General features: G+C 70.8%; 46 protein-coding genes and 3 pseudogenes (1 of these 49 running past the window's edge). 24 read left to right on the forward strand and 25 right to left on the reverse strand.

Annotated features, from left to right (window positions below; translation table 11 throughout):
• Positions 1 to 49 precede the first annotated feature (49 nt).
• Entirely contained in the window at positions 50 to 571 is a 522-nt protein-coding gene (locus AB0D31_RS11800) for a MarR family transcriptional regulator (RefSeq protein ID WP_362720457.1), read from the reverse strand.
• Between the two features lie 268 nt (positions 572 to 839).
• Here AB0D31_RS11800 and AB0D31_RS11805 point away from each other — a divergent pair, with 268 nt between their 5' ends.
• Complete coding sequence (locus AB0D31_RS11805) at positions 840 to 1,970, forward strand: NADH:flavin oxidoreductase (protein WP_362720460.1); 1,131 nt, start codon at positions 840 to 842, stop codon at positions 1,968 to 1,970.
• Positions 1,971 to 2,114: 144 nt separating this feature from the next.
• Entirely contained in the window at positions 2,115 to 3,464 is a 1,350-nt protein-coding gene (gene gdhA / locus AB0D31_RS11810) for an NADP-specific glutamate dehydrogenase (protein ID WP_362720462.1), read from the forward strand.
• Positions 3,465 to 3,554: 90 nt separating this feature from the next.
• Here the strand turns inward: gdhA and AB0D31_RS11815 are convergent, their stop codons facing one another.
• From AB0D31_RS11815 to AB0D31_RS11845, 7 genes and pseudogenes are all read right to left on the reverse strand, one after another.
• A complete protein-coding gene (locus tag AB0D31_RS11815; RefSeq protein ID WP_362720465.1) occupies positions 3,555 to 4,631 on the reverse strand; it encodes a glycoside hydrolase family 19 protein in 1,077 nt (358 codons plus the stop codon).
• Between the two features lie 170 nt (positions 4,632 to 4,801).
• A complete protein-coding gene (locus tag AB0D31_RS11820) occupies positions 4,802 to 5,548 on the reverse strand; it encodes a DUF6193 family natural product biosynthesis protein (protein WP_362720467.1) in 747 nt (248 codons plus the stop codon).
• Between the two features lie 10 nt (positions 5,549 to 5,558).
• Positions 5,559 to 5,723: pseudogene (locus AB0D31_RS11825) on the reverse strand (short-chain dehydrogenase); the annotation flags it as partial.
• 162 nt (positions 5,724 to 5,885) lie between these two features.
• The gene (locus AB0D31_RS11830) at positions 5,886 to 6,467 is read right to left on the reverse strand and encodes a putative Ig domain-containing protein (RefSeq protein WP_362720470.1); all 582 of its coding nucleotides are present in this window, start codon (positions 6,465 to 6,467) and stop codon (positions 5,886 to 5,888) included.
• 6 nt (positions 6,468 to 6,473) lie between these two features.
• Positions 6,474 to 7,805, reverse strand: coding sequence for a hypothetical protein (locus tag AB0D31_RS11835; protein ID WP_362720472.1), 1,332 nt, complete (start codon positions 7,803 to 7,805; stop codon positions 6,474 to 6,476).
• Between the two features lie 21 nt (positions 7,806 to 7,826).
• Positions 7,827 to 8,129: a hypothetical protein gene (locus tag AB0D31_RS11840; protein WP_362720475.1), complete on the reverse strand. Its 303-nt coding sequence runs from the start codon at positions 8,127 to 8,129 to the stop codon at positions 7,827 to 7,829.
• Between the two features lie 6 nt (positions 8,130 to 8,135).
• Positions 8,136 to 8,924 carry a hypothetical protein gene (locus AB0D31_RS11845; RefSeq protein ID WP_362720478.1) on the reverse strand — a complete coding sequence of 263 codons (789 nt, stop codon included), beginning with the start codon at positions 8,922 to 8,924 and terminating at the stop codon, positions 8,136 to 8,138.
• 751 nt (positions 8,925 to 9,675) lie between these two features.
• On the opposite strand from AB0D31_RS11845, the gene AB0D31_RS11850 reads away from it, so the two are divergent.
• The 3 genes from AB0D31_RS11850 (at position 9,676) to AB0D31_RS11860 (ending at position 11,229) form a co-directional block, all read left to right on the forward strand.
• Positions 9,676 to 10,323, forward strand: coding sequence for a dihydrofolate reductase family protein (locus AB0D31_RS11850; RefSeq protein WP_362720481.1), 648 nt, complete (start codon positions 9,676 to 9,678; stop codon positions 10,321 to 10,323).
• 153 nt (positions 10,324 to 10,476) lie between these two features.
• Positions 10,477 to 10,674, forward strand: coding sequence for a hypothetical protein (locus AB0D31_RS11855; protein WP_362720484.1), 198 nt, complete (start codon positions 10,477 to 10,479; stop codon positions 10,672 to 10,674).
• A gap of 270 nt (positions 10,675 to 10,944) precedes the next feature.
• Entirely contained in the window at positions 10,945 to 11,229 is a 285-nt protein-coding gene (locus AB0D31_RS11860; protein ID WP_362720487.1) for a DUF5302 domain-containing protein, read from the forward strand.
• Positions 11,230 to 11,505: 276 nt separating this feature from the next.
• On the opposite strand, the gene AB0D31_RS11865 is transcribed toward AB0D31_RS11860, so the two are convergent.
• Complete coding sequence (locus AB0D31_RS11865) at positions 11,506 to 11,643, reverse strand: hypothetical protein (RefSeq protein WP_362720490.1); 138 nt, start codon at positions 11,641 to 11,643, stop codon at positions 11,506 to 11,508.
• Between AB0D31_RS11865 and AB0D31_RS11870 the strand changes: the two genes are divergently transcribed.
• On the forward strand, positions 11,642 to 12,424 hold the full coding sequence (locus tag AB0D31_RS11870; RefSeq protein WP_362720493.1) for an alpha/beta hydrolase: 783 nt from the start codon (positions 11,642 to 11,644) through the stop codon (positions 12,422 to 12,424). The two genes, AB0D31_RS11865 and AB0D31_RS11870, sit on opposite strands and share 2 nt — an antisense overlap.
• Before the next feature lie 41 nt (positions 12,425 to 12,465).
• On the opposite strand, the gene coaD is transcribed toward AB0D31_RS11870, so the two are convergent.
• Positions 12,466 to 12,897, reverse strand: a complete 432-nt coding sequence (gene coaD, locus AB0D31_RS11875; protein WP_362720496.1) for a pantetheine-phosphate adenylyltransferase — start codon at positions 12,895 to 12,897, stop codon at positions 12,466 to 12,468.
• Between the two features lie 303 nt (positions 12,898 to 13,200).
• Here coaD and AB0D31_RS11880 point away from each other — a divergent pair, with 303 nt between their 5' ends.
• From AB0D31_RS11880 to AB0D31_RS11890, 3 genes are all read left to right on the forward strand, one after another.
• Positions 13,201 to 13,920: a class I SAM-dependent methyltransferase gene (locus AB0D31_RS11880; RefSeq protein WP_362720499.1), complete on the forward strand. Its 720-nt coding sequence runs from the start codon at positions 13,201 to 13,203 to the stop codon at positions 13,918 to 13,920.
• 218 nt (positions 13,921 to 14,138) lie between these two features.
• Positions 14,139 to 14,690, forward strand: a complete 552-nt coding sequence (locus tag AB0D31_RS11885; RefSeq protein ID WP_362720501.1) for an STAS domain-containing protein — start codon at positions 14,139 to 14,141, stop codon at positions 14,688 to 14,690.
• The gene (locus tag AB0D31_RS11890) at positions 14,687 to 16,942 is read left to right on the forward strand and encodes a SpoIIE family protein phosphatase (RefSeq protein WP_362720503.1); all 2,256 of its coding nucleotides are present in this window, start codon (positions 14,687 to 14,689) and stop codon (positions 16,940 to 16,942) included. The genes AB0D31_RS11885 and AB0D31_RS11890 overlap by 4 nt, the downstream gene beginning before the upstream one ends.
• A 36-nt stretch (positions 16,943 to 16,978) precedes the next feature.
• Here AB0D31_RS11890 and AB0D31_RS11895 read toward each other — a convergent pair whose 3' ends face one another.
• The 3 genes from AB0D31_RS11895 to AB0D31_RS11905 all read right to left on the reverse strand — a co-directional run bounded on the left by AB0D31_RS11895 (position 16,979) and on the right by AB0D31_RS11905 (position 19,538).
• Positions 16,979 to 17,389 (reverse strand): STAS domain-containing protein, encoded by a 411-nt coding sequence (locus AB0D31_RS11895; RefSeq protein ID WP_362720506.1) that lies wholly within the window; start codon positions 17,387 to 17,389, stop codon positions 16,979 to 16,981.
• A gap of 435 nt (positions 17,390 to 17,824) precedes the next feature.
• Entirely contained in the window at positions 17,825 to 18,565 is a 741-nt protein-coding gene (locus AB0D31_RS11900; protein ID WP_362720509.1) for an alpha/beta hydrolase, read from the reverse strand.
• Positions 18,566 to 18,731: 166 nt separating this feature from the next.
• Positions 18,732 to 19,538 (reverse strand): TetR/AcrR family transcriptional regulator, encoded by an 807-nt coding sequence (locus AB0D31_RS11905; protein ID WP_362720512.1) that lies wholly within the window; start codon positions 19,536 to 19,538, stop codon positions 18,732 to 18,734.
• Positions 19,539 to 19,908: 370 nt separating this feature from the next.
• Between AB0D31_RS11905 and AB0D31_RS11910 the strand changes: the two genes are divergently transcribed.
• Positions 19,909 to 21,078 (forward strand): NAD(P)/FAD-dependent oxidoreductase, encoded by a 1,170-nt coding sequence (locus AB0D31_RS11910; RefSeq protein WP_362720515.1) that lies wholly within the window; start codon positions 19,909 to 19,911, stop codon positions 21,076 to 21,078.
• 273 nt (positions 21,079 to 21,351) lie between these two features.
• On the opposite strand, the gene AB0D31_RS11915 is transcribed toward AB0D31_RS11910, so the two are convergent.
• The 5 genes from AB0D31_RS11915 to AB0D31_RS11935 all read right to left on the reverse strand — a co-directional run bounded on the left by AB0D31_RS11915 (position 21,352) and on the right by AB0D31_RS11935 (position 28,643).
• Positions 21,352 to 23,907, reverse strand: a complete 2,556-nt coding sequence (locus AB0D31_RS11915; protein ID WP_362720518.1) for an FtsX-like permease family protein — start codon at positions 23,905 to 23,907, stop codon at positions 21,352 to 21,354.
• 220 nt (positions 23,908 to 24,127) lie between these two features.
• Positions 24,128 to 24,916 (reverse strand): ABC transporter ATP-binding protein, encoded by a 789-nt coding sequence (locus tag AB0D31_RS11920; RefSeq protein WP_362720520.1) that lies wholly within the window; start codon positions 24,914 to 24,916, stop codon positions 24,128 to 24,130.
• 411 nt (positions 24,917 to 25,327) lie between these two features.
• Positions 25,328 to 26,005, reverse strand: a complete 678-nt coding sequence (locus tag AB0D31_RS11925; RefSeq protein WP_362720523.1) for a response regulator transcription factor — start codon at positions 26,003 to 26,005, stop codon at positions 25,328 to 25,330.
• Complete coding sequence (locus tag AB0D31_RS11930; RefSeq protein ID WP_362720526.1) at positions 26,002 to 27,591, reverse strand: histidine kinase; 1,590 nt, start codon at positions 27,589 to 27,591, stop codon at positions 26,002 to 26,004. Before AB0D31_RS11930 ends, AB0D31_RS11925 begins: the two co-directional genes overlap by 4 nt.
• Before the next feature lie 482 nt (positions 27,592 to 28,073).
• The gene (locus AB0D31_RS11935) at positions 28,074 to 28,643 is read right to left on the reverse strand and encodes a TetR/AcrR family transcriptional regulator (RefSeq protein ID WP_362720529.1); all 570 of its coding nucleotides are present in this window, start codon (positions 28,641 to 28,643) and stop codon (positions 28,074 to 28,076) included.
• A 116-nt stretch (positions 28,644 to 28,759) separates the two neighbouring features.
• Here AB0D31_RS11935 and AB0D31_RS11940 point away from each other — a divergent pair, with 116 nt between their 5' ends.
• Positions 28,760 to 29,671: a chlorophyllase gene (locus tag AB0D31_RS11940; RefSeq protein WP_362720530.1), complete on the forward strand. Its 912-nt coding sequence runs from the start codon at positions 28,760 to 28,762 to the stop codon at positions 29,669 to 29,671.
• Positions 29,672 to 29,844: 173 nt separating this feature from the next.
• Here the strand turns inward: AB0D31_RS11940 and AB0D31_RS11945 are convergent, their stop codons facing one another.
• Positions 29,845 to 30,129: an Atu4866 domain-containing protein gene (locus AB0D31_RS11945; RefSeq protein ID WP_362720532.1), complete on the reverse strand. Its 285-nt coding sequence runs from the start codon at positions 30,127 to 30,129 to the stop codon at positions 29,845 to 29,847.
• A 261-nt stretch (positions 30,130 to 30,390) separates the two neighbouring features.
• Complete coding sequence (locus tag AB0D31_RS11950; RefSeq protein WP_362720534.1) at positions 30,391 to 31,749, reverse strand: MFS transporter; 1,359 nt, start codon at positions 31,747 to 31,749, stop codon at positions 30,391 to 30,393.
• Positions 31,750 to 32,704: 955 nt separating this feature from the next.
• On the opposite strand from AB0D31_RS11950, the gene AB0D31_RS11955 reads away from it, so the two are divergent.
• The 9 genes and pseudogenes from AB0D31_RS11955 (at position 32,705) to AB0D31_RS11995 (ending at position 47,546) form a co-directional block, all read left to right on the forward strand.
• Entirely contained in the window at positions 32,705 to 38,737 is a 6,033-nt protein-coding gene (locus tag AB0D31_RS11955; protein ID WP_362720536.1) for an acyltransferase domain-containing protein, read from the forward strand.
• Entirely contained in the window at positions 38,734 to 40,578 is a 1,845-nt protein-coding gene (locus tag AB0D31_RS11960) for a non-ribosomal peptide synthetase (RefSeq protein WP_362720539.1), read from the forward strand. Before AB0D31_RS11955 ends, AB0D31_RS11960 begins: the two co-directional genes overlap by 4 nt.
• 33 nt (positions 40,579 to 40,611) lie before the next feature.
• On the forward strand, positions 40,612 to 42,414 hold the full coding sequence (locus tag AB0D31_RS11965) for a type I polyketide synthase (RefSeq protein WP_362720542.1): 1,803 nt from the start codon (positions 40,612 to 40,614) through the stop codon (positions 42,412 to 42,414).
• On the forward strand, positions 42,411 to 43,649 hold the full coding sequence (locus AB0D31_RS11970; RefSeq protein ID WP_362720545.1) for a cytochrome P450: 1,239 nt from the start codon (positions 42,411 to 42,413) through the stop codon (positions 43,647 to 43,649). Before AB0D31_RS11965 ends, AB0D31_RS11970 begins: the two co-directional genes overlap by 4 nt.
• A gap of 43 nt (positions 43,650 to 43,692) precedes the next feature.
• Positions 43,693 to 44,388 carry a formyltransferase family protein gene (locus AB0D31_RS11975; RefSeq protein WP_362720548.1) on the forward strand — a complete coding sequence of 232 codons (696 nt, stop codon included), beginning with the start codon at positions 43,693 to 43,695 and terminating at the stop codon, positions 44,386 to 44,388.
• A gap of 364 nt (positions 44,389 to 44,752) precedes the next feature.
• Positions 44,753 to 45,310: pseudogene (locus AB0D31_RS11980) on the forward strand (hypothetical protein).
• A 96-nt stretch (positions 45,311 to 45,406) separates the two neighbouring features.
• Entirely contained in the window at positions 45,407 to 45,907 is a 501-nt protein-coding gene (locus AB0D31_RS11985) for a hypothetical protein (RefSeq protein WP_362720551.1), read from the forward strand.
• A gap of 99 nt (positions 45,908 to 46,006) precedes the next feature.
• Positions 46,007 to 46,798, forward strand: a complete 792-nt coding sequence (locus tag AB0D31_RS11990) for an endonuclease/exonuclease/phosphatase family protein (RefSeq protein WP_362720554.1) — start codon at positions 46,007 to 46,009, stop codon at positions 46,796 to 46,798.
• A 169-nt stretch (positions 46,799 to 46,967) separates the two neighbouring features.
• Entirely contained in the window at positions 46,968 to 47,546 is a 579-nt protein-coding gene (locus AB0D31_RS11995; protein ID WP_362720555.1) for a hypothetical protein, read from the forward strand.
• Between the two features lie 61 nt (positions 47,547 to 47,607).
• Here AB0D31_RS11995 and AB0D31_RS12000 read toward each other — a convergent pair.
• Positions 47,608 to 48,060: pseudogene (locus tag AB0D31_RS12000) on the reverse strand (MerR family transcriptional regulator); the annotation flags it as partial.
• A 327-nt stretch (positions 48,061 to 48,387) separates the two neighbouring features.
• Here AB0D31_RS12000 and AB0D31_RS12005 point away from each other — a divergent pair.
• A complete protein-coding gene (locus AB0D31_RS12005; RefSeq protein ID WP_362720558.1) occupies positions 48,388 to 49,086 on the forward strand; it encodes a hypothetical protein in 699 nt (232 codons plus the stop codon).
• A gap of 86 nt (positions 49,087 to 49,172) precedes the next feature.
• On the opposite strand, the gene AB0D31_RS12010 is transcribed toward AB0D31_RS12005, so the two are convergent.
• Complete coding sequence (locus tag AB0D31_RS12010; RefSeq protein WP_362720561.1) at positions 49,173 to 49,583, reverse strand: PPOX class F420-dependent oxidoreductase; 411 nt, start codon at positions 49,581 to 49,583, stop codon at positions 49,173 to 49,175.
• Positions 49,584 to 49,688: 105 nt separating this feature from the next.
• Entirely contained in the window at positions 49,689 to 50,582 is an 894-nt protein-coding gene (locus tag AB0D31_RS12015) for a LysR family transcriptional regulator (RefSeq protein ID WP_362720562.1), read from the reverse strand.
• Positions 50,583 to 50,712: 130 nt separating this feature from the next.
• Here AB0D31_RS12015 and AB0D31_RS12020 point away from each other — a divergent pair, with 130 nt between their 5' ends.
• The gene (locus AB0D31_RS12020; RefSeq protein ID WP_362720564.1) at positions 50,713 to 51,837 is read left to right on the forward strand and encodes a zinc-binding dehydrogenase; all 1,125 of its coding nucleotides are present in this window, start codon (positions 50,713 to 50,715) and stop codon (positions 51,835 to 51,837) included.
• 132 nt (positions 51,838 to 51,969) lie between these two features.
• On the opposite strand, the gene AB0D31_RS12025 is transcribed toward AB0D31_RS12020, so the two are convergent.
• Both AB0D31_RS12025 and AB0D31_RS12030 read right to left on the reverse strand, forming a co-directional pair.
• On the reverse strand, positions 51,970 to 53,517 hold the full coding sequence (locus AB0D31_RS12025; protein WP_362720567.1) for an NAD(P)/FAD-dependent oxidoreductase: 1,548 nt from the start codon (positions 53,515 to 53,517) through the stop codon (positions 51,970 to 51,972).
• Between the two features lie 79 nt (positions 53,518 to 53,596).
• The gene (locus AB0D31_RS12030; RefSeq protein ID WP_362720569.1) at positions 53,597 to 54,832 is read right to left on the reverse strand and encodes a lycopene cyclase family protein; all 1,236 of its coding nucleotides are present in this window, start codon (positions 54,830 to 54,832) and stop codon (positions 53,597 to 53,599) included.
• A 225-nt stretch (positions 54,833 to 55,057) separates the two neighbouring features.
• Between AB0D31_RS12030 and AB0D31_RS12035 the strand changes: the two genes are divergently transcribed.
• Positions 55,058 to 56,344, forward strand: coding sequence for a polyprenyl synthetase family protein (locus AB0D31_RS12035; protein ID WP_362720572.1), 1,287 nt, complete (start codon positions 55,058 to 55,060; stop codon positions 56,342 to 56,344).
• Positions 56,341 to 57,671: the 5' portion of a phytoene desaturase family protein gene (gene crtI, locus AB0D31_RS12040; protein ID WP_362720575.1), read on the forward strand. The gene runs 223 nt beyond the window's last position; the window shows 1,331 of its 1,554 coding nt (coding positions 1–1,331); it begins with the start codon at positions 56,341 to 56,343; its stop codon lies off the right edge, out of view. The genes AB0D31_RS12035 and crtI overlap by 4 nt, the downstream gene beginning before the upstream one ends.

Here is a 57,671-nt window from a genome sequence, read left to right on the forward strand (position 1 = left end):
CAAGCTCGCACACTGGCCGGAGGCCGCCACAGCCGCTTGTCGGCCGGCATCAGTGCGGCGCGGGTTCGCGCGGGGTCGGCGGGTGGCATTCGGGGCCGCGGTCGTCGTCCTCCGTACGCGGCCAGAAGCGATCTTCCAGAGCCTCGCAGCTCCGGTTCAGCCGTACCAGGACGTCGGCCAATTCACGCACCTCCTCCGGGGCCCAGTCCGCGACGACACGTGCCAGGCAGGACTGGTTGACCTCCCGGTCCTCGGCGAGCCGACGCCCGCCCTCATCGGTGATGCGCAGCTTGCGGGCCATGCCGCCGTCCGGGTCCGCGACGCGTTCGGCCAGTCCGCAGCGCAGCAGCGCCGCCGTCTGGCGGTTCACGGTCGAGGTGTCGAGTCCGAAAGCGTCGGCCAACTGCCCGATGGACATGGGGCCTTGGGTGTCGATCCGGCTGAGCAGCAGATAGGCGGACCGATCCAGACGCACAGGCTCGCGCTCGCGCCGGACGAGCACTTGGTGTCGTGAGAGCAGCATCAGCTCCCGCTCCAGCTTCTCCAGCACTTCGCCTCCCACCCTTCGCATCGGTTCATTATCGCCGATCCGCGGCGCCCCTCCCTCGTACGGGACGGTTCTTATGCCCTGCGAGGGAGGGCAGGGGCCGTATCCCTCCGACCTGTCCGGCTCTCCGACCTCTCCGGTCCTCCGGTCTCCTCAGGCGACAAGCACCGTCCTGCCCGTTCAGGCGACGAGCTCGGCCGACGAGCTCCGCAATATGCATGATACATAACATGTGTACTATGCACTTCTCGTCCTCACCCGGACGAGCCACTGCCTCACCCGGAGGACCCGCATGACCGTCACCACGTCCACCGCCTCCCGCGCAGCCGAGCTCCTGTCCCGGCCCATCACGCTCAACGGCCTGACCGTCCCCAACCGCATCGCGATGGCCCCGATGACGCGGATGTTCTCCCCCGGCGGCGTGCCCGGCGAGGACGTTCAGGCCTACTACGCCAGCCGGGCCGCCGCCGGCGTGGGCCTGATCGTCACCGAGGGCACTTATGTCGGGCACGAGTCCGCCGGGCAGAGCGACCGGGTGCCGCGGTTCCACGGCGAGGACCAGCTGGCGGGGTGGGCGAAGGTCGCGGCGGCCGTGCACGAGGTCGGTGGCACGATCGTGCCGCAGCTCTGGCACATAGGCATGGTCCGCAACCAGGGCGAGGCCCCGTACGCCGACGCGCCCGCCGTCGGTCCCTCCGGCATCCGCGTCGACGGCACCGAGGGGGCCGGCAAGGCGATGACGCGCGCCGACCTCGACGACGTCGTCGGCGCGTTCGCCGACGCCGCCGCGGAGGCAGCTCGGATCGGCTTCGACGGCGTCGAACTGCACGGAGCCCACGGCTACTTGCTCGACCAGTTCCTGTGGGAGCGCACCAACCGCCGTACCGACGCGTACGGCGGCGACGCGGTGACCCGTACCAAGTTCGCCGCGGAGATCGTGGCGGCGGTCCGCGAGCGCGTCCCGGCCGACTTCCCCGTGATCTTCCGGTACTCGCAGTGGAAGCAGGAGGCGTACGACGCCCGGCTCGCCCAGTCCCCGCAGGAACTGGAGGCGATCCTCGCCCCGCTGACCGCGGCGGGCGTCGACGTCTTCCACGCCTCCACCCGGCGCTACTGGCACCCGGAGTTCGAGGGCTCGGACCTGAACCTGGCGGGCTGGACCAAGAAGCTCACGGGCCGCCCCACCATTACCGTTGGTTCGGTCGGCCTCGACGGCGACTTCATCCGCGCCTTCGCCGGCGAGGGTTCGCAGCTCGGCGACATCAGCAACCTCCTGGACCGCATGGAGCGCGACGAGTTCGACATGGTCGCCGTCGGCCGGGCGCTCCTCCAGGACCCGCAGTGGGCCGCCAAGATCCTTGGCAACCGTTTCGACGAGCTCCAGCCGTACGACCCCGCGGCCCTCAAGTCGCTCAGCCGGTAGGAGCACCGGCACCACAGGCGTCGCGCGCCCGCGCCTCGTACGGCTTTCCGAGGGGTGGACCGCCCGTCCCGGGCCAGGGCAAGGTGTGGCACTGTGATCTGGGCCCGCACGCCCCTGGAACCTACGTCGGAAGGGAAATTTATCGTGACCGACCCCAAGGACAGGCTGGACGCACTGCGGACGGAAGTCGAGCGCCGCAACCCCGGACAGCCCGAGTTCCACCAAGCCGTGCGAGAGGTCCTGGACACCCTGGGCCCCGTCCTTTCGGCCCGCCCCGAATACGCCGAGAGCGGGCTCGTCGAGCGGCTCCTGGAGCCGGAGCGGCAGATCATCTTCCGGGTGCCGTGGACCGACGACCGCGGCCGGGTGCACGTCAACCGCGGCTACCGGGTGGAGTTCAACAGCGCGCTCGGTCCGTACAAGGGCGGCCTGCGCTTCCACCCGTCGGTGGATGTCGGCGTGGTGAAGTTCCTCGGCTTCGAGCAGATCTTCAAGAACGCCCTGACCGGCCTCGGCATCGGCGGCGGCAAGGGTGGCAGCGACTTCGACCCGCACGGCAGGTCCGACGCCGAAGTCATGCGTTTCTGCCAGTCGTTCATGACGGAGCTGTCGCGCCACATCGGTGAGCACACCGACGTCCCGGCCGGCGACATCGGCGTGGGCGGCCGCGAGATCGGCTACCTCTTCGGCCAGTACCGCCGCATCACCAACCGCTGGGAGGCCGGTGTCCTGACCGGCAAGGGCCAGGGCTGGGGCGGCTCCGCGATCCGACCGGAGGCCACCGGCTACGGCTCGGTGCTGTTCGCCGCCGAGATGCTGAAGGTGCGCGGCGAGTCCCTCGACGGGCTGAGCGCGGTCGTCTCGGGCTCCGGCAACGTGGCTCTGTACACCATCGAGAAGCTTCAGCAGCTGGGCGCCAACCCGCTGACGGCGTCGGACTCCTCCGGTTACGTGGTCGACGACAAGGGCATCGACCTGGCTCTGCTCAAGCAGATCAAGGAGGTGGAGCGGGGTCGTATCAGCGAGTACGCCGCCCGGCGCGGCCCGTCGGCCCGTTTCGTGCGTGACGGCCGGGTCTGGGAGGTTCCGGCGGACGTCGCGTTCCCCTCGGCCACGCAGAACGAGCTGGGCGCCGACGACGCGCGCACACTCATCGCGAGCGGCGTCAAGGCGGTCTCCGAGGGTGCGAACATGCCCACCACCCCCGATGCGGTGCACCTCTTCCAGGAGGCGGGCGTCGCCTTCGGTCCGGGCAAGGCCGCCAACGCGGGCGGTGTCGCCGTCAGCGCCCTGGAGATGGCCCAGAACGCCGGCCGGGTCGCGTGGAGCCGCGAGCGGGTCGAGGACGAGCTCGCCGGCATCATGCGGTCCATCCACGCGGTGACGCACGAGACGGCCGAGCGCTATGGTGCGCCCGGCGACTACGTGACGGGCGCCAACATCGCGGGCTTCGAGCGTGTCGCCGGCGCGATGCTCGCCCAGGGCGTCATCTAGTCCGTTGCCCCGGGTGTGCCCGCCCGTACGCCGGTGTGCCCCGCTCCTTCTCCAGAGGGCGGGGCACGTCGGCGGCGTCGTCGGGATCTGTCAGCAGCTCAAGTTGTTGCCGGCCGGGACCCCGAGGATCGAGACGAAGCTCTGGTACGCGTTGATCCGGCTCTGCACCTGGGCGGGGTTGCCGCCGTTGCACTCGATGCTGCCGTTGATGCTGCGGATGGTCTCACCGAACCCGGCGCCGTTGACCATGGCGTTGTGCGGAGTCATGGTGCCGGGGCCGTTCTGCGTGTTCCAGTACCACAGACCCGTCTTCCAGGCGACGGCCGAATCGGTCTGCACGAGGTTCGGGTTGTGGAGCAGGTCGATGCCGAGCGCGTCGCCCGCCGCCTTGTAGTTGAAGTTCCAGCTCAGCTGGATCGGCCCGCGTCCGTAGTAGGCGGACTGGCCGGCCGGGCAGCCGTAGGGCTGCGTCGCGTCGCAGTAGTGCGAGTAGTTGGCGGTGTTCTGCTCGACGATGTAGACGAGCCCGCCGGTCTCGTGGCTGACGTTGGCGAGAAACGCCGCCGCCTCCTGCTTCTTCACCGTGTCGCTGCCGGTGTTGGCGAAGCCCGGGTACGCGCTGAGCGCTGCGGTCAGACCGCTGTACGTGTAGAACGCGTTCCGGTTCGGGAACATCTGGTTGAACTGGGCCTCGCTGACCACGAAGGAGTTACTGGACGGCGGAGTCGTCGGGCCACCCCCGCCGTTGCAGCTGTACGGGTCCCAGTACCAGGTGCTGATGACGGGGTCGTAGCCCGGGTTGTCGTGCTCGGCGATGTAGTAGCTGCCGTCCGTGTACCTGACGATGTCGCCGGCCACGTACGAGTGGCCCGCGGCCCAGTCGGGGTAGGCGCAGCTCCCGCCGGTGCCGCCCGAGCCCCCGCCGCAGGCGCCCTGGTCGGCCCAGACGGCGGCGGCACCGGGCGTCTCGCCCTGGGTCCACCACTTGGCCTGCCAGTTGTGACTGCTGTACGAGGCGGACGTACCGCCGGTGTAGACCGAGGCGGAATTCCAGGCACCGGCGCAGGTGGCCGCGGCGGAGGCGGGGGACGCCAGCGGTAGGAAGAGGGCGAGTCCTACCGCGACGGCGAGTGCGGTGAGCAGAGCGATGAGCCGTTGTCTCGACACGCGACCACTCCTTCTGGGAGTTGAGTGGGATCTGGGCAGACTCAAGCGGAATGGTCTGCACCTGTCAAGGTCCAGACCAATTTCTGCGCTCCGCGCGGCGCGACGGCGGGTGCGATACGACGCGGGCCCAACTACGCCCAGGGGCACCGATCCTGTCGCCTACCCGCGCCCTAAAGCGGCAGGCCGAGCGAGACCGGGGCGAGGTCCGGTGGCAGCCGGCGCACGGCCCTCGCCACGGCTTCGTGCGGCGAGGAGAACACCCCGAGATCAGGCGTGACGAAACCCCGTCCCACGCCGTACATGCCATCGCTGTCCGCGGACAGGCACGGACTGCCCAACGTCAGGCGGGGGCGGGTGGTGATCGAGAAGCGCAGGGCCCAGTGGCTCGTGAAGGGGTAGAGCGCGCGCAAGGCCGGCTCCGCGTACGCCGCCTCGATCAGGGCTTGGTACTGCTCCTGCCAGGGGTGTTCCGGTTCACGCGCCTCCTGGAGCAGGTGTCTCCATTCGGATTCCACCAGACGCACGGGATCGAGATCGGGCACCTCGAAGTGGCCGGTCAGGTGCACGAACGGTGCGGCCCGGCGGATGTCAGCCAGGGAGTCCCCGTCGTACCAGGCCCGGGCCGCTGCCGCGACCTGCGCCAGGTCGTCCGTCTCACCATCGATGAGGCATGCGACCTGATACGGCTCCTCGCCGCGGACCGACCATCGCCGCTCGTGCTGCCATGCGCTGATCCGCAGCGGCTCGCGGTGCGGCAGAGTACTCGCGACGCTCGCCTGGAGCAGCGAACCGGAGCCGGGCGACTCGGCGGGCACGGCGTCGAGGCATCCTGCCCCCGCGACACGGAGCGCTTCGGCGAGAGTGCCGCAGGCCGCGACGTCGGGGTACAGGGCGGCTGGATCTGAAGGTGTGGACACAGCTCTCCATGACGTAGACGGTGGCGCCGGCGCGCCCGAGTTCGACGGCCTGGGCGCGTCCGGCGCCGCGGGTTGCGCCTGCCACGAGCGCGATCCGGCCTTGGAGAGTGCCTTGCCGGGCGGTGTGCTGGGCGGTGTCCTGGGCACTGTTGCGGTGCGCTGTGTGCTGGCTCATGGTGTGCGTCGTCCACGGTCGCATGCAAACGGATCGCATCACCTTTTGTCCGAGTGTCCCCTACGTTCCTCCCCGGGCCCCCGGCCGTGGTCAGGCACTCCCGTCCCGGATCCCGCCGGCCGGAGCGGCGCGCGGGATCCGGGACGGGCCGGGCCCGTGCTCTCACAAAGTCAGGGTGAGAGTGAAGGGTTGTGTGGTGGTGCCGGCGCTGTTCCTTGCGGTGAGGGTGCGGTGGTAGACGCCCGGCAGCAAGGCGGTGCCGGTGATGGTGGCGGTGCCGTTGCTCGCCGGGGTGAACTTGAACCCCAGGGGAAGGGCGCCGGTTTCACTGATGGCCGCCGTCGGGGTTCCCGTACTGGTGACGGTGAAGGTGAAGCGGGTCAGCAGTCCGGCAGTGGCGCTCGCCTTGCTCGTGATGGCCGGGGGCTGGCTGACGCTGATCGTCAACTGGCCGGTGGCCTTGCCCGCACTGTTGGTGGCGGTGATGGTCAGCGGGTAGGTGCCGCCGCTCCCGGCGGCCGGAGTGCCGGAGAGGGTGGCGGTGCCGTCACCGTTGTCCTTGAAGGTGACCCCGGCGGGCAGGTTCCCCGACTCCGTCACGGCGGGGGCCGGGGTGCCCGTGGTGGTGACCGTGGTGGTGAACGCCGTGCCGCTGACGGCCGACACGGCGGTCGGGCCGGCGATCGCAGGCGCGGTACCGCCGGCCACCGGAACGGTGACCGTGATCGCGGAGCCGGCACCCACCGGGGTTCACGCCGACCGGGTGCCGCCGTACGCCTCGCCGAAGGGCGCGCCGTTGAGGGTGCTGCCGTCCGGGACGGTGACCGGCACGGAGACCGGGGAGCCGCCGGAGTCGGTGACGACGACGGAGCCGTTGTGGACCGACGCGGTGACGGTGCCGGCGGTCTTCGCCGCGGTCCAGGCCGCGGACTCGGCCAGCACCTGGGACTGACTGGCGTCGGTCATCTGCACCAGGGGTGCGGTGTACCAATTGCCGTACTGGGCCTGCATGTTGCTCAGCAGAGTCAGGAGCGTGTAGCCATAGTCCGAGGTGGTTCCGTCGACGGTCCTGGTGGCTGGGCCGACCAGGTTGGCCTGGTGGGCATCGTTCATCCGGGGATCGGCGGACAGTACGTGACCGAGCATGATCCGGGACTCCGCGGCCAGCACCGTGGCTTCTGTCGCGGGTGTGGTCGTGCAGGTGGTGGATGGCGTGCTGGAGCACTTGCCGGCCTCGGCGGGGTACTGACTCGCACCGATCGAGGATCCGGCGGCGACGTAGGCGGTGTTGTACTCGTTCAGCTCGTCGGGCCAGTTGGCAGCGTTGTAGTAGATGTTGCTGGGGTAACGGGGCGCGGAGGCAGCCGTGTTGGCGGCGCCGGTGGAGCTGGTGCCGGTGATGGCGTACGACTGCGGCTGGCGCGAGGCGTCGGCACCGAAGACGGTGATGCCGGTGTCGGCGAAGGCCCGGGGGATGTTGGGGTTCTCCAGGCCGGAGTGCTCGCCGGTGACGACGGAGTGGGTGCTGAAGTCGGTCAGGCCGTTGTTGGCCGCGAAGGCGTCGTCCAGGCCGATCTCCTGCTCGATGCTGGAGTCGGGCGTGGTGCTGGTGGCGGGCACCCAGCCGGCGGCGTTGGCACAGCCGATACCGGAGTCGGTCGCGGTCGGGTAGCCGGCGGTGCTGCCGGGGCCGCCGCCCGGGCTGGTGGCGCCGGTGTCGGTGAAGGCGTAGGACGTGGCCGCGCCGGTCGGGTCCTCCTTGACCTGGCCGACCAGGCCGAAGCTGGTGGATCCGGCGGGGGCGCGGTAGATGTCGTATCCCCAGAAGCCGGTGCCACCGGAGTACCGCGACTCCAGTTTCGCCAGGCTCGGGCCACCGCCGTTGGGCGCGTCCGGCCAGGACAGCGCGACGGATCCGTTCGCCGCGACGGTGACCTGCTGCGGGGTCGAGGGCTCCGACTCGCCGTAGGCGGTGGCGGCCGTGATCTCGTAGGTGTATCCGCCGGCGGTCAGTGACCCGCCCGTTCCCGCGGTGGGCGCGTTCGCGGGTTGCGGGGCCGCGACCGTGCAGCCCAGGAACATGTGCGACCAGGTGTGGGTGATTCAGTCGAACTGGCCCTGCTGCTTGAGCAGTTCGTTGACGAAGGCGGCGTCGTTGGGGTAGCCCGGGTCGACCGCCTGGCCCGGGTCGGTGTAGGTGGTGCCGTTCACCGCGGTGCTGCCCGAGCAGTTCGCGTTCGACGTCTCGTTCGCGGTGGGCGCGGTGCACGCGCCGACGGCGTTGAACGCGAACTCCAGCTTGATGCCCGTCTGCTTCTGCCAGTTGGCCACGTAGTCCACGTCCGCGGCGCTCATCTGGGTGTCGGGCGGAGCGTCGGCCGTGTTGCCGCCACGCCCGGCCGGCACAGCACGTCATCGGGGTCGGTCGCCGCCGGGGTGCACTGGTACTTGTTGCTCCACTCGTTGTCGGCGATGAACAAGTCGTCGACATCCTGCCCGAAGTAGTTGCGGTAGAGGCCCAAGTGGGTGTTCTGCGTAACCCAGTTGATCAAGCCGGGGGGCGAGCAGCAGCCACGGCAGCTCGGTGGCGTTGTAGTCGAAGGTCAACGCCAGCTCGGACACACCTGCTTGGGCGTCGGCAGCGGGGTGCTGATAGACGGCGGCCAGCGTCTGTCCGGCCGCGTCGCGCAACCACGGCGTTACGGGGGCGCCCGCGACCGGCGTCGCCGGGTAGCCGTAGGAGCCGACCTCGAACGGCACCGGGCCCTTCAGCTCGGGCAGCCCGGCCAGACCGGCCGCCGTCAGCTGCGCGGTGCCGCTCATGGCGCCGGAGCCGCCCGCGGTGAGGCCCACCGAGGCCGACGGATACACATACCCGTCCACTTGACGCACCCCGAAGGCCGACTCGTAGCTGTCCAGAGCCGTCAGCTGCCCGGCGCTGAACCAGGCCGGCGAGTCCGCGAACACCACACCGTTGTGATAGCCGTGCGCGCCACTGGACAGCGCCCGCAGCGACACCGTCTCACTGCCCAGCTCCCCGGCGGCGTTCACCTGCGTGTATGCCACGCCTTCGGTGTCCAGTGCGTTCTGCCACGCCGCCGTGGTGGGGTCCCCCTGGCCGCCGCCGATCAGGAGGCCTTTGAGATCCAGCTGCGGAGCCGAGTCCGCGAAGGCCGGCACCGCCGCCTGCGCGGTCGTCACTGAGGTGACCGCGGCGACCCCGGCTACGGCCCATCGTGCTGCGCGTCTTATCACTGTGCGCCTCCCCATCTCCTCGCGTGTCCCGCCCGCCCCCACTGCCCGGCCAGGCGACTAGCACAGCATCCGGCGCTCTCGGCGCGCTGAGCATGGACATGGGGAGAAGCAGAGAAGAGCTTCATCCGCGCCTTGCCGGGCCCGGGGGCATCCGGGGGTGGCCGTCGGGGCGGCGGCCAGGGGGGCGGCGACCAGGGACGCGTGACGCTGTGCGCGTGCGCCTCGGGGCCGGGGTCGGGGCCGGGGTCGGGGTCGGGGCCGGGGTCGCTCATGCCATGGCCAGCTGGACGTCGTCGAATTCGTCGATGCGGTCGGCCCGGCTCAGCGATTTCCGGCGCGCCCCCAGCCTCTGGATCACTGCGCCGCCGTATCGCTGGACGTGTCAGTCGGCGCCGGGTCACCCACGCCATGGCAAGCTCGGCGGATGGACGATGCGGTCTGCATGCGGTCTGCAGGCGGTCTATGAGAGCGACGGTCGATCGAGGAGTAGCCAGGGCGGCCTCAGCAGCACTGCCGGACGACCGTCGGCTGTCGACTGTCGGCGGCTGACGAGCGATGACTGACGGCTCGCGGCCGACGGCCTACGCGCCCACGGCCTACGGCCGACAACGGGACCCTGGCCGACCCCGGGCTCGGCGATGAGTTCTCGCCGCCTGGAGAGTCTCAGCATCGTCATCGTCAGCGCAGGAGGAAACACATGACTCAGCTACTGAGAGTTCAGAACTTCAACATCTCGAGCGACGGCATCGGTGCCGGTGAGGATCAGACCTTCGAGAGCCCGTTCGGCCATGGCGTCGATCCCGCGAAGCTGTTCGCGTGGGCCGGCGCCACGGCTAGCTGGCCCATGCGTACGGACCCCGGGGGCAGCCGTGGTCTCGACGACTACATGACGCGGGACTATGCACGCAACATCGGCGCCGAGATCATGGGCCGCAACAAATTCGGGCCCCAGCGCGGGCCCTGGGAAAACCATGAGTGGCGCGGCTGGTGGGGTGACGAGCCACCGTTCCGCACTCCGGTGTTCGTCATGACCCACCACGAGCGTCCTTCGTTCACGCTCTCCGACACCACGTTCCACTTCGTCGCCGGTGATCCCGCCACGGTCCTTGCGCAGGCGCGGGAAGCGGCTCAGGGCCAGGACGTCCGACTCGGCGGCGGGGTCTCCGTCATCCGGCAGTTCCTCGACGCCGACCTCGTCGACACCATGCATGTGGCAGTCTCACCGATGAAGCTCGGATCCGGGCTCAAGCTATGGGACTCCCCCGATGAGCTGCTCGACCGGTTCCACCTCGATGTGGTCCCCAGCCCGAGCGGCGTGACGCACCACTTGTTCTGGCGAAAGTGACACCGGAATTCCGCGAGGTGCCCTGTTCGGCGCGGATACGACCGCGGTCGGCCTCCCTCCCTGGAGGCCGGCCGCAGCCGTTTTCGGGCTCGGCCCGCGCGTCCCGGTGTCGGCCGCAGCACCACCCGTTCTCGTCTGGTTTCTCGTCCGGCCATGGCAGCCGACCACGCCGACGACCTCGCTCCCGACGACCCACACATCGACGGCGTCGCCCACCGCATCGTCGCGGCGCCCCTGGAACGTTACGGATCCGGCCTACCGCCCGAGCTGGATGTGACGTTCGAGATCCCTAGGCTCATCCAGGGCACGGTCAACGCCGCCTCCCGGCGTGGCAAAGACTCGACACCCTGATACGCGCGCGGCTGGGTCTGTGACCCTGCGAACCTCTTGGCTGTACGGAGCGGAGAGTTAGCTGTGCTCGCAGGGGAGACCGGATCGGCGTTCTGTGAGCGGCACCTGGGTCTGTGGCGAGCCACCGTCTCTCCCCTGCATACGGTCGTGTTCGACACTCAGCCGACGTTCGCCGGCCGCACAGGCCGCTCTTGAACGGATGCCGGTGCCCCGAGCGGCGTTCGTCATGACAAGCTGCACATTCCACTTGCCCGAAGCCAGGAGGTCCCCATGACCGCAGAGCACGCCTCACAAGAAGGTTCGGAGCCGACCGAGCCCGAAGGCACGGCCCCGGAGCCCGAGGCCACTGCCTCAGCGCCCGAGGGCACTGCCCTGGCTCCGGACGCCAACGGTCAGTACGACCTGAAGCGGCAGTTTCGCGAGGCGCTTGCGCGTAAGCGCGGCACCCAGGCGGACGCCGGTGCCCACGCTGGAGACTCCGCCGCGTCGAAGGTCCGCGGCGCGCACGGCCCGGCGTCGAGCCAGAAGTCGTTCCGCCGCAAGAGCGGAGGCTGACGGCGAGACCTCGCGCACCGGCTCGGCGGCCGGTGCGCGGGGTCGAAGCGTGGCGCACCTCCAGTTCGAGGGCGTACCAGAGCACTCCCCCATCCCGCACATGCATCTCCGCAGCGCCCCGGTCGCCCCAGCTAGGCCCCGTTGGTCGGGCGATCCGTCGGCCACATCGCCAGCCACCTGGCCGGCGGCTTCAGCACAACCGCGCCGGCAGCCGACGCCGGGGGGGATCAGCGGACGCCAGCTGAGAGAGGGGGGAGAGACTGCCGTCAGGCCCACTCACCGGGCCGCCCGTCCTGAGCCGCCGGTCACGCCGTCGAACTGCTGCTGACGATGATTTTCGGGCGGCCCAGCAGTCCACCCCATCGTCAGCAACGCAACCCAGAACCGGCTCAGGATGGACTCGATGACGAACATGCCCAACCCCCCTGCTGCGGCCGAGCGCTCTGAGGGCGCTTACGCGCACGTCAACGGCCTCACGATGTACTACGAGACCCACGGCACCGGCCGCCCGCTGGTGCTGCTGCACGGCGGCGCGCTCACCATCGACTTGTGCTTCGGCGCCCTCCTGCCCGCGCTGGCCACGACACACCAGGTGATCGCTGTCGAGCTGCAGGGGCATGGACACACCGCCGACACCGACCGCGAGATGTCGGTGCCCAGGCTCGCCGCGGACATCGTGGCGCTGCTCGACGTACTCGGCATCGACCGCGCCGACCTCTTCGGGTTCAGTCTGGGCGGCATGACCGCGCTGGAGACGGCGCTTCACCATCCCGAGCGGGTGGGCCGGGTGATTGTGGCGTCCAGCCCCTACCGGCAAGACGGCTACCTGGACGAGATCCGCGATCCCGCGCAGCATGCGGGATCGCGGCGCCTGCCGACCCAGGCCGACTTCCAGGAAATGGCCGACGCGTATGCGGCCGTCGCTCCCCACCCGGAGCATTTCCATGAGTTCATGGCGAAGTGCTCGGCGGCCGCGGGCTATGAAGGATGGTCGGAGGACGACCTGCGGGGGCTGGCCGCACCGGCCCTCCTGATCCTCGGCGACACGGACTTCGTTCGCATCGAACACGCCGCGCAGCTGCACCGGCTCCTCCCCGATGCGCGCCTGGCGATCCTCCCGGACTGTCGGCACATGGACGTCATGCGCCGCGCGGAACTGGTCCTGCCCATGGTGGAGTCGTTCCTCGCCCCGTAAAAACCTTCCGGCCTCGTCGCACCCCCGTATGTCCTTCTGGTTCAGGCTGGTTCAGGTGACTTACCCGGTTGTTGACTCATTTGCGTGACGAGGGTCGAGGAGATGTGGGCCAGGACGGGGTCCGCCGCGATGAAGAACGTTTCCACTCCGGCCAGTTCACGGTTCATGCGGGCCATCGGCATTTCGTACTCCAGGTCGCCAACGCCGCGGACTCCGCGGACCACGACGTCGACTCCGACGCTGCGGCAGTAGTCGACCAACAGACCGGTGTGGGAGTCGACCGTGACGTTGCTCAGGTCGCTCGCTGCCGCGCGGAGGCGCTCCAGCCTTTCCGTGATGGCGAAGCGGCCGGTCTTGCTCGCATTGAACATCACGCACACGACGACCTCGTCGAACAACTGAGCCGCGCGCCGCAGCACGTCCTGGTGCCCTTGCGTGACCGGGTCGAAAGATCCTGGGAAGAGGGCTCGCATGATCGGAGAGAGTAACAAGTAGCCGTCCCCCGGGGTGAAGTGGTGGGCTGGTCGGCCACGGCATGGCGCTCGCCACCGACCGGGGGGACCCGACCGTGTGACGGCCCCGCGTCGCTCGTACGAGGGCGTGCGGCCGGAACATCAACGGCCTCGCGGCCCGCTCAACTATCGTCCGAGCCAGGCCTGTTGTCCGCTGCCACAAGCACGCAGGGGCGGTGACAGACACACAGCCGCAGACGCAGACACAGGCACACCGCCCACCGCCCATCGCCCACCGCCCACCGCCCACCGCAAGGAGACACCATGACCGTGTCCGACCGTTACCGCACCTCCTGGGACGGCTTCTGGGAGCAGAGCTCCGGTGAACCGGGTGAGCCCTTCTGGGACGCGGACCCCGCCCTCACCGCGCAGCGCGACCTCGACCACCTCGCCCCGTACGCCGACCACGCACTCCCCGTCGCGGACCTCGGCTGCGGCAACGGCACCCAGACCCGCTTCCTCGCGACCCGCTTCGCCCGCGCCGTCGGCGTCGACCTCTCCGCCGCCGCCGTCGCCCACGCCCGGCGCGCCGACCAGGACGGCGCAGCCGCGTACGAACAGCTCAACCTCGCCGACCCGGTCCAGGCCGACGCGCTGCACGAACAACTCGGCGACACCAACGTGTACATGAGGGCGGTCCTGCACCAGAGCGACCCCGAGGACCGGCCCGCGGTGGCTGCCACAGTCGCCCGGTTGGTCGGCACGCGCGGCCGCGCCCTCGTCCTCGAACCCACCGGCGCGGCCAAGGAGGTCATCGCCGCCATCGCCGCACAGCCCGGGGGCCCCTCCCTCAAGCTGCGCCGTGTCAAGGAACACGACCTGCGCCCCGGTGAGGTCGCCGAGGGCGAAGTCGCCGCCCTCTTGCGCGAGGCCGGCCTGACCGTACTCGACGAAGGGACGACCGCCCTCGTCATGAGCGACTCCCACCCCGACGGCACCCCGGTGGAACTCCCCGCCCGCTGGTTCGTCGCCGGCCGCCCCTGACACCACGCGTTCTCGGAGACCGGCGCCCGCCCCGGTCAGGTGGCAGTCCGGGCTGCTCACGAGCCCCGTGGCGGTGGCGCCGCCGATGCCGGGCGCCCCTCCCGAGGGAGGGGTGTGATTCCGTACGGTGCTCATGGGGTAGGCGGGGCAGGAAGCCGGTTTCTTCCCCTGGGGTTGACGGTCAGCGCTTCACACGGAGGAAGCTGAGGGTGTTTTCGGTGAACGTCAGGCGGGACGGGCGCAGTGTGGTGTTCGCGCTGCGCGGGGAGCTCGACCACGAGAGCATGGAGCAGTTGCGCGAGGCGGGGAACCGGGAACTGGTCAAGGGGGAGACAGCGGGGCCGGTGGTGGTCGACTGTGCCGCGCTGTCGTTCTGCGACTCCTCCGGCATCGGTGAACTCGTACGACTTCACCAGCAGATGTCCCTGCGGAGCCGGGCGTTGCGCCTGGCGTGCGTGCCGGCGACGGTGTCCCGGCTGTTCAGGTTGACGGGTCTGAATCAGGTGCTCTCCGTCTACGCCGACGTGGACGAAGCCCTCGCGGTCGACGGAGCCCTCGCTGTCGACGGGCCCCTCGCCGTGCACGGGCGCCCCTCCGTGCACGCACCCCTCGCCGTGGACCGAGGCGTGGACCGAGGCGTGGACCGAGGCGTGGACCGAGGCGTGGACAAATCCATGGATAGATCCATGCACAGGGCGGACAGCGGGGACGACGCCATTACGGCCGGTGCCGACGGCTCGACGCAATCGATTGAGGGGCACCGCGCATGACGCGTCTACCGAAGCCGCAGCGGGGCCGACTTGTCGTGGGCGCGGGCGCTTGCGGCACCGCCGGGGGCAGGGCGCAGGGGGATCGCGGGGCGGAGGACGATCTGCGGGCACTGTTCGGGCAGTCGACGGCCGTGTTCGCGTCCCTGGCCGGTCCCGCGCACATGGTGGAAACGGCGAACGCCGCGTTCTTCTCCGCCGTCGGTGGCGGCGAGCACATCCGGACCGGCGTGCCGTTGGGGCAGCTGATGCCGGAGCCGGCGGCGCAGGGGTTCATCGCGCTGCTGGACCGGGTCTATCGCACGGGGAAGCCTCACACCGCGCGCGACGTCCGGGCGGTGCTCGGCCGGGGCGAAACCGTGCGGGAGGCGTTCTTCGATTTCTCCTACGAGCCCCGCCTGGACACCGGCGGGAACGTCATGGGGGTGCGGGTGATCGGGGTGGAGACGACCCAGGTCAAGCACGCCCAGCGCCTGACCGCGGAGCACCGGGCTCTGCTGGAGCAGATCGCCCGCCAGGCCCCGCTCCTCGATGTGCTGGACGGCATGGCCCACGTCATCGAGGACTTGGCACCCGAGGAGGTACTGGTCTCGGTGCTGCTGGCCGACGCCGACGGCCGGCATCTGCGCCACGGCGCGGCCCCGAGCCTGCCCGACTTCTACAACCAGGCCATCGACGGCATCGCCACCGGCGAGGGCGTGGGGTCGTGCGGCACGGCCGCGCACCGACGGCAGCCCGTGATCGTCACGGACATAGCCACCGATCCCTTCTGGGACGACTTCCGCGACCTCGCCGACCACGCCGGCGTCGCCGCCTGCTGGTCCACCCCCATCCTGGCGCGTGACGGCTCGCTCCTTGGCACCTTCGCCATGTACCACCGCGTGCCCCGCGCACCCCAGGAGGCCGACCTCGCGCTGGCCCGTGTCTTCGCGGGTACCGCGGCCCTGGCCATCGAGCGCGACACGGCCGAAAGGGCACGCCTTGCGGCGGAGGCCCGGGAGAAAGCCGCCCGTGATGACCTCTCCTTCCTGCTGGATGCCAGCGCCGCTCTGACGTCCGACCTGGACGCCGGCCAGAGTCTTCAGCGCCTCGCCGCCTCGTGCGTGCCGAAGCTGGCTCCCCTGTGCGCCGTCGACATCATCCGGGGCGGGCGGGTGTGCCGTGTCGCCACGGCCGCGCCCACCGAGGAGCAGCAGGCCCTGCTCGCCTCCCACATACCGGTCTACGACGCCGACGACGACGCGGTCTCCCGCGTTCTGGCCTCGGGCACGAGCGAAGTCGCCCGCCGCGCCCCCACCGGGCCCGGCCCCTGGCACGACCTGGGGGTCACCGGCTATTTGTGTGTTCCCCTCATGGACCGCGGCAGCGCGTTCGGCACCGTAACGCTCCTGTCGACCGGCGAGCACACCTTCGACGGTCACACCGTCGCGCTGGCCGAGGAACTCGCGCGCCGAGCGGGCTCCGCCGCCCACAACGCCCGCCAGTACGCCCATCGCGCCACCCTGGCCCGTGACCTCCAGGCGGGCCTGCTCCTTCCGGACCTTCCGGCCGTGCCGGGAACCGATGTCGCCACCTACTACCACCCCGCCGGCGAAGGCCTCGACATCGGCGGCGACTTCTACGACGTCTTCCCGCTCGACGACGGCCGCTGGGCGTTCCTGCTCGGTGACGTCTGCGGACGCGGCGCCATGGCCGCCACCACCACCGCCCTGGTCCGCCACACGGCACGCGCCGTCGCCCCTTTCCTGCCCGGTCCCGAGGATGTCGTCAAGGCCGTCAACCGAGCCCTGACCAACCGGCCCGACAGTCACGGCGGCGGCTTCGTCACTCTCGTCTACGGACAGCTCACCCCCTCACAGGACGGGCTGGACATCGAGCTCGTCCGCGCAGGCCACACGCTGCCCCTCCACCTCGGCGAAGGTCCCACCGCCCGAGTGGTCGAGGCACAAGGCTCCCTGCTCGGCATCTCCGCCAACCCCGACGTATCACCCCACCATCTGCGCCTGCGGCCGCACGAGAGTCTGCTGCTCTACACCGACGGCATCACCGAGGCCCGCGACGCCGACGGAGAGCAGTTCGGCGAGCAACGCCTGATCGACGCGCTGGTGGGCGCGTCGCACGAGGTCGGGGCCGGGGCCGGTCATGTCATCGATGCCGTGACCAGCGCCGTGCGTACGTTCACAGGGGGTCACGACATCGACGACGACCAGGCCGTCCTCGTCCTGACCGCAACAGCGCCCCGTTCGCGGGGGTGAGCGGGAAAGCGGGCTCACCTGATTCACGGCCGATCGTCATGCCGGGTGTTCCAGCGTGCTGGCGACCGCCCCTGCCGCCCGGGGGAACGGGGCGGTCGCGGCGGTGAACAGCGCGCGGGTACGGGTCAGTGTCAGGAGCCGGCGCATCGCGGGGCTCGCGGAGCGAATGCTGAGGGTCTTGCCCTGAGCCAGCGCACGGTGGCGGGCCCGGAGCAGCGCGCTCAGCCCGGAACAGTCGCAGAAGGCGACCTGCCGCAGATCGAGGATCACGCCGCCCGTCGAGCGGTCAAGGGCCCGGCGCAGGTGCTGGTAGAGGGGCTCGGCACTGTCAAGATCGAGCTCGCCTTCCACCAGGACGGTGCAGGCGCTTTTCGCCCGCGCCGCGAGGCCGCCCGAGGAATACGCGCCCTTGCCCACGGCTCGCGTGAGCGGGCCTGGAGCTTTCATGGCTGCCTCCCACGGGACTCCACCGCGCTGTGCCGGTCCTCTTCAATCTGCGCCGCCCGCTCGTAGGACGTCAAGAGATACCGGAAACAGGGTTCTCCCTTCCGCTCCCCCGCCTCGCCCGGGGCCCGTCCCATCGCATGGGCGCGAATCCTCAGCCCGCGCCGGCCGGTCGCATGGCTACTGGCCCCTGGTCCCCGGCCGCTGTCCCCATGCCCCCGGCCTCCGCCCATGCCCCTCCCCCTCATCGACGCACCCCCACCCTGACGCTCAACCCCGCCCCACAACTGGAGGCGGGGTTGAGGCGCACAAGGCGGCAGATGGCTGAGGCAGGCCGGCTCCGCCGAGACGGCCCGCGTGCCGTCACCTACCGCTGCGGATGTCCCCGCATGTGTACGAGATCGACCTCGTGCGGCGGGCTGGTCCGACGGGCCGGTCTCACTTCAGGTGGCGGGTGAAGAACTGGGCCGCGACCTCTCCCGCGAACTGAGGAACGCCGGTGTGGCCGCCCATGTTGGCGTGCAGGGACTTCTCCTTGGACCCGAAGGCGTCGAACAGATCCAAGGCGGCCTGCCGGTCGTTCCCTTCGTCGTCCCACTGCAGCAGGACGTGCAGCGGAACGGTGACTCGCCGGGCCTCCTCGAACACGGCGCGGGGCACGAAGCTCCCCGCGAAGAGGCCGGCGGCCGCGATACGCGGCTCGATCACCGCAAGCCGGATGCCGATGGAGATGACTCCCCCCGAGTACCCGACCGGGCCGCCGATCTCCGGCAGCGACAGGACGGCGTCCAGGGCGGCCTGCCATTCCGGCGCCGCCTTGTCGACCAGCGGAAGGACGAGGGCGTCGACGATCTCGTCGCTCACCGGTTGGCCGGCTTCCATCGCCCGCCGCAGTTCGGCGCGGGCCTGCTCGACGGCCGGCCAACGGGGCCGGTCACCGCTTCCCGGCAGCTCGAGGGTGGCCGTGGCAAAGCCGTCCGCCGCGGAATACAGGGCACGGGCCACCAGCCGGGGGTACATCCGGCCCAGACCGAGGGGAGGGTGACCGAGCAGGATCAGCGGCACAGGGGAGGAAGCCGACGCGGATGCGGGCGTCCACAGAAAGCCGGGAATCTCGCCGAGGTTGAATGCGCGCTCGATGACGCTGTCGTCGAGTCGTCGTTCAGAAGTGAATTGCACGATCGTGCCTTTCGGGAGTGCACTGGAACGGCGCTCCCGGGCGACGATCTATCGCCCGACCGTGACCCCGGAGGGGAGCACCCATGTCGATACTGCGTTCACGGGTACCACCTCCTCGATCTCTCGCACGGCCGCTTGAAAGGTAGCAGCGGCCACCCCGCGCCGGTCAAACGAATTTTGACGGAGCCTCGCCGACGGACACCGACCCCGCGCGGGTGCACGGCGCCCGCGTATCGGATGCCGTCCCGTGTGCGCGTGGCGTGTGCGCGATGCCGTTGACGAGGGCTTGGAGGATCCAGTCGCGCCGCGCTGTCGGTGGCCCGGAGATCAGGTCCGCACCGAGGGCGGCGACGTGCGGGTGCCGGGTGGACGAGGCTTGGTGCAGGGCGGCGGTCAGCGCCTTCCAGTCGTCCTCGCCCTCGCCCTCACCCTCAACGTCGGCGTTGACGCCGACGTCGGCGCCGGCGGACTGTCGGCGGGCCGAGTGCTCCGCCGCGGTTGCAGTCGCCGTCTGGAGCAGGGCATCGACGCCCCAGGCTGCCTGGTCGCCCGGAACCCCACCGTCGTGCAGCAGCGCCAGCAGTGTCTCGACGAGGTCGAGGTAGTTGGGGCCGGAGGGGCGGGCGATCAGGGCCGACTGAGCCAGGCCGGGATAGGCGTAGAGCACCTCGATGTACGACGTCAGTACGGCTCCGACCCGCTCGCGCCAGTCCCCGGTCGCCGCAGCCGCACCCAGGTCGACCTCACCCAGCAACTCTTCGAGGATCGCCGCGTGCAGTTCGGCGGTGTTGGCCACGTACACGTACAACGACGCGGGGCCGGTGTCGAGCTCCTGTGCCAGCCTGCGCATCGTGAGCTTGGGCAGACCCTCGGCCTCCATGATCCGCACTGCCGTGGCGATGATGCCGTCGCGGGTGAGTGCCGGCTTGGCGGGGCGCTCCCGGCGGCTGCGGGGCTGTGAGCTCGGGGTCATGCCTTCAGCATAGCGAACGCGTTCGTCGCGAACAGATTCGCTCGATCGCACCCCACGTGCCGCTTTCGCCTGACACCGCGCAGCTCGCGCCCCCCGCCCAGCTCGCACCCCACCCACCGCGCAACTCACGGTTCACCGCCGCCCGCCCCCTCGCCGTACAGACCCCCCTCGCCCTCAGGCCGTCCTCGTCGCCTCATACGCGCCATCGGATTCCGGTACCCACGGGCAACGAACTTGTTCGTCACGAACATGTTCGTTAATATCGAAGCGCTGCCGGTTCACCCCTCCTCATCTCAGGCCCACTCCTGAACCCTCAGCCCCACCGACCCGCCACCCCCACACCGCTGTCCATGTCGTCAGGAGCACGCCCATGACCACCACCACGAACGCCACAACCCCCGCCCATCACCCCATCGCGATCATCGGCGCCGGTCTCGGCGGCCTCACCCTCGCTCGTGTGCTGCACGTGCACGGCATCGACTCGGCCGTCTTCGACCTGGAGGCGGGACGAGACGTCCGCCGCCAGGGCGGCATGCTCGACATCCACGAGGAAAGCGGGCAGATCGCCCTGCGCGCGGCCGGGCTGTACGACGACTTCCGCGCCCTCGTGCACCCCGGCGGCCAGGCCTGCAGGGTGCTGGACCAGCATGGCGTCGTCCATTTCGAAGAGCCGGACACCGGCGACGGCGACCGCCCCGAGGTCGACCGAGGCCAACTGCGCGACCTCCTCCTCGACTCCCTCCCCGGCGACACCGTGCGCTGGAATCGCAAAGCCACCGGGGCCCGTGCCCTCGACGACGGCCGCCACGAGGTCACCTTCGCCGACGGCGGGAGCGTCACCTGTGACCTGTTGGTCGGCGCGGACGGCGCCTGGTCCCGCATCCGTCCCCTGGTCTCCGACGCCTGGCCGGCGTACACCGGCATCTCCTTCGTCGAGAGCGACCTGCTGGACGCCGACACCCGGCACCCGGCCGCCGCGGCCGTCGTCGGTGGCGGCGCGCTCTTCGCACTCGCCGACCACAGGGGTGTGCTGGCCCACCGCCAGACCGACGGCAGCCTGCACGTCTCCTCCGCGGTCCAGATCGCCGAAGGCTGGCTCGACGGCATCGACTTCACCGACCCGCGGGCGGCGACGACGGCCGTACTCCAGCAGTTCGCGGGCTGGGACGAGCGTGTCCAGGCACTGATCAAGGACTCCGACAACCCGCTGGTCCCGCGGAAGATCCACGCCCTGCCCGTCGGGCACCGCTGGGCTCACGTGCGGGGCGTAACGCTGCTCGGCGACGCCGCCCATGTGATGTCGCCGTTCGCGGGCGAGGGAGCCAACCTCGCCATGCTCGACGGCGCCGAGCTCGGGGAAGCCATCGCGGCCCACCGAGGCGACGCCGACAAGGCTGTCGCCGTCTACGAAGAGTCCCTCTTCCCCCGCAGTGCCGACAAGGCTCAGGAATCCGTCGACGGCATCGGCATGTGCTTCGGCCCGAACCCGATCGCCGCTCTGGTCGGCCTGTTCAGCGCGCCCCGGAACGAGACGGCCTGAGGCTCCTTCGGCCACCGCTCTCCTCCGTCTCCGTCGTGAAGCTCCACCGTGCTCCAACCTGCAGACGAGCAACAGCCGGTCAACCAGCAGCATTTGGGCTGCCGCACGGCTCCGGAGCCCCAGTCGGTATGGGCCGATCCCCGGGAGCAGGACCAGCCCCGCCACCCGGCCCCCGGCCTCCGCCCCCGACCCCGACCCCGACCCCGAGAGCAAAACCGGCCCTCCGATCAACCCGAACCCCACATACGCACGCGGAGGACGTAGCGGGCCCAGTCATGCCCGCGCCACGGCCTCCAACGGGCTGAGCCGGGCGGCGCGTCGGGCCGGGACGGCGGCCGCGACCGTGCCGACCGCGAGGCCGAGTGCCGACACCAGGGCGAGGGTGCCCCAGGGCAGTGAGAAGGAGTACTGCGGGATCGCTCCGTTGGCCAGTCCGCTGACCTTCCACGCCCCGAACAGCCCGCCGGCCAGCCCGAGAAGGGTGCCGAAGGCGGCGACGCACAGGCTCTCAAGTCTGATCATGGTGCGGATGGCCGAGCGGTCCATGCCGATGGCCCGCAGGACGCCGATCTCCCGAGTTCGCTCCGCGACCGACATGGCAAGGGTGTTGACCATGCCGAGCGTCGAGATCAGTACGCCGATGGCGAGCAGCCCCGTCACCATGGTCATGAGTTCACCGGCGGTGCCGGCCTGGGTCTGTACGAGTTGGTCGCGGCTTTGGACGGTCACGAGCGGGCTGTTGCTCACGGCGGTGCGCAGCTGCTTCGCCAGGTCCGCGGACGTCGTACCGCCGTCGGTGCGGACCAGCAGGCGTTGTACGGAGTCGCGCAAATAGGCGTGTTTCTGAACGTCGGCGCGGTAGCCGAGGACGTCCTGCGCGGTGGGGTTGTCCTGGTAGACGCCGACCACGGTGTAGTGCCGGCCCGGGCCGGCGGCGCCGATGCTCGCGTCGAGTTGTCGGCCGGTGACGAGGTGGTGCTCGGCGGCGTAGCTGCGTGAGACGGCGATCTTGCCAGGGCCGATGGCGGTGGCGGAGCCGCTGAGGAATCGGAGTTTCATCACCTCGCTCACGGTCCGGGGGTCGACTCCGGAGATCTGCTCGCCGCCCGGGGTGATGGTGGAGTCCGCCGCGGCTGAAGCGATGCGCACGCCGGGTACCGCGGCGACACGCCGGACGGCCGCGGAGTCGATGGCGGTGGTGGAGGTGCGCGTACCGATGACGTAGTCGGCGCTCAGCCCGGCGGCGGCCTGGGAGTCCAGGGCCCGGCTCGTGGAGTGGTCGACGACCGCGAGGCCCGATACGAGCGCCGTGCTGATCATCAACGCGGCGGCGGTGGCCGCGGTACGGCGCGGATTGCGCAGGGTGTTCTCGCGGGCGAGGTCACCCGCCGCGCCGAAGCGGGCGATGAGGCGGCCGAGCAGGTGGATGACGGGGCCGGCGAGGAGCGGGGCGAGCAGGATCAGGCCGACCACGAGGATGCCGCAGCCGAGCAGGGCCGTCTGCAGATTGGCGTCGGTGGCGCTGACCGCATCGGTCAGCGAGAACAGCAGACCGGCGCCGAGCACGATCAAGGCCAGGCCGGCCGCGCTTCGGATACGGGAAAGGGCCGCGGAGGACGGTTGTTCGGCGGTGCGCATGGCCTCGACGGGGGCGATGCGGGCCGCGGCGCGCGACGGCAGCCAGGCGGCGAGCACGGTGACGCCGACCCCCACGACGAGTGAGGCGATGACCGCCGTCGGCCCGATCACCAGGGGGCCGCTGGGCAGCAAGTCGCCCGAGGTGTCGAGGACTTGGGGAAGTACGGTGGCCACACCCAGGCCCAGTGCGAAGCCCAGCGCGGACGCGACGATTCCTACCACGGCCGCCTCGGCCAGGACGGAGCGGACCACTTGGCGGCGCGTGGCGCCGATCGCCCGCAACAGGGCGATTTCCCGGGCGCGTTCGGCGATGAGCATGGTGAAGGTGTTGACGATGAGGAACGTGCCGATGAAGAGGGAGACCGCGGCGAAGAGCAGCGGCATACGCTCGTAGCTCTTGGTCTTGGTGCCGATGAAGAGGGACTGCTGGTTGGCCTGGGCGGCGCCGGTGACCGCCTCGGCGCGGTCGGAGTGCAGCATGGCCGTGACCCGGTCGGAGAGCTCGAACTGGCTGGTGCCGGGGGTCGCTGCCAGGTCGATCCCGGTGTAGCGCCCGGGGGCGGCGAACAGTTTCTGGGCGGTCGCCTTGTCGAAGACCGCCAGGGTCCCGCCGGCGTTCACCCGGCTGTCCGTGGTGGACACCAGTCCCACCAGGCGCGGTGTGAGGACCGGGCCGTCGCCGGCGAGGGTGACGGTGTCACCGAGGCTGTAGCCTGCGGTTTTCGCGGTGCCGCGGTCGAGGGCGACCTCGCCCTGGTCGGCGGGGGCCCGGCCCTCTGTCAGCGAGTAGCGGTTGTCCTTGCCGCCCGGGCCCGGCACGTAGGCGGCACCGAACCTGCCCATCGCGGTGTCGGCGCGCATCGGGGTGCCGTCCTTCGCGGCCAGGGTCACGGTGCCGTCCACCGTCGGGCGTACGGCGGCTACGCCGGGAAGATGGGACAGCTTGCGTACGAGGGCGTCGTCGAGGGCCCTGTACTGCTCGCGTGGGCCGGCACCGGGGGTGAATGTCGGGCTGACGCTCACGGCAATGCCCGCGTAGTCGCGTGCCATCGCGGCGCGGTAGGCCGAGGTGGTGGAGTCGGCGAAGATCAACAAGCCGGAGATGAACGCGACGCCTAGGCAGACCGACAGGACGGTCATGATCAGACGGGTTTTGTGCGCGAGGACGTTGCGCAGGGCTGTTCGCAGCATGGGGCTTTCCGCGGGTCGGGGCAGCAGGGAGTTGGGGGTCCGGGGATCGGGGCGCGCCGGGGAGACGAGGGTCGGGAATCGGGGGCGATGGGGAGACGAGGGTCGGAAACCGGGGGCGATGGGGAGACGAGGGTCGGAAACCGGCGGCGCAGGAGAGGCGAGGGTCGGGAACCGGGGCGTCGCTTCTGGGACAGAGAGGGGGACACCGCGGGCGCGGGGGTCAGCCGATGAGCCGGCCCTGCGTCTCGAAGGCGAGCATCCGGTCGACGACGGCGCCCGAGGTCGGCTCGTGCAGTTCGTCCACTGGCATGCCGTCGGCGAGGGAGACGACACGGTCCGCGTGGGCGGCGGCGACCGTGTCGTGGGTCACCATCACCACCGTCTGACCCAACTCGTCGACGGAGGCGCGCAGGAAGTCCAGTACATGCGCGCCGGAGCGGGAATCAAGGTTCCCGGTGGGTTCGTCGGCGAAGACGATCTCGGGGCGGGACATCAGTGCGCGGGCCACGGCGACGCGCTGCTGCTGGCCGCCGGAGAGTTCGGCCGGCCGGTGGGTGAGGCGTTCGGACAGTCCCGTGGCGGCGATGACGGTGTCCGACCATGCGGCGTCGGGGCGACGACCGGCCAGGCGTAGCGGCAGGGTCATGTTCTCGTACGCCGTGAGGGTGGGCAGCAGGTTGAAGCCCTGGAACACGAAGCCGACCTTTTCCCGTCGCAGCGCGGTGAGTTGACGGTCATTCAGCTCCGCCAGTTCGACGCCTCCGATCTGCGCCGACCCCGATGTGGCACGGTCGAGGCCCGCCATGCAGTGCATGAGTGTCGACTTGCCGGATCCTGAAGGGCCCATGACCGCGGTGAACCGGGCTCGGCCGAACGCCACCGTCACACCGTCCAGCGCCACGACCTGGGTTTCACCGCGACCGTAGAGCTTGGTCAGTCGGGTGGCGCGGGCTGCCGGCTCGGTGTCGGCGGCGCCGGGGGCATCGGCGGGAAGGAAAGTCTGGGGCACGGGGTCTCCGGGTGGGAACGGGAGCGGCGGCCCGCAAACGTTCGCGAGCCGGGATGTCTTCCATCCTTGGCGTTCTCACCTGCGTGAACATCGGCCGGGAGGTGGTGATGTGGTCTCTGTCGAAGGGCAGGGGTGAAGGGATCCTCTCTGCCTTTCGGCAGAGACTCGCCGTTTTGTGGGTACCTGTGGCGCGGACCTGCCGGGTGGCGGTCGGCGCCACCGGCCCGCTCGGGGTCAGGCGGTGGTCAGGGGTACAGGTCGGCGCGGCACCGGACGCCGGTCACCGGCACGGATCGGAGGGGCACCAGACCACCGTCACCGGGACAGATCGGCGAGGCACCAGACCATTTTCACCAGCACAAACCCGAACGGCACCAAACCGCGGTCACCGGCACGGTGGCAGGACCGCGGTCACCGGCACAGGCCGGCGCGGTGCGCCAGGAGCGCCGCTTGTACGCGGCTCGTCGATGCGGTCTTGTCCAGCACCGCACTGACATGCGTCTTCACGGTGCCGATGCCGATGGTCAGCCGTTCCGCGATGTCCTGGTTGGACATGCCCTCCCCCAGCATCGCCAGGACCTCCCGCTCGCGCCCGGTCAGACGGGCGACCCGTTCGTCCAGGTGGGCACCGGCGCCGGTGTGGGCGGGGCCGCCGTGCAGCATGCGGGTGATCACCGCGCCGGTGACTCCCGGGGAAAGAACCGCATCGCCGGCAGCCGCCGCGCGAACCGCGCTGATCAGCTCCTGGGGCCCCTCGTCCTTCAGGAGGAACCCCGCGGCCCCGTCGCGCAGCGCCCGCATCACGTTCTCGTCGTCGCCGAACGTCGTCAGCATGACCACCCGCGGTGCGGGGTCGAGGGCGAGCAGCGGCCGAATCGCGGCCAGTCCGTCGCACCGGGGCATGCGGATGTCCACGAGGGCCACATCCGGGTGGTGGACGGCGGCCTCGGTGACGGCCCGATGTCCGTCGGCGGCTTCGGCGACCACGTCGATGCCCTCGGCGTGACGCAGGATCAGCCGGACGCCGTGCCGGATCATCTCCTCGTCGTCCACGAGCAGGACTCGGATCGGACGTGGCGGCTCGGTCATGGGGTCTCCCAGGGCTGGGTGTCCTGTACGGACGGGACGGTGAACCGGTCGATGGAGATCAGGCGTTGGGCGGCGTCGAAGCAGTAGCGAGTGACGGCGAAGGCTCCGGGGCGAGGGCCGGGGCCTGCGGCGGGAAAGACACAGCCCACCGCGGCGGCGGGGCGCGGGGGTTCGTGCCCGGTGGCGGCGGCGCGCTCGGCAGGGCTGTCGAAGACGCCCTTCAACGCGTCGTACGTCATCCCCAGCCGCGGTGTCGGACGGTGCGTCTCCTCCCGGGGCTGGCCGTACACGAGGGCGATCGCGAGCGCCATCAGCACCCACAGGGCGGTCGCGCCGAAAGCGGACATCAGCGCACCCGCCGTGCGGCGATCGCCGGCCAGTACCGCCTCCTCGTCGTACGGTGCCGTCGGAGGTTCGTCCGCCCCGGCACCGGGCGATTTCCGCGTGGTGGTGGCGGCCGGGTCTTTCGGCAGGACCGCTCGCACCAGGAATCCGCCGTCCGGCCCGGTGCCCGCGTCGAAGGCCCCGCCGAGCAGTTCGACCCGTTCACGCAACCCCGTCAGGCCGCGCCCCGTTCCTTCGCCGGCCGTGGTGTCCGGCGCCCGGAGCGGCGCGCTGTTGCGGACCGTCACCGTCACGGCCCGGTCGTCGTGCTCGACCCGTACGGTCACCGGGACGCCGCTCGCGTATCTGTGCACGTTCGTCAGGGCCTCCCGCACCACCCGGTGGACCGCGCGTCGCACCGGCGCTGGGCGGGTGTCGACGTCGGGGCCGCTCCATTGCAGCCGGACGTCGATCCCGCCGTCGCGGGACTCCGCGACCAGCGCCTCGACATCGCCGCGGGTGCCGGTGTCGTCGGTGAGCGCGTCCGGACCCGTGTCGCGGCCGAGCGGGCCCAGGACGCCGAGGGTCTGCCGCAATTCACGCATCGCGTCCCGCGTGGTCCGCCGGACCAGGACGGCCTCCTCGCGCAGCTCCGGCGCCGCCCGGTCGAGGGCGAGCTCCAGACCGCCGGCGTGCAGCGACACGAGACTGAGCCGGTGGCCCACCAGATCGTGCATCTCGGCGGCGATCCGGGACCGCTCCTGGACGCGGGCCTCACTGTCGGCGGAGCGCCGGGCCCGCTCGGCCGCGTCACCGCGCTCGCGCAGCGCCCTGAGCAGCCGGGCCTGCTGTCCGTACACCGTTCCGACAAGGCCCGGCACGGCCACGGCTGTTGCCGCAAGGAGGAAACCGAGCTCCGCGCTGTACACGACGGAACCAGGGCCGAGGAAGGGACCCGTCAGGACGGCGGACGCCATCAGCAGCAGGCCCGCGCCCCCGAGCAGCCACCCCCTGCGGCGGGGACGGACCACGTCGAGAGCGACCGCGTAGGCCGCGGCCGCCACCACGGGCGCCGAGACGGGCGCCGCACCGGCGAGCACGGCAAGGCACAGGACGGCACCTGGCAGGCGTCCGCGTACGGCGAAGAGCGGCACGGCGAACAGGACCACGCCCAGCTGAAACGCCGGGTGCGGCAGCGACCACAGCCGCTCCGCGACCGCCAACAGACACAGCGCGGAGACCCCCACGGCGACGGTCTCCACGAAAGCCCGACCCCGCCGGACCCGCAGACCCGGACCACCCGAACCATCCGGACCGCCCGGACCGCCCGGACCGCCCGGACGCGTCACGGTGTCCGGCCCAGAGCGGGCGGGAGGACGAAAACGGCTGATGAGGGGCATGCCCTTCAGTATGGGTCGCCCCGGGGACCGGGACGTGGGCCGCAGGACCGATCCCGCCCTATGCCTTTGGACAGAGCGGTGTCGTCAGAGGACCCTGGCTCAGCCGGCACTCGGCGTCAGAAGAAGGCGCGCTTCCTTGCCCAGCATGCCGGCCAGGCCAACGAGGGCAAGAGCCCCAACTCGGCTGATTGAACGCTGACTTCGATACCTCACATCAGAGCGCTCGCCGTGAGTTCGGCCGTGGCCGCAGACGGGCGCTCCGACTTCGACTCCGACTTCATCTAACGGCGGGCCCAGCCGCATATGCAGGCGCGCGGCGCGCGACAGGCGGCCGGGTCCGGTAGCTATGCGTCGCGACGGCATCCGGCGAGGAGGGTCGCGACCATGCGCTTGGCGTCGCCCTGCTCGTAGTCAGGGCCGGTGATGCAGAGGTTTCCGATGGCGCGCATGAGTGTGTAGGCGGTGATGTCGGGGTCGAGTTCACCGGCGGCGGCGCAGGCGTCGAGCAGCGTCGCGCAGGCCGGTACCAGGGTCTCGAGCATGAGGGCGTGGAGATTCTCCAGGCCTGGATCACCGGACCCCAGAGCCGCACCGAGACCATGCTTGGTCACCAGGAACTCCACGAAGGCATCCGCCCAGCGGGTCAGGGCGGTGAACGGGGAGGCCGATTCCTCCAGGAGCCGGGGCGCGAGCGCGGTACACATGTCGATCTGGTGCCGGTAGACGGCGGTGACCAGGTCCGCCCGTGTCGGGAAGTTCCGGTAGATCGTGCCGACGCCGACGCCTGCGCGTTCGGCGATGTCGCGGATCGGGGCTTGAACGCCCTGGTCCACGAAGACCGCCGATGCGGCCGCCAGCACAGCACTGCGCGTGCGCCGAGCCTGCGCTTGGCGTACTCCGATCACCTCAGGCACGGGATCCTCCCCTTTACTCGCGGAACCATGTTCCGCTAACTTGGCGGAACGACGCTCCGCCAAAGTATGGCAGAGCGCTCCCATGGAGAAAGCGCAGGTCTCTCATGTCTTCCAGCATGCCTTCCAGCCACCTCGGTCAGCGGATCGTCGCGATCAAGCCCATCGCCGTTCCGCTGCCTGGCCGCGGCGTCGACCTCCAGGTGAAGGTCACCGCCCCACTCTCCGGGCAGAACCTTCCCGTCATCGTGTTCTCCCACGGCAACGCATGGTCCCTGGACGGATACGAACCCCTCGTCGACCGCTGGGCAGCCGCCGGATTCATCGTCGTGCAGCCCACCCACCTGGACTCCCGCCGCAACGGCATCACCGGGGACGACCCGCGGTTCGCCACCATCTGGCGCGTCCGGATCGCCGATCTCCACGCGGTCCTCGACGGTCTCGGCGACATCCTTCTTCAGGCCGGCGACGTGGCGGCCCGCGCCGACCAGGAGCGCATCGCGATCGTCGGCCACTCCTGGGGCGCCCAAACCGCCGGGGTGATCCTCGGCGCTCGCGTGCTCGATGCCGACGGCATTCCCGGCGAGGACTTCTCCCACTCCGCCGTCTCAGTCGGCGCGCTGATCACCGTGCCCGGAACCGGCGACACCCTCACCCCGTTCGCCGCCGAACACCTTCCGTTCATGAAGCCGGACTACTCCACCATGACCACCCCGGCCCTCATCGTCGCGGGCGGCAAGGACAAGTCCCAGCTCTCCACTCGGGGGCCGGAGTGGTTCACCGACGCCTTCCACCTCAGCCCGTCTCCGAAGAGCCTGCTCACCATCGCCGCCGGCGAGCACACCCTGGGCGGCATCGCCGGCGAGATGGTCGCCGAGACCACCGACGAGGATCCGGCCCGTGTCGCCCTCGTCGCCGACGCGATCTCCGCCTACCTCCACGCCGCCTTCAAGCTCGACGACTCGAAGTGGACCGCCCTCAGCAACGCCGCTGCAACCGGCGACGGCACGTGGACCATCACCGGCAAATGACCCCAGCGGACCGCGCTGCCGACCGAGCGGGAGGCGGGTGGTGAGCCGGGTTGGGTGGGCGAGCCGGGTTCGGGTGGTGAGCCGGGTGCGGGCGGTGGTGGCTCGCGTGACGTCCGGGGCAGCCCTGCACCCCTGGGCACCCCTGGCTCCTGTGGCGCCCGCCGTCAACGCCGTTACGGTGCCCCCGGCTCGCGGTACAGCACGAGATGCTCGTGGAAGAGCACCCCGCCCCGCACATCGCCCGTGGCGGTGAACCCGGTGTCGTCGACATAGTCCAGGTGACTGCCCGTCACCGTATACCGGCCGGTGTAAGCGCTTGATCGTCCCCCGCGTGCTTCGTCGTAGCGGCCGTCGGACCGCAACTCCTGCCGGACGTGACCGTCCTTGGTCACCCACATACCGATCACGTCGACGTGGTCGACGTGGTCGACGTGATGGTCCCCAGTAGCCCTACTCATGAGGGACTCCCTTTGTCTCGGCCGGACACGGTTGTGTCCCCGCACGGGAGTCTGAGCACCTCGGCCGCTGTCGACCAGGACGCGCGCTGCCTGGGTGTCACACACCCAGGCAGCGCACACATCAGCTTCCGTCAGGGTCCGTCAGCGTTCCGTCAGGAATGAGCGCGCGGGGCCGACGCACGCAGTCCCAAACATCAGGCGCATCCACGGCCGACGCGGACACCGCCAAACCCACTGTCCCGCAAGGAGTGTGACTCAGCGTCAGGCAGCTCCGCCCTTGCGCCCCGTCGTCGCGATGACCACCGCCCCCAGCACACAGGCACCGCCTCCCACCAGATACGCGAGGTGATAGCCCGTGAGCTGGTCGTTGCTGGTTGCCGCTACCAAGACCATGATCGCCACGCCGACACTCGCGCCGATCTGCTGTGCCACCACGTTCACCGCGCCGGCGACCGCGTGGCGCTCCGGTTCGACGCCGGTGAGTCCGGCGGATGTCATCGAGGGGAAGTTCAGCCCCTGGCCGATACCGCTGATCACCAGGCCCGGCAGTACGTGCAGCACATAACTGCCCTGATGCGGGGTGCTCATCCACAACGCTGTTCCCGCGCCGATGAGGACGAGCCCGACCGTCATCAAGGTGCGCGGCGTGTACTTGGCAAGGAGGCGTCCGGTGGCGAAGTTGGCGGTCAGGAAGACGGCCGCCGACATCGGTACCAGGGCCAGACCGGACTCGACCGGCGAATACTTCAGCATCCCCTGCAGATACAGCGGCGCGAAGAACAGCATCCCGACCGAGCCCATGTACTGGAGGAACGCGGCCAGGCTCGCGGACCGCACCGACGAGAGCCGGAAGAGTGCGAGGGGCAGCACGGGGTCGGGGGTGCGGCTCTCCCGTGCGACGAAGAGCAGCAGGAAGATCACCGCACCGCAGAGTGCGCCCCATGCCAGTGCGCCGCTGCTGCTCGCGCCGACGACGAGCAGGGTCAGGCCGATCGTGCCGCAGATCGCACCGGGCAGGTCCAGTTGGCCGCCGCGGCCGACACCACCGGGCAGGCCGGCGCGGGTCGCCGACAGGACCGCCACTCCCACCGCGACCGAGAACCACAGCACCGAGCGCCAGCCGAAGAACTGGGTCAGTATGCCGCCCAGCATCACGCCACCGCTGAAGCTCGCGGCGCCGACCGCGGCGTACACGCTGAAGGCCCGGTTGCGTGCCGGGCCCGCCGGAAACACCTCGGTGAGCAGGGCCAGCGCGGCCGGCCCGGACAGGGCCGCGCCGATGCCCTGGGCCGCTCGCGCACCGAGCAGTATCCCGATGTCCGGTGCCACGGCGCCGACCAGCGCGGCCACCGTGAACAGGGCGATGCCGGCTTCGAACACCCGCCGTCGGCCGAACACATCGGCCAGCCGGCCGCCCACCAGCAGGAACCCGGCGAAGGTGACGGCATAAGCGATCATGACCCATTGCAGGGTGACTTCATCGAGATGGAAACGGTCCCCGACGGACGGCAGGGCCGCGTTGAGGACGCCCAGACCACTGACGTCCAGGGCGAGTGCCCCCGCCAGCACCCCAAGTGCCAGGCCCGGCCTTTGTCGTTGCATCACTTCGGTCGTGGTCATGCGGGCCTCCCGGTGAGCTCGCCAACGGCCGTTCCGGCACGCTGGAGGGTGCCGGGGGGCGCCAGGCACGCCGCTCGCACACGACGGTGTCGGGAATGCTGGGATGGGCGGGATGAAGGGTGTTCCGCACCAACTGTCCATGGCTGCTTTGTGATGGCTAATTCTATTCGTTCGCTGCCCACCACCAGGGCGCGGACATCGGTCGGCGCCGACTCGTGGTCCATGATTTTCATGGCAAGCAGCTTGCAGTGCCGGTGGTGTGCTGTCTACCCGAAGTAGGGGGCCACCAGGCGTTGTTCGGCCCGACCATACCGAGCAACCGGTTTGAACCGCCCCTGATACATGCGGACTTGAAAAGCGGGGAATCGGACACTCCGGGGTCGATATCACGCCAGCGCACTTCCGACCCACGGGGAACACTTGTTTCGACATTCACTGGATGGCAGTCTGAAGTGGTCGGTTCGGCGTGCACCTCTCCGTGCGGTGCAACCCACGTCGATCGACACAATTTTTTCTCCGGAATTCATTTATCGGATGACATCAGGACGCGATCTGGTTCATCCGGGAATACTCAACGGGGGGTCGGACCACAGTGCAGCCACGTGTCGTCTCCTCCCCCATCTTCGTGTCCGGTGCGGGGCTCCCCTGCCCACGCGAAGACACAGCTCTGCACCCCTGAACAGGTATTTCTCATCCCGACTTCCCACTCCCCTACGGTACTCACCGCGTCGAAGCGCTGTTTTGCGTGTCCTCAGCCAGTTCCATGGTTGGTCATTCAAGCGCTGCCTCATCCGTTCCGGAACCGTCGGCAACGACCCTCTTGATCACGTCATGCAAGTGCGCGCCGTGATCAGTTGAATTTGGGCGCCGTTCCAAGCCGACGGGATATCCGCGCCCTGCCCATTCGGCCGCCGACGTCACTGGACCATTCCGCCCGCCCTGCTGAGGAGCCGCAATGCCCCAAGAGCGCGCAGTGCGAGATTCGCATGCCCTGTCAGAGTTTCTGTTGTCTCGTGTCGCTGAGCTGATGGACTCCCCCGATGAGGCCGTGGACCGCTGGACACCGATGCACCAGTACGGCCTCGATTCACTGAAGTTCTCGAAGCTCGCCACATCCCTGTCGGATCTACTTGGCTGGAAAGTGCCCGTCACGTGGATGTGGCAGTACCCGACCATCGACGTACTCTCCCGCGCACTCGCCGAAGGCCCGCGCACCGCGGCGGAGCCCGCGCCGGGCGACCACCATCGCGCGGCGTCGCACGAACCCATCGCCATCGTGGGCATCGGCTGCCGCTTCCCGGGCGGGCCGGACCCGTCCGCGTTCTGGCAGCTCCTTTCGCAGGGCCGGGACGCCGTCGGACCGGTGCCGGCCGCGCGGCGCGAGCTTCTGGGCGACTCGGTGCGCTGGGGCGGATTCATCGACGGCATCGACCAGTTCGATCCCCTGTTCTTCGGCATCTCGCCGCGCGAAGCCGTCCAGATGGATCCGCAGCAGCGCCTGATCCTCGAGCTGGCCTGGGAGGCGCTGGAGGACGCGGGGATCGCGCCCGGCAGCCTCGTCGGCACCGAGACCGGCGTGTTCATGGCCTCCTGCTGGGGCGACTACGCGGCACTTGCCCACTACCGCGGGCCCGACGTGCAGATCACCCCGCACACCGCGACCGGAATGCACGACGGGATCATCGCCAACCGCGTCTCCTACGTGCTCGGCCTGCAGGGTCCCAGCATGGCCATCGACGCCGCGTGCGCCGGATCGCTCGTCTCCGTGCACACGGGATGTCAGTCCATCTGGATGGGCGAGAGCGAGCTGGTGCTGGCCGGCGGAGTGAACCTGAGCTTCGTCTCGGACTACTACACCGCCATGGACGCGATGGGCGCGCTCGCCCCGGACGGCCGCTGCAAGTCGTTCGACGCGCGGGCCAACGGCTACGTACGCGGCGAGGGCGCCGGAGTCGTCGTACTCGCCCCGCTGAGCGTGGCCCTGGAACGCGAGCTTCCGGTGTACTGCGTGATCAAGGGCAGCTCGTCCCAGAACGACGGCCTGAGCAACGGCATGACCGCGCCCAACCCGCAGGCGCAGGAACTGATGCTCCGCAACGCCTATCGCCGGGCCGGCATCGCGCCCGCCCAGGTCGACTACATCGAGTGCCACGGCTCCGCGACGCCGCTCGGTGATCCCATCGAGGCCAACGCCATCGGAGCGGTCCTCGGCGGTGACCGGCGGGAACCGCTGCGGCTCGGCTCCGTCAAGTCCAACGTGGGGCACCTCGAAGCGGCCGCCGGCATCGTGGGCCTGGTCAAACTCGCCCTGTCGATCCGCAACGGCGTGCTGCCGCCGAGTCTGCACTACGCCGCGCCCAACCCGCAGATCATGTTCGAGGAGTACAACCTCGCCGTCCAGGACCGGCTCACGGCGTGGCCGCGGCGGTCCGACGCCCGCCGCGGCGGTGTCAGCTCGTTCGGGTTCGGCGGCGCGATCAGCCATGTCGTCGTGGAGGAGCTGCCGCGCCCCGAGGGTGCACTCGTCCTGCTGGCCGGCGACTCCCGCGAGGCGCTGGCCGAGCGGGCCGCGGCACTGCGGGACGCGAGCGACTTGCGTACTGCCGCTCAACTCCCGCCCGCGAAGGGTGAGTTCAGGCTTGCGGCGACGGCGTGCTCCATGGCTGAACTCAGGACCAAGCTGGATGCCTTCGCCGCCGGCACGCCGGCCGACGGACTGAGCGTCGGCGCGCCGGGCGGGCGTACGCCGAAGGTGGCGTTCCTGTTCTCCGGCAACGGTTCGCAGTGGGTCGGCATGGGCAGGCAGCTCCTCGCCGGCCTGCCCGTGTTCCGCCGGTCCATGATGCGCTCGGACCGCAGGATGCGGGAGCTGCTCGGCTTCTCGCTCGTCGAGCAGCTCCTCGCGCCCGACGGCCGCATCGACGACATGGACGTCTTCCAGCCGCTCCTGTTCTCCCTCCAGGTCGCGCTGGCCGATGCCTGGCGCTCCCTGGGGGTCGAGCCCGATGTCGTCGTGGGGCAGAGCGTCGGGGAGTTCGCCGCGGCACACGTCGCCGGCGCGCTCGACTTCGAGGACGCCTCCCGGCTGGCCGCCCACCACGGCCGGCTCCTCCAGCAGCTGGCGGTCGGACGCGGCGACGGCCTCGCCGTCATGACCGGCGCGGGCGTAACCAAGCGGTACCTCACCGACGGCCTCACACTCTCCGGCTACAACGGCCTCAACTCCACCCTGGTGACCGGCGCTCCGCACGAGATCGACGACCTCTCCGGGCGGCTGACCGAGGACGGCATCACCAACCACCGGGTACGGATGGGTCACGCGCCACACTCGCCTCTCATCGACCACGTCCTGGCCCCGCTCAAGGCCGAACTCGCCGGCATCACGCCGCGTACCACCCGCATCCCCATGATCTCGACGGTCACCGGCGCCCTCGTGGACGGCGCGGAACTCGGCCCGGAGTACTGGGCCGCCAACCTGCGCCAGGAGATCCAGGTCGTCGGCGCCCTGACGGCGCTGCGCGACCACGACATCGACGCGGTCGTCGAACTCAGTCCGCATCCCCTGCTGTTGAAGTCCGCGTCGGAGATCCTTACCGCGGCCACCCTGCCCTCGCTGCGGCGTGGCGCCGACGAAGCGTCGACGCTGCTCGGATCACTCGGCGCGCTCTACACCGCCGGCCTTTCCGTCACACCCGACCCCTTCCTCGCGGGTGACCGGGGCCGGCACGCCACCCCGGACCAGGGCGGCGCCGCCGCCGACGACGGGCGGGTGCACCTCGTGCCCGTCACGGCGCGGACGGCGGCCGCGCTCACCGACACCTGCCGGGAGCTCTCCAACCACGTCGAACGCCACCCCGGGCTGCGGGTCTGCGATCTCTCCTACACGCTCGCGACCCGGCGCACCCACCACAACCACCGGACAGCGCTGTTCGCCCGCGACCGGCAGGACGTCCTGGACGGACTCGCCCGGCTCGCCGCGGGTCAGGCGCACCCCGACATCGTCACGGGGACGGTCGCCGGCAACGGCGACCGCCGGGTGGCGTTGGTGTTCTCCGGCGGCGGTACACAGTGGGTCGGCATGGGCCGCGACCTCATGCGCTCGCACGCCGGGTTCCGCCGGTGGATGCACGCCTGCGACGCGGCGGTGCGCGCGGCCGGCGGATGCTCGGTGCTCGACGAGCTCGCGGCCCCGGCGGACCGGGCCAGGTACGAGGAGATGGACTTCCAGCAGCCCGTGCTGTTCGCCCTGCAGGTCTCGCTCGCGAAGGTCTGGCTCGACCTGGGCATCGAGCCGGCCGCGGTCGTCGGGCACAGTCTGGGCGAGGTGGCCGCGGCCTGCGTCTCGGGCGGGCTGTCGCTCGAGGACGCCGCGCGGGTCGTGGTGGCCCGCTCGCACCTGCTGGAGCGGAAGGCCGCCGCGGGCGCCATGATCTCGGTCGACCTGCCGGAGCAGGAGCTGCTTCCCCGGCTCGCCCCGTACGCCGAACACGCGGCGATCGCCGTGGTGAACAGCCCCACCAGTGCGGCCGTGTCCGGGTCGCCCGAGGCCGTCACGGCACTGGAGGCCGACCTCGCGCGGGACGGCATCTCCACCCGGCGGATCCGCGTGGAACGGCCGGTGCACAGCCCCGGCATGGACCCGCTGATCGACCCGCTGCGCGAGAGCATCGAGGGGATCACCCCGCTGCCGCACACCATCGAGTTCCGTTCCACGGCGCTTGCGGACACGGTGGACCCGGCCGTCGACGTCGATTACTGGGTGCACAACCTGCGCAACCAGGTCCGGTTCGCCGAGACCATCGCCGCGCTGGTGGACGACGGTGTCGGCACGTTCATCGAGATCGGCCCGCACGAAACGCTGCGGGGCGCCGTCGAGGAGATCGCGCTGACCCGCGGCGCCCAGGTGCACGCGGTCAACTCGCTGCGGCGCGACGAGAGCGACCTGCGCTGCCTGCTCGGAGCCGTCGCGTCGCTGTACGTCAGAGGCCTGCCGCTGACCTACGACTCGTTGTTCACCGACGACGTCGAGGTCGTCGAGACTCCGCTCGTGCAGTGGCAGAAGGACCGCTACTGGCTGGACACGGTCCCACGGGCGCTTCCCTCAGCGCCGGCCGCCGAACCCGTGGCGTCCGCCGTGCGCCCGGTGGAGGCCGAGGCCGCGCCCGAACGGCCCCTCGCGGAGGTCGTCCTCGGTGAGATCGCCGACGCGGTGGGTGTCCCGGCGGGCCAGTTCGGCCACGGCACGCACCTGCGCGAGTTCGGCCTCGACTCGATGCTCGCGATCCGCCTCGTCAACAGGCTCCAGGCGCTCTTCGGACACCGTGTGTCGCCCGTGGTGTTCCTGGACGGCCGGACCGTATCGGAGGTGGTCGGCCACATCGTCGAGACCATCGAAGGACCGGCCGCGGCCCCACCCCCGCCTGCACCTGCCCCTGCGTCCGCGTATGCGTCTGCGTCTGCGTCCGCGCCGACACCTGCCCCGGCTGTGCGACCGGCGCCCGAGCCGAGAACATTCCTCGACGATCTGTCCGAGCTGGACGCCGAGGAACTGGTGGAGGAACTGGCCGCGCGCGGGCTCCTGGAGCCCACCGAGGCCCCCGCTTCTGAGCAGCTGCGCGCCGACGGTCTCGGCCTCGAAGTGGCACCGGCCTCGCACGGCCAGGCCTCACTGTGGTTCATGCAGATGGTCGCGCCGGACGCCGTGCCCTACAACTTCATGGTGGCCGCCCGTATCCGGACCAAGGTCGACGAGACGGCGCTCGACGACGCCGTACGCACGGTGATGGAGCGGCATCCGGCGCTGCGCACCCTCTTCCTCGAGGCGGGCGGCACCCCGTACCAGGTGATCCTGGACGAGCCGGTGTACGAGTTCGCCGTGGTCGACAGCACGGAGCTGGACGACGAGCAGGCGCGCGAGGAACTGGCCGAGTACGGGCACCTGCCGCTCGACATGGACAACGGGCCGCTGGTACGGGTCGTCCTGATGACGCGGGGTCCTGCCGACCACTACCTGCTGGTGCTCGTGCACCACATCGCCTCCGACGCGGCCTCCGCCGACGTGATGCTCCGCGAACTGCAGGAGTACTACGAGGGCGCCGACCCCGCCGGAAGCGAACCGGCCGCGCCTTATACGGAGTTCGTGGCGTGGGAGCGGGAGTGGCTGGCCGGACCCGCGGCCGGCGCGGCGCTGGAGTGGTGGTCACGCCAGCTGGCCGAGCCGCCCGCCCACCTCGACCTGTCCCCCATGGAGCGCCCGCCGGGCGTCACTTATGAGGGCCGCGACCTCACGCTGCGCTGGAGCCGCGAAGAGACGCGTCTGCTGCGGGAGTTCGCGGTGCGCGAGGGCGTGTCGATCAGCAGTGTCGTCCTGGCCGGGTTCTTCGCCACGCTCAACCGGGCGGCCGGCGTCGAGGACTCCGTGCTGGCCACCGCCATCGCCCAGCGCGGTGAGCCCGGCTGGGAGTCCGCCATCGGCTACTACCTCAACACGGTGCTGGTGCGGGCACATCCGAGCGGTGAGCGGAGCTTCCGTGGACTGCTGGGCGAGGTCCATGCCTTCTCGCTCGGCCTGCTCGAGCACATGAACTACCCGCTCGATCTGTTGGCGTCCACTCTGAAGCCGCCGCGGGCCGAAGGCCGTTCCCCGTGGTTCGACGTGGTGGTGAACTGGCTGTCCTCGGACGCGTTCCCCCGGTCGGTCAAGCTCTTCCACGGCATCGGCTCCACCATCGAGCCCGACGGCGCCCTCCCCCTCGAACCGCTTCAGGTACGCAGGCACCTCGCCAAATTCGACCTGGAGATCTCGATGGCCGACATCGACGGCGAGGTCGTCGGCCACATCCAGTACAAACCGAGCTATCTGGAAAGGCAGACCGTGACGGACCTGCTCGCGCTCTACCGCACCGTGCTCTTCGACTCGATCGCCCACCCCGACCAGCCCCTCCAGGACGTCGCGCCGAGCGGCCGCACCGAAGGGGCGGACCAGTGAGCGACACCCTGCATTCCGCCGTGAGCGACACCCTGCACTCCGCGTTCGTGGAGCAGGCGGTCAAGAACCCGGACGCGCCCGCCGTCTACTCCGACGCCGGCGTTCTGTCCTACGGCGAACTCAACGAGCGTTCCCGCGCGCTGGCCGAACGTCTCGTCGCCGAGGGCGCCGGCCCCGGGGTCCCGGTCGGCATCTGTGTCGAGCGCACCCCCGACCTGATCGTCGGCATGCTGGCCATCCTGCGGGCCGGCTCCTGCTATCTGCCGCTGGACCCCAACTACCCTGCCGAGCGGCTCGCGTTCATGGTCCGCGACAGCGGGACCCGTCTGCTCCTGACGACACCCGCGTCACGGGCCGGCTGCCCGTCCGGGCCGACCGTGGTCGTCCTCGGCGAGAGCGTGACGACCGAGCCCGGGGAGCGGCCCGTGCCGGTCGTGCCCGGTGACACCGCGTACATCATCTACACGTCGGGGTCGACGGGCCGGCCCAAGGGTGTGGCCATCCACCACACGGGCTGCGTCGCGATGCTGGCCGAGATGGACCGGCTCTTCGAGGGCCGCGATCTGAGCGGTGTCTCGGCGGGGAGCTCGGTCTGCTTCGACATGTCGGTGATGGAGATCTTCGCCGCGCTGTGCCGGGGCGGCGCCGTCGTGCTCGTGGAGAGCGCCGTCCACCTGCCGGACAGTCCGTACGCCGACAAGGTCACCCACCTCAACGTCGTCCCGTCGGTGATGAACGGCCTGCTGGACGCGGGCTCGCTGCCGCCGAACGTGCGGACCGTCGTGTTCGGCGGTGAACCCCTGCGGCGCAAACTGGTGGACCGGGCGTACCGGGAGACCGGCGCCGACCGGGTGTACAACGCCTACGGCCCCACGGAGGGGACCGTGTTCTGCTCGGTCAAGCTGGTGCCCGAGGACGACACCGATGAGCCCACCATCGGTGCGCCGTCGCCCGGCGTGCGTGCCTATGTGCTCGACGAGAACCTTCGGCGGCTGCCGGCCGGGGTCTCCGGCGAGCTGTACATCGGCGGCGCGGGCCTCGCGCATGGTTACGTCAACCGGCCCCAGACCACGGCCGAACGGTTCCTGCCGGACCCGTTCCTCGCCGGCGCGCTCATGTACCGCACGGGCGATGTCGTCGCGTTCACGGACGACGGCGAGCTGCGATTCGGCGGCCGCGCCGACCACCAGGTCAAGCTGCGCGGCTTCCGCATCGAGCTGGAGGAGGTCGAGGCCCGCCTGACGGGCTGCCCCGAGGTACGGGAGGCCGCTGCCGTCGTACGGGGCGGCAGACTCACCGGGTACGTCGTGCCCGAGGGCGAACCGCGCGACGGCGTCTGGTCGGACGCCGCTCTCCAGTCCGCGATCACGGGCAGGCTCTCCACGGAACTGCCCGACTACATGGTGCCCGCAACGCTCGTGTTCCTGGGGGGACTTCCGCTGGCGCCGGGCGGCAAGCTCGACCGCGCCGCGCTGCCGGAGCCCCCTGCCCCCGTCACCGACGGGCCCATGACGGCGCCCGGCACACCGACCGAGATCGCGCTTGCGGAGATCTGGGGCCAACTCCTCGACCTCGATCCGGCGAGCATCGACGTGCATGCCGCGTTCTACGACCTCGGTGGCGACTCGCTGCTGCTCATCCGGCTCGCCCGCCTGATGACCAGGCGGTTCGACCGGCGCGTCCGGGTGCCCGACCTGTTCAGTTTCCGCGACATCTCCTCCCTCGCCGGCTGGCTCGACGACGACAGCGGCGCCGCCCCCGAAGCCGTCACCTCGGCCCGTCGGCGCGCCGGCACCCGCAGGGCCGCGCTGCGCGGCCGCGCCACTCCCACCGACCGCTGAGCCGCACCCCTCGACTCGACACAGGAGCCCCTCATGACCGACAGCCCCGAGCAGGACTACGACCCGGGCGATGTGGCCGTCATCGGCATGTCGCTGCGTGCACCGGGAGCCAGGACGAAGGAACAGTTCTGGGACAACCTCGTGCACGGCAGGGAGTCCGTCTCCTTCCTCGCCAAGGACGACATCCTCGTCGACGAGACACTGATCCACAGCCCGTTCTATGTGCGTGCCTGCGGCGTGCTCGACGGGTACGACCAGTTCGATCCGTCGGTGTTCGGCATCAGCGACCGCATGGCGTCGGCGATGACACCGGAGAACCGGCTGTTCCTGGAGAGCGCGTGGGAGACGCTGGAGGACGGCGGGTACGATCCGGACCGGCTCGACGCCGAGATCGGCATGTACGGCGCCAACAATCCGCAGACCGCCGCGCTCTACAGCTCCCCGCCGGACCGCGTGTCGGTCGGCCCCGAGGCGATCGAGGCGAGTCTGGCGTGGTCGCCGGACACCATGACGTCGAACGCTCTGTACTACATGGGCCTGACCGGCGAGGCCGTCACCGTGGCAGCCGTCTGCGCCGGCTTCCACTACGCGGTGCACCTGGCGTGCCAGTCGCTGCTGCTCGGGCAGACCGACATGGCGATCGCGGGCGGCGCGATGGTCCGACTGCCGCACCCGCGCGGTCACTTGTGGGAAGAGAACCGCGTCCTGTCCAAGGACGGCCACTGCCGCCCCTTCGACGCCAACGGCACCGGCACCGCGCTGTCCAGCGGTGTCGTCACGGTACTGCTCAAGCCGGTGGCCGAGGCCGTCGCCGACCGCGACCACATCTACGCCGTGGTCAAGGGCTCTGCCGTCAACAACAACGGTGTCAGCGCGATGGCCTACGGTCTGGCGCAGCCCGAGCGGCTCAGCGCGTGCATCGCCGCCGCCATGGAGGTCGGTGGTGTCACCCCGGACACGGTGTCCCTGTACGAGGCCAACGGTCTCGGTCTGCCGATGACCGACGAGCTGGAGGTGCACGCGGCGAGCATGGCGTTCGGCAAGCAGACCGCCACCACCTCGATCGGCGGCGTCAAGGGCAACGTGGGCCACGGCGGTGTGGTGTCGGGCGGCTTCGGCGCGATGAAGGCCGCGCTCGCCCTCTACCACCGGACGCTTCCGGAGACGATCAACCTGACGGAGGTCAACGAGGACCTCGACTTCCCCAGCACCCCGTTCGTACCGCAGCGTGAGACGGCCGGCTGGGAGAGCGAGTCCGGCATTCGCCGCGCGGGCATCACCTCGATCGGTGGCGGCGGCTACAACGCCCACCTGGTTCTGGAGGAGCCGCCGGCCGTCGCCGGGCGCGCCCCCGAGGCCGCCGGCACACCGCGTCTCGCCACGTTGTCCGCCCTGGACGACGAGGCGCTGGCCCATCAGCGCACACGGCTGCGGGAGTGGCTCGCGGCCCACCCCGACCAACGGCTCGACGACATCTGTTACAGCCTCAACCTGGGGCGCAAGGTGATGGGTCGCCGGTGGGCGGCCGTCGTGCGCAGCCGCGAGGAGTTGATCGCGGCGCTCTCCGGCACATCCGCCGGTACCCAGGTCACGTCGACCGCCGCGGCGCCCAGCGTCGCCGTGGACTCCTTCCAGCGTGGCGACGACGGCATCGTCTGCACCGGGACGTCCGGGACATCCGGGACGGACACGCGGGCGCTGTCCGATCTGGCGGCCGCCTGGGTGACCGGCGAGCGGGTCGACTTCGGCGCCCTGCACCACGGGGAGGCCAGCCACCGCGTGCCGCTGCCCACCTATCCGTTCCGGCCCCGCCGGTTCTGGCGTACGGACTGGTGAGCGTGAGCACTCCGGCGCTGGACACCGTGGACCTGGGCGACCCCGGCACTTTCACCGGCCGCGGCCTCGACGCGTTCTGGCGCACCCTGCGCGACACCGCCCCGGTGTACTGGAACCCTCCGGCCGCCGGCCGCCGGGGCTTTTGGGTGCTTTCCCGCTACGACGACATCATGGCCACCTACCGGGACAACGTGAACTTCACGTCCGAACGCGGCAATGTGCTGGTCACCCTGTTGGAGGGCGGTGACGCCGGCGCCGGCAAGATGCTGGCCGTCACCGACGGACACCGCCACCACGAGCTGCGCAAGATCCTTCAGCGGGTGCTCTCGCCGAGGGTCCTCGACCAGGTGGCCAGGACGGTACGGGACAACACCCGGCGACTGATGCGCGAGGCGGTCGAGTCGGGTGGCTGCGACTTCGCCGAGGAGATCGCCGGCCGGATCCCGATGACCACGATTTCGAACCTGCTCGGCGTACCCGAGCAGGACCGGGAGTTCCTTCTCTCCCTGACCAAAACGGCGCTGTCGACGGACGACGAGGGCGTCGACGAGGTCGACTCCGAGATGGCCCGCAACGAGCTCCTCATGTACTTCATGGACATCGTCGAGGAGCGGCGCGAGTCACCGGGCGACGACGTGATCAGCAGGCTCATCGCCAGCTCCATCGACGGGGTGCCGCTGTCCGACGAGGACGTCGTGCTCAACTGCTACAGCCTGATCATCGGCGGCGACGAGACCAGCCGCCTCACGATGATCGACTGCGTGCACACGCTCGCGGACCAGCGCGAGCAGTGGCAGCGACTCAAGGGCGGAAAGGTGTCGGTCGACACGGCGGTGGACGAGGTGCTGCGCTGGGCGTCACCCACGATGCACTTCGGGCGCAGTGTCGTTCACGAGACGGAGCTGCACGGTGTACGGCTGCGGCCGGGCGAGATCGTGACGCTCTGGCATGCGTCGGGCAACCGGGACGAGCGCACCTTCGACCGGCCCGGGGTCTTCGACCTCGGCCGCACCCCCAACAAACACCTGGCCTTCGGCTATGGCCCGCACTTCTGCGTCGGCTCCTATCTGGCCAAGGTGGAGATCTCCGAACTGCTCATGGCGCTACGGGACTTCACCACCGGCTTCGAGCGGACCGACGACGCGCTGCGCATCCGGTCCAACTTCCTGACCGGCTTCTCGACGCTGCCCGTGCGGTTCCGGCCCGACCACCGCGGACTGAAAGAGGTCGATTGATGAGCGGCAATCCTTTTGGCGCCGGACCACACCGGGGGCACGAGTGAACATCTACCTGTCGGGGCGAGGGGCGTTCGCGGTGCAGGTCGGGGACGCCCTGGTGGAGGAGGGCCACAAGATCGTCGGCGCGGCGGCGCCCCGGCTGCGCCGGGGGCAGTGCGACGAGAGCAACGCGATGGCTTGGGACCGTCTGCGTTCCTGGGCCTACCCGCGGAGCATCCCGTGGACGGACTCGGCCGAGCTGCGGGCCATGCACATCCCCGACGGGGTGGACATCATCGTGGCCGCCCACTCCCACGCCTTCCTCGGCCGCCGCACACGCGCCCGGGCCGCCGTAGCCTGCGTCGGCTACCACCCGAGCCTGCTGCCTCTGCACCGGGGCCGTGACGCGATCCGGTGGACGATCCGGGACGGTGACAAGGTGACGGGCGGCAGCGTCTACCACCTGACCGAGCGGACCGACGCCGGCCCGCTCGCCGCCCAGGAGCACCTCCTCGTGCCGCCGGGCTCGACCGCGCAGAGCCTGTGGCGCGAGCATCTGGCGCCGCTGGGCGTTCGGCTGCTCCTGAAGGTGGTCACGGACCTTGCGCAGGACCGGCGGATCGAGGTTCCCCAGGACGAGAAGCTGGCGACCTGGGAGCCGGCGATGGACGCGAAGCCCCTGTTCAAGCCCGAACTCATCGCGCTGCCCGGCACGGCACCGGTCGACGGCAGCAAGTGGGCGCTCCACCAGTCGTGACGCGGTGCTTCCATGAGCGTCCGATCCGTATCGGCCTCTTACCGGTGCTCCTTGTCGCCGGCCGCGTCAAGGAGCACGATAGGAACCGGAGGCAGAACATCCGCATCGGTCGGAGGTGACTGCCGGACAACCGTCGGGGCCGTGTGCGAACACGACTCCGCGTGACTGCTCCGTTGGCCGAACCCGCCATCTGCCTCCAGGACACCGGGACGATCCCGGTGTCCTGGAGGCAGATGGCGGGGGGTGGCCCCGTCCCCGCCACGCACGCACGCCGGTGGCGGGATCCCTGCCGGGCCTCCGGGCGAGGACATCGCCCTCCTCGGAGGACCGCGGCGTGCTGGGCGGTCAAGGAGCGGAGGACTCGATGTCCCTCACCGTCATCATCATCATCGTCGCCGTCGTGGTGGTACTCATCGCCTGTGCGGTGGCAGCGCGCCTGGTCGTGATGCGCCGGCGCAAGTTGCAGGAGCGGTTCGGTCCGGAGTACGAGCGCACCGTAGAGGCGCAGGAGAGCCGTCGGGCCGGCGAGCACGAACTGCGCGAGCGCCAGGAGCGTCACGACGCGCTGGACATCAAGCCCCTGCCCGCTGCCGTACGTGACCGGTACTCCTAGGACTGGGCCCGTGTGCAGGAGCAGTTCGTCGACCGGCCCGACGACGCCGTCCACGACGCGGACCGGCTCGTCACGACGCTCATGAGCGAGCGCGGCTACCCCACGGAAGGGTACGAGCAGCAGGTCAAGGACTTGTCGGTCGAGCATGGCAGAACCCTGGAGCACTACCGCGCCGCCCACGACGTCAACGATCGCAGCAGTCGCCATCAGGCGACCACGGAGGAGCTGCGCGGCGCGATGGTGCACTACCGCGCGCTGTTCGAGGAACTGCTCCACAACGGAGACCGGCCGGGCGGGAACGCGGCGTGAGCCGCCGACCCATCGGCTGAGGGCCGCCGGCGATGCGGTGTTCCTGCATGGCCGGCGGAAGCAAGGACGTACGGACGTACGGATGGATGTGCAGAGATGAGCAACGCGGAGACACCCCGACCCGTTGATGGCGACGCCCTGTCCACGGACGACTTGGCCGGTACGCGGGGGCAGGACACCGGGAGCGAGGACCCCGGCTTCGCCGACACCCCGCCGGCCTACCCCGGAGAGGCCACCACGCCGTATCCCGACCCGGAGGACCGGGAGGACGATGCCGGCGCGGCACAGGCACCCGCGGACGGAGGCGGGGACGCGGAGCCGGCCGAGGAGAACGAACCGCTGCTCGGCGCGGAGCAGGAGGAGTTCCGCGCGAGGTGGCAGCGGACCCAGAGCCAGTTCGTCGACGACCCCAAGGACTCCGTCAACGCGGCCGATCAACTCGTCGCCGAGACGATGCAGGCCCTCGCCACGACGTTCTCGGCTCACAAGCGTGACCTGGAAGGCCAGTGGCACCGCGGCGAGGAGGTGGCGACGGAGGATCTTCGCGTCGCCCTGAAGCAGTACCGTTCGTTCTTCAACCGGCTGCTGAGCACATAGGCGTCACGCCCCCCGTTCGGTGACCGCATGTGGGTGAATGGCGGAGGGCAGGCTTGAGCGGTCCACCTGCCGCCGTGCTGCCGGAGCCGAAGGGGAACCATGGGGAGCGAAAGCCTGCGGGATCTACGGGATCTACTGGATCTACGGGATCTGCCGGAGTCCGCGACGGAGTCCGACGGTTCGGCCGTCGTGCGCGTGCTCAGCTACAACGTCCGCTCCATGCGTGATGACGTCCCGGCCCTGGCCCGGGTCATCCGGGCCTGCCGGCCCGACGTCGTCTGCGTACAGGAAGCGCCGCGTTTCTTCCGCTGGCGCAAGGCGGCCGCTCGTCTCGCCAGGACCTCGGAGCTCGTGTACGTCACCGGCGGCGCCACCGCGTCCGGCCCCATGGTCCTCGCCTCCCTGCGCGCCCACGTGGAGCGCACCGAGGACATCCTGCTCCCCCGCACCCCCGGCCTGCACCAACGCGGCTTCGCCACCGCGGTCCTGCGCTTCGGCGGAGCCCGGCTCGGGGTGGTCAGTTGTCATCTGAGCGTCAACGCCGAGGAGCGCTATCAGCAGGGCGGGCTGCTCCTCGACCGACTGGCCGCCCTGGACGTGCCGCACGCCGTCGTCGGGGGAGACTTCAACGACCGTCCCGACGGCCGTACGTTCGGTCTGCTGGCGCGGTCGCTCCAGGACGGGTGGGCGACCAAGCCGTGGGGGCGGGAGCACACCACCCGGCTCGGTGATCCGCTGCAGCGCATCGACGCGGTCTTCGCCACCCAGGGCGTGGAGGTACTCGGGGCCGGCGTTCCGATGGGGCTCCCCGGCATCGCGGAACAGGACCTCCGAGCAGCCACGGACCATCTGCCGGTACTGGCCGCGCTGCGCGTACCGGCGACGCCGTAGTCCGCACTCCCTGCCACGCGGAGCCACCCGTCCCGTCATCGTGGCCGGCGGCGCCACGCACCACGGCCGCGCGGTGCGAGCATGCCCCGCAGGCTCGCCGGTAATTGCCGCGCCACGGCGAGCGCCGGCATCGCACAATGAGCACCAACCGCCAGCAAGGAGTGTCGACATGCGGAAGATCCCGACGATGTTCGTGCGGAACCCCGAGGACCGCCGTTACGTCCTGCCGAAGGTCGCCGCCGGATGCGAGTGGGTGACGGCCGGTGAAGGCGTAGCCACGCGGAAGTACGACGGGACGTGCGTCCTGTACGACGGCGCCGCTTGGTGGGCCCGTCGTGAGGTCAAGCCCGGGAAGGCCGTCCCGCCCGGGTTCCGGGCCGTCGGCACCGACGACGTCACGGGGCGGACCGTCGGGTGGGAGCCGGTTGAGCAGTCGCCGTTCGCGAAGTTCCATGCCGAGGCGGCAGCCGGGGCTGAAGGACCGTTCGCACCCGGCACTTACGAGCTGGTCGGCCCGAGAATCAACGCCAACCCGGAGGGCACCCCCGCGCACCAGCTCATCGCGCACGCGGAGGCGGCCGTAGTCGTCCTCGCGGACCGCAGTCTGGAGACCCTCCGGTCCACCGTCCTCCAGCTCGCGGAATTCGAGCATGCGGAAGGCCTGGTGTTCCACCACCCCGACGGCCGCATGGCGAAGATCAAGGCCCGGGATTTCTACGCTACTTTGCATCCCATGGCGGGCAAGTAGCAGGCTGCCCAAGCCACTTCTGGGCCGAGCGATACGCGCCCGGCCGGCGCCAGTACGCCTCGTCGCCGAGCGCGTCCCAGATCCGCGCGGCGATCCGCAGGTCCGTACGCCGTGTCGCGGTGTAGGCGCCACCGATCGCGTCGTACAGCCGCGCACCGAGCACTTCCAGTTGTTCTTCCGGTGTCACCTTCAGGCCCTTCGCCCGTGACGTGAGTTCCCTGTCGATGGCCGCCACCATCGCGTCGGCGCGATCACGCCGCTCCAGCAGCAGGCCGCGTAGCCGGCGCAGGTGCGCGACCGCGTCCGTGGACGGATCGTCGACCAGCTCCGCGACCTCGCGCAGCCCGAAGCCCAGCCGCCGATAGGCCAGCACCTTCCGCAGCCGTTCCACGTCGTCCGGCACATAGGCCCGGTATCCGGCCTCGGTCCGCGCCGACGGCCGGACGAGCCCGATCTCGTCATAGTGATGCAGCGTGCGGACGCTCACGCCGGCCAGCCCGGCGACGCGTCCCACGGTCCAGTGGTCTTCCACGGCACCGAGTGTGCGGCCTGACGCCGCGTGAGGGTCAAGTCCCCTGCTCGATCACGCCTCCTGACGTTGCGTCAGCATCGGGTACCGCCGCCGACCAGCACCTCTCGGCGCACCCGGGCCGCCCTGCCCCCGGGGTCGCTATCCGGAACCACTGCCACCCCGTGATCCTCTGCGTTCCCTGGGTACCAGGCGGTGCACGGCACGGTCACAGGGACCGTGCGCGGCGCAGGCGGCCCCCGAGGGAGCCGCGGCGGACGGCGACAGAAGGAGCGGGCACACATGCGCGGTACGACACGAACAGCGGCAGCGATGGCGGTAATTGGGTTATGTCTGGCGAGCACCGCGGCATGCGGTGGAAGCGGCGACGAGGCGTTCAAAGGGCAGAGCGCCGACCAGATCGCCGCGAAGGCCGTCGAGGCGACCCGACAGGCCGACTCGATGCACATGAAGGGCACGGTCACCCAGTCGGGCGGGCAGAAGGTGGGGATCGACCTCTCCGTCGACAGCCAGAAGAACTGCCAGGGCACCGTCACCAACGCCCAAGCCGTCTCGGACGTCCGGCACAAGGACGCCACGCTCTATCTCAAGGGCAACAGCGCCTATTGGCAGGCCAACCTCAAGCAGCAGCCCCAAGCCGAGAAGATGGTGCCGAAGGTCGCCGACAAGTGGGTGCGGATGCCGGCCGCCGACGACCAGTTGACGGGACTGTGCGACAAGCAGGGCCTGCTGGCGACCATGGACGAGGACAAGTCCGAACGTCAGGGCATGTCCCGGGGCGACACCACCACCATCGACGGCAAGAGGGCCGTCGAGCTCAAGAAGCAGAAGGACGGCAAGACCCAGTCGATGTTCGTCGCCACCGACGGCAAGCCCTATATCCTCAAGGTCACGACCACCGGCACGGCGCCCGAAACCACGCTCTTCACCGACTACGACAAGCCCGTCGATCCTCCGCAGCCGCCGGCCGACCAGACCGTCGACCTCAAGCAGCTCGCCTCGGAGAAGTAGCCCGGTCGTCCGGCTCATCCGGCCTCTCGTCCGCGGAGGCGATGGCCCGCTCGGCGGGCTTCCGCACCGAGGGCCGGATCCGTCGCTCAGTGCGCGAAGGTTCCGACCAGCCGCCGTGGGGTGATCCGCACGGCCACCCGCACCACCTCCGGTGGCAGATCCACGTACTCCTGGCCCGCGCCCGGCCCCTCGTACTGCTCGGCCAGGGCGACGGCCACCTTCCGGCCCAGGTCTTCGGCGACGGTCGCGCTGCCGCGTACCTCCAAGTAGCGCTGCGGGTCGGCCCGGTCGTAGACCGTCAGGCTGACCCGTGCGTCGCGCTCCATGTTGGTGACCTTGCGGCGGCCGGCTGCCGAGGAGATCAACAGCTCGTCGCCGTCCCGGCCGACCCAGACCACCGAGGTCTGCGGGCTGCCGTCGGGGTTGAGGGTGGCCAGCACCGCGGGGTTCACGTCGTCAAGAAGCTTACGGGCTGCCTCGTTCAAGCTGATCGTCACCCGGCGACCCTAGCCGCAGCGTCGGGCGGTGTCGATCGGCTTCCCGCCTCCCGGCCCCCGTGCGGGTGGCCGGCGCCGCACGTCCGGCGTCCGATGGTGCGCGGCTCAAGCGCTCGCCATGATCGCTCGAATGACGGCCGTGACCGCCGGGTTGGCGCAGCCCGGCCGGCGTGCCACCAGCACCCGGCGGACCTCGGGCGGTGCGCCCTCGACGTGCAGCAGGCTTACGCCGGGAGGCAGCACCGGCGCGAGCCGGGCCGGCACCGTCGTCACACCGAAGCCGCCGGCGACAAGGTGGAGCTTGGCCAGCCAGTCGCGCGAGGAGTGCACGATGCGCGGCCGGCCGGGCAGGCCGGGCCACGCGCCGAGCAGCGGCTCGGAGCCCGATGACGGGGTGGCGATCCATGCGGCGTCGGCCAGCTCGTCGACGTGCACGGTGGCGCGTCCCGCGAAGGCGCCGACCGACGGCACCGCCACGACCAGTTCGGTGTCCACGACGGTTTCGACGTGGAGCCGCGGCGAGTCGCCGTCGAAGGGCCGGTGCGGTGGGCGGGACGTCAGGACGGCGAGGTCGAGCGAGCCCGCGCGCAGGGCTCGGACGAGGGTGGGTGTGGTGCCCTCGGTCGTGGTGACCGTGATCTGTGGACGGTCCGCCGCGAGGTGCGCGAGCACGGCCGGCAGGATTGCCGCGCCCGCGCTCAGGAACACCCCGAGCCGTACCGGTTCGGTGCGCGGGTCGGTGCCCGTGAGCTCACGCTCGGCCGCGGCGAGCGAGGCCAGGACCGTGTGCGCGTACCGCAGCAGGGTCAGGCCGGAGGGAGTGAGCCGTACCCCGTCCGGGAGGCGTTCGAAGAGGGCGGCGCCCGCACTGCGTTCGAGGGCGGCGGCCTGGCGCGAGACGGCCGACTGCGTGTATCCGAGGTGAGCGGCTGCCGCGGTGAAGCTGCCGGACTCGGCGATCTGCCGCAGGACCCGTAGTCCCGTACTGGAGATGTCCATGCGGCTTACGCATACCACGGATGCCCGATCGTCGCTTCCCGCATGCCTGGCCCCGTCCTACTGTCGACCTCGGAGACATGGACGAAGAAGCGTCGATGTCCACCAACGTGACAGGCATGGAGGTCGGCACGTGCGAGCAGCAGTTCTGACGCGGTTCGGCGCCCCGCTGGCGGTGCGGGAGGTACCCGATCCCGAGACCGGCGGCGGCGATGCGATCGTCGAGGTCGTGGCCACCTGCGTGGCGCCCTACGCGGGTGAGGTCTTCGGTGGCGAGCGCAGATATCCGCTCGTCCCTCCCGTCGTGCCGGGCATCGGAGGTGTGGGCCGGATCCTCCGCGTCGGCCCGGACGCCACGAAGCTGCGCGTCGGCGATCTCGTGTGGTGCGACCCGACGGTGCGCTCGCGGGACGACGCTCTGACACCCGACATCACGTTGCAGGGCTGGAGTTCACGCGGCGAGGGCGGCGCGCGGCTGGCCGAACACATGCATGACGGCGCGTTCGCCGAACGCATGCGGGTCCCTACGGAGAACGTCTTCCCGCTGCCCGCCGCGGCAGGCGACGATCCGGCGCGCTGGGCGGCGATCAGCGTGCACGCCATCTCCTATGGCGGGCTGTTGGCAGGTGGGCTCGGGGCCGGTGAGACCCTGCTCGTCAGCGGGGCCACCGGCAATCTCGGCAGCAGCGCTGTGGCGGTCGCGCTCGCGATGGGAGCGGGCCGGGTGGTCGCTCCGGGCCGCAACAAGGCCGTACTCGACCTCCTCGCCGACCGGTTCGGGCCGCGGCTGCGCCCCATCCTCCTGACCGGGGACGAGAGTACCGACCGTGCGGCGATGTCGGCGGCGGCCGACGGCCCGGTCGACATGGTGATCGACCTGCTCCCGCCGAGCGCTCCCGCCTCCGTGTCGCGCGCCGCGGCCATGACGGTCCGCGAGTACGGCCGTGTCGTGCTCATGGGCGGCGTCGGCATGCTCGGCGGCGACGACCTCGCGCTCCCGTACCCGTGGATCATGCGCAACTCGATCACGGTGCGCGGGCAGTGGATGTACCCGCGCGCGGCCAACGTCGGCATCATCCGGCTCCTCGCATCGGGCACCCTTGCCCTCGCCCCTGAGCGGGTCCGGTCCTTCGGTCTCGACGCGGTCAACGAGGCCATCGCGTATGCCGCCGAGCACAGCGGCCCGTTCGACCGCACGGTCCTCACCCCCACGCCCGGGACCGCCTGCCCGCCCGCGCCCCACGGGACGTCGGGCTGAGGGCGGATGTCGGGCTGAGTGAGGGCGTCGGGCTGAGACGTGCACGCCGAGGCCGACCCGGGGAACCCTCGGCGTGCGATGCGTATCTCCACTGCGCGTTGGCCTCTCGCCGCACCCCTGCCCGACCGCTTCTCACCCTCCCGAAAGCGCCGCCAGGCGTCGGGTCACGAGGGTGCGTCCGCGCGGGGGGACCGTCCACAGGTCGTGCCCGGCGATGCCCCACTGCGCGAGCAGCCCGTTCGCGGCGAGCATGCCCGTCGTGGCGGCCCGTTCCATCAGCGCGACCGGCAGGTCGCAGCGGACCGAGTCGCCGGCGAGCATGACGCCGGGGTGGCTCGTGCGCACCGTCGGCCGGTCCTGGTAGCCGCCCACGGGGAACAGCGGGCAGTCGTCCCGCCACTCGTGGCGCGCGTCGATGACCGCGCAGTCGCGTGTCTCGGGATAGACGCGGTGCAGCTGGTCGAAGAGCCGGTCCTGCACCGCGCGCCGGTCACCGTGCTCCGGCTGGGCGTACGCGTGCAGTTCGACGACGGAGCCGCCGGTGCGAGCGCTCCAGCGGGCCGCCTCGCCCTCCCAGCGTTCGAGCACGCTGACGTTGTCGAGGTCGCCGTACCCGCTGGTGCCGAGGAAGCCGGGGCGGTCGCGGGCGACGGGCCGGTCCAGCCAGAGGCGACTGACCAGGAACGGCGGCGCCGTACGCAGCCCTTCGACCCGCGCACGCCAGGCCGGGCCGCCCAACTCCGGGCTCTTCGAGACCAGTTGGACAAGGCCGGGGATGTTCAACGCCAGCACGCAGGCGTCGTGGTGGTCGTCTTCCTCGGCGGTGGTCAGGCGCAGGCCGCCTCGGGGGTCCGGCGTGACACCGTGGACCTCCGTGGCGGTGCGTACCCGCGCGCCCAACCCTTGCAGCCGGTCCGCGAGGGGGTCCCAGAGCGCCTGGGGAAAGGGCTCGTCGGGCACGTCGAAGAGGAGGCCCTCGGCGGAACCCAGGAAGTAGATGTGGAACATCAGAGCCATCTCGGCGGCCGACAGGGTGCGCGGGTCGGCGAAGAAGCTGCGGGAGAAGACCTCGAACGCCAGATGGCGGGCGGACTGGGGGAACCGGATCGTTTCGAGATAGTCGTACGCGCTGATGGAGTCGAGGCGTGCGTAGACGCCGGGGACGCGGACGTCGAGCAGGCCGAGTGCAGCCCCCGCGTTCACCTGGGCGAGCTCGCGCAGCGGGAAGGAGCGGCTGCGGGCGGCGAAGCCCAGGGCGCTCCATGGCGGCGTCCTCGGCACGGCGGCGAAGCTGTCGTGGAGGCCGTCCGCGTGCCGCAGCGGATAGTCCGGCAGCGGTGTGAGGCGTCGCAGTGCGGGGTCGGTACGCCGGAGCAGGGCACGGAGGTTGTAGTACTGGCGGAAGAAGGCGTGGAAGCCCCGGCTCATGGTGACCCGGCTGCCGTCGCGCAGGGTGGTGGGCCATCCGGCCAGGCGTCCGCCGAGTGTGTCGGCGCGTTCGTACAGGGTGACGCGTACGCCGCGCTCGGCCAGCGCGGTCGCCGCCGCAAGTCCCGCGATGCCCCCTCCGACGACGCCGACGGAGAGCGACTTGGCGTCGCGGGCGCGTGCGGTACCGGGACGCGCGGGCAGCAGGCGTGCTTGTGTGTCGCGTCCTGGCCTCGGCCGGCTGTTCCTCATCGGGTGGACACCCTTTCCTCGAAGGAGGTGGTGGGCTCGGGCGGCACGGACATCGTGTTCCTCGGTGGAAGGGGGACCCTCATGAGGGCCGGACCGGGGGTGGAACGGAGCGTCTCGGGCAGGTGGCGGCGGCGAGTGCGCTGCGCACCATGGGCAGGATCGGCGTGTGGAGCCCGATCGCGATGTCCTGGCCCAGCGTGGTCCGCCCGTCCAGGAAACGCAGCAGACGTTCCATCGGGATGTGGGCGAAGAGCTGTCCGAAGAAGGCCGCGCCGTCCACCCGTCCGCTGGCCAGGCCGCGCAGCAGGACCGCGTCCATGGCTCGGGACCGTCGGGCATGCGGGGCCGGCGGCAGGGGGTCGCGCCCCGAGCCCAGCGCGCGGGCGATGGCCGTGGTTTGGCGCTGGATGGCGGAGAACGCGTATCCGGTGGAGGGGCGTACGGCTCCCCCGGCCACACCGATGGGGTAGACGCCGGGGGCGCTCTGCCGTGTGAAGTGGCCGTCGGTCATGGGGATGACACCGGTCTCGGTGTCGGTCACGTCGTAGTCGCCCGCGCCGAGGACGTCGGCCAGATGGCCGCGCAGCATCCGGTCGTATGCCTCGCCGGGCAGCACGGTGGTGGAGAACTGGGTGTACTCGACCAGCGCCGTGGTGGTGCTGGTGGGCAGGACGTAGAAGAAGGCCAGGCCATCGGCGGGTTGAGGGGTGCGGAAGTCCATCAGGTCCGCGGCCTCCCGATGGAAGACGGGCCGCGCGGTGCGCACGAACCAGCCCCGGAAGTGCTGCAGCAGGCAGGTGCGGGCGGGCGGCAGGACGCGCGGGGGGCGGGAGTCGAAGACGTACCGCGCGCGCAGGACGGCGGTGCGTCCCTCGGCGTCGCGCAGATGGACGTGGCTGCCGCGGCCGGCCGGGGTGATGCGTTCCACGGTGGCTTGACGCCGCGTGATGTGCGGGGCTTCGGCGAGGCGCTCGTCCACCAGGGTCTGGAAGGTGTCCGACCGGATCATTTTGTACTGGAGCGGCGCGATGTCCTGGCAGGTGCTGCGGCCGTGCTGGTCGTGGACGCGCAGGGAGCGCCAGGAAGCGGTGACCGCGGCGTCGTAGCGTCCGGGGCCGTCCTCCCAGAAGCACCAGGTTCGGCGGGGCGGGCGAAGCGGGCCCGGAGGGGCGTCGAGCAGCACGACGGACGGCGGCCCCGCGGCGAATTCGGTCGTGGCGAGCCGCTCGGCCAGGGACAGGCCGGCCGCGCCCGCCCCGACGACGACCACATCGGCTTCGTCCACGCCGGCTTCGTCCACGTCGGATTCGTCCAACGTCGATGCTCCCCTCGCCCTAATCGAGTGACTCCATCAGGTTTGCTTCTGCCGCGGTCCGGTACGTGAAGGCGTGCCGTGGTCACCAGTACCACGATGAGTTCGTGTTCACGCCGAATGGGCGACGACTGATGGCCGCCCTGCGTATCCGCCGCTCCGGCGGGCACCGCCTCGGAAGGGGGTCTGCAGACCGCCCTGGATGGACAAGCCGAAGGAGCTGCCGCGATGGACGGGGAAGACGGTCGGCGGCGCGAAAGTCTGCGCCGCGGGGGCTCCCCTGCGACGCCGGGGGACGCGGACGGCCCGGCGCCCGTGCCCGTGCTCGGGTATGCGGAGGTCGACGTCGACGTCCCCGCGGCGGTCCGCTGCCGGCTGCAGGGGTGGCTCGGGAAGCGCATGGCGTGGGCCGACGCGCTCGATGAGACGTTCGCGCACGACGTGGCGGCGCGTCTGGAGCGGTTCGTGCTCGGCGGCGGAAAACGTGTACGGCCGCAGTTCCTGTGGTGGGGTCTGCGCGGGTGCTCGCAGCCGGGCGACGCGCGGACGGATGCCGCGCTCGACCTGTCCGCGGCCCTCGAACTCCTCCAGTGCTGTGCCCTGATCCACGACGATGTCATGGACGGCGACCTCGTGCGGCGCGGCGAACCGTCGCTGCACGCCGCGGTGGCCGGACAGTACGCCGCCGTCGCGAGGGGCGGCGCCCATCGCGGGCTCGGCGAATCCGCCGCGATCCTCGCCGGAGACCTGGCGCTCGCCTGGGCCGACGACGTCGTCGGGGAACTCGAACTGCCCACGCCCGTCGCGAAGGAGGTCCGCGCCGTCTGGGCCGTGATGCGCACCGAGATGGTCGCCGGACAGTACCTGGACATGCACGGCGCGCTCACCGGGACACGGTCCCTGGCGCGGGCCGTGCGCGCCGCGTGTCTGAAGAGCGCCCTGTACACGGTGGAGCGACCTCTCCAGCTCGGCGCGCTGCTCGGGGGAGCCGACGCGACGACCATGTCCGCGCTCCGCGCGGCGGGCCGGTGTGCGGGTATCGCCTTCCAACTCCACGACGACGTAAGGGACTTGTTCGGCGAGCCCGGTGGCGGCGAGCCCGGTGGCAGGCCGCCCGGCCAGGACATCCGCAGCGGCAAGCCCACCTATTTGATCGCCGTGGCCCTCGCCAGGGCCGAGTCCACCGGGAACACCGCGGCGCGGGAGGTGTTCGCCCGGCAAGTGGGCCGGGCCGACCTCGACGCTCACGGATTGCAGGCGGTGCGTGAGGCCGTGACGTCCACGGGGGCCCGGCGGATCGTCACCCGCAGGATCGGCCAGTTGCTGGACTTGGCCCGTCGGCATCTGAGCCACGCCCGCCTGCACACCGACGGCCATGACCGCCTCCTCCACCTGATGCACACGGCAGCCGGACACTCCGGCCCAGGCCTTCCCGAAGGCGTAACCGTTCCCGAGGGCAGTGGCACCCTCTCCCCGCCCGGCACCCACGTCTCCTGCACGGAAGAGGTCTCATGAGGCGCACCATCCCGGGCCGCACCGACCACGTGGTCGTCGTCGGCGCCGGACTCGCCGGCCTTTCGGCAGCGCTGCACCTCCTCGGGGCGGGCCGCCGGGTCACCCTCGTCGAACGGTCACCGGGCCCCGGGGGCCGGGCGGGACGGCTCGACGGCGGCGGCTTCGTGCGCGACACCGGGCCGACCGTGCTGACCATGCCGGAATTCGCGGACGAGGCCTTCGCCGCCGTCGGCACGAGCCTGTACGACCATGTGGAGCTGATCGCGCTGCATCCGGCCTACCGGGCGCACTTCGCCGACGGCGCGACGTTGGACGTCCACACCGACGGTGACGCCATGGAGTGCGAGGTCGCCCGCTTCTCCGGAGCCCGCGAGGCCCAGGGCTACCGCAAGCTGCGGCACTGGCTCAAGCAGCTCTACCGGGCGCAGATCGGCAGCTTCATCGACACCAACTTCGACTCGCCGCTCCAGCTGCTCACCCCCGACCTCGCCCGGCTCGCGGCTCTCGGCGGCTTCGGCCGTCTCGATGCCCGCATCGGGCACTTCCTCAAGGACGAACGGCTCCGCAGGGTCTTCTCCTTCCAGGCGCTGTACGCGGGTGTGCCGCCGGCCCGCGCCCTCGCCGCGTACGCCGTCATCGCCTACATGGACACCGTCGCCGGCGTGTACTTCCCGCGCGGCGGCATGCACGCGCTGCCCGCGGCAATGGCACAGGCCGCCGCCTCCGCCGGCGCCCACCTGCGTTACAGCGAGAACGTCCTGCGGCTCGACCGTACGGGACAGCGGATCACCGCGGTGGTGACCGACCACGAACGCATCCCGTGTGACGCCGTCGTCCTCACCGCCGACCTGCCCGTCGCCTACCGGCTCCTCGGCCGCGCGCCGCGGCGCCCGGTGGGTCTGCGGGCCGCCCCCTCCGCGGTGGTCCTGCACGCCGGCTGCGACCGGACCTGGCCCCAACTGGCGCACCACACCATCTCGTTCGGCGCCGCGTGGAAGACGACGTTCGAGGAGGTCACCCGGCAGGGCAGGCTCATGAGCGACCCTTCGCTCCTCATCACCCGGCCCACCGCGAGCGACCCCGGCCTCGCACCCCCCGGCCGGCATCTGCACTACATCCTGGCGCCGTGCCCCAACACCGCCATCGGTCCGGACGCGCGGGCCTGGGCCGAGCTCGCGCCGCGCTACCGCACCCAACTCCTCACCGAACTGGAACGCCGGGGCCTGGCCGGCCTCGCCGAATCCGTGACGGACGAGCACCTGGTCACGCCGGCCGACTGGCAGGCCCAGGGCCACCTGCACGGCACCCCCTTCTCCGCCGCCCACAC

The sequence above is a fragment of the Streptomyces sp. NPDC048361 genome (assembly GCF_040651795.1).
Lineage (GTDB): Bacteria > Actinomycetota > Actinomycetes > Streptomycetales > Streptomycetaceae > Streptomyces.

What these genes read in the sequence shown, in the direction of transcription:
- AB0D31_RS11925 (WP_362720523.1), bottom strand. Translation starts at nt 26,005, where the DNA reads ATGACCGAGCCGCCACGTCCGATCCGAGTCCTGCTCGTGGACGACGAG.
- AB0D31_RS11895 (WP_362720506.1), bottom strand. Translation starts at nt 17,389, where the DNA reads ATGAAAGCTCCAGGCCCGCTCACGCGAGCCGTGGGCAAGGGCGCGTAT.
- AB0D31_RS12035 (WP_362720572.1), top strand. Translation starts at nt 55,058, where the DNA reads ATGGACGGGGAAGACGGTCGGCGGCGCGAAAGTCTGCGCCGCGGGGGC.
- AB0D31_RS11870 (WP_362720493.1), top strand. Translation starts at nt 11,642, where the DNA reads ATGCCCAACCCCCCTGCTGCGGCCGAGCGCTCTGAGGGCGCTTACGCG.
- AB0D31_RS11995 (WP_362720555.1), top strand. Translation starts at nt 46,968, where the DNA reads ATGCGGAAGATCCCGACGATGTTCGTGCGGAACCCCGAGGACCGCCGT.
- AB0D31_RS11950 (WP_362720534.1), bottom strand. Translation starts at nt 31,749, where the DNA reads ATGACCACGACCGAAGTGATGCAACGACAAAGGCCGGGCCTGGCACTT.
- AB0D31_RS11835 (WP_362720472.1), bottom strand. Translation starts at nt 7,805, where the DNA reads ATGTTCCTGGGCTGCACGGTCGCGGCCCCGCAACCCGCGAACGCGCCC.
- AB0D31_RS11865 (WP_362720490.1), bottom strand. Translation starts at nt 11,643, where the DNA reads ATGTTCGTCATCGAGTCCATCCTGAGCCGGTTCTGGGTTGCGTTGCTG.
- AB0D31_RS11965 (WP_362720542.1), top strand. Translation starts at nt 40,612, where the DNA reads ATGACCGACAGCCCCGAGCAGGACTACGACCCGGGCGATGTGGCCGTC.
- AB0D31_RS11860 (WP_362720487.1), top strand. Translation starts at nt 10,945, where the DNA reads ATGACCGCAGAGCACGCCTCACAAGAAGGTTCGGAGCCGACCGAGCCC.
- AB0D31_RS11855 (WP_362720484.1), top strand. Translation starts at nt 10,477, where the DNA reads ATGGCAGCCGACCACGCCGACGACCTCGCTCCCGACGACCCACACATC.
- AB0D31_RS11940 (WP_362720530.1), top strand. Translation starts at nt 28,760, where the DNA reads ATGCCTTCCAGCCACCTCGGTCAGCGGATCGTCGCGATCAAGCCCATC.
- AB0D31_RS11905 (WP_362720512.1), bottom strand. Translation starts at nt 19,538, where the DNA reads ATGACCCCGAGCTCACAGCCCCGCAGCCGCCGGGAGCGCCCCGCCAAG.
- AB0D31_RS12015 (WP_362720562.1), bottom strand. Translation starts at nt 50,582, where the DNA reads ATGGACATCTCCAGTACGGGACTACGGGTCCTGCGGCAGATCGCCGAG.
- AB0D31_RS12005 (WP_362720558.1), top strand. Translation starts at nt 48,388, where the DNA reads ATGGCGGTAATTGGGTTATGTCTGGCGAGCACCGCGGCATGCGGTGGA.
- AB0D31_RS12025 (WP_362720567.1), bottom strand. Translation starts at nt 53,517, where the DNA reads ATGAGGAACAGCCGGCCGAGGCCAGGACGCGACACACAAGCACGCCTG.
- AB0D31_RS11945 (WP_362720532.1), bottom strand. Translation starts at nt 30,129, where the DNA reads ATGAGTAGGGCTACTGGGGACCATCACGTCGACCACGTCGACCACGTC.
- AB0D31_RS11890 (WP_362720503.1), top strand. Translation starts at nt 14,687, where the DNA reads ATGACGCGTCTACCGAAGCCGCAGCGGGGCCGACTTGTCGTGGGCGCG.
- coaD (WP_362720496.1), bottom strand. Translation starts at nt 12,897, where the DNA reads ATGCGAGCCCTCTTCCCAGGATCTTTCGACCCGGTCACGCAAGGGCAC.
- AB0D31_RS11910 (WP_362720515.1), top strand. Translation starts at nt 19,909, where the DNA reads ATGACCACCACCACGAACGCCACAACCCCCGCCCATCACCCCATCGCG.
- AB0D31_RS11800 (WP_362720457.1), bottom strand. Translation starts at nt 571, where the DNA reads ATGCGAAGGGTGGGAGGCGAAGTGCTGGAGAAGCTGGAGCGGGAGCTG.
- AB0D31_RS11805 (WP_362720460.1), top strand. Translation starts at nt 840, where the DNA reads ATGACCGTCACCACGTCCACCGCCTCCCGCGCAGCCGAGCTCCTGTCC.
- AB0D31_RS11880 (WP_362720499.1), top strand. Translation starts at nt 13,201, where the DNA reads ATGACCGTGTCCGACCGTTACCGCACCTCCTGGGACGGCTTCTGGGAG.
- AB0D31_RS11990 (WP_362720554.1), top strand. Translation starts at nt 46,007, where the DNA reads ATGGGGAGCGAAAGCCTGCGGGATCTACGGGATCTACTGGATCTACGG.
- AB0D31_RS11985 (WP_362720551.1), top strand. Translation starts at nt 45,407, where the DNA reads ATGAGCAACGCGGAGACACCCCGACCCGTTGATGGCGACGCCCTGTCC.
- AB0D31_RS11915 (WP_362720518.1), bottom strand. Translation starts at nt 23,907, where the DNA reads ATGCTGCGAACAGCCCTGCGCAACGTCCTCGCGCACAAAACCCGTCTG.
- AB0D31_RS11850 (WP_362720481.1), top strand. Translation starts at nt 9,676, where the DNA reads ATGACTCAGCTACTGAGAGTTCAGAACTTCAACATCTCGAGCGACGGC.
- AB0D31_RS11955 (WP_362720536.1), top strand. Translation starts at nt 32,705, where the DNA reads ATGCCCCAAGAGCGCGCAGTGCGAGATTCGCATGCCCTGTCAGAGTTT.